The following is a 45,448-nucleotide window of genomic DNA, read 5'->3' as shown; positions in this document are numbered from 1 at the left end:
ACCTATGGAACGCAAGAGTTTGTTGATAACTACAAAAGCGCACTTGCCGAGTTACAAGGGCTTATACTTCCTAAATCAAAAACTGGTAAGCTAGTCGAAGGTTCATTCGCATGGCTCCTTAAACAGTATTTTAATAGCTCCAATTGGCATAACCTCGCTAAAGCCACAAAGAAACAAAGAGAATACACTCTTATGAAAGTGTGCGATACTATAGGTCACATTTCATACCAAGCAATCGAAAAGAAACATATCATAGCCGGTGTTGAACGGCGCAAAGAAACACCAGCAATGGCTAGAGACTTTCTACAATCCCTAAATGGGCTTTTTAAATGGGCAATTGAACAAGGACTTTTGGAAAGCAACCCTACTTTAGGTATCACAAGACCTCCTCTTAAAAATAAAGAGGGCTTTCCCGTTTGGACAGAAGAAGATGTTGAAAAATATTACCAACGCTGGTCACATGGTACCCATGAACGCGTTTGGATTGATGTTCTTTTATATACGGGTCTGCGTCGTGGTGATGCGGTCCGCATTGGCTGGAAAGACGTCAAAGATAATATCATTCACATCAAAACAGAAAAGAGCCAATTTAAAACAGATGTCTTTCTCCCAATTTTGCCAGAATTAGCCAAAACGCTTGAAGTTGGTCCTATTGGAGAAGAAACATTCATTTGTGGTAAACGCGGGAAAAAAATACCCAAAAAAAGCTTCGGAATTACATTTTATAATGCTTGTACCCAAGCAGGTATCAAAAAATCAGCGCATGGCTTAAGAAAATTAGCAGCAACACGCGCAGCTAACTCTGGTGCAACAGTATCACAACTCAAAGCACTCTTTGGCTGGACAAATGACAGTATGGCATCTCTTTATACCAAGAGCGCAGATCGCAAAAAACTCTCCCTTGAATCGATACAAAAGCTCCAAAAAAGTTAGGGATAGAGATAAAAAAACATAATAGAATCAATAAGCACCTAATCCCTTACTACAAATATAACTTTTTGATTTAATTATTATTTGTTACCGTTGCTAGAAATAACAATGAAATAATGAGCTCAAATATTGATGAATGAAACGGAAGGTTTAAATTGAAAATATTAATTCCAGATGACTATCAAAAAGCCACCCTAACATTACAGTCTATTACAAAATTAATGAAATTGCATGAAGTGCTGGTTATAAATAATTTAGCTAAAGAATGTGATTTAGAAGATAAGCTCAAAGAGATAGATATTCTTATCTTAATCAGAGAGCGGACTATAGTTGATAGAAATCTTCTCCTGAAACTGCCAAATTTAAAATTAATCTGCCAAACAGGCCCTATAGGTTCACATATTGATATAGAAACTTGTAGAGACTTAGGAAGTGAAATATTAGACGGTGGTGGAGATCCAACTTCTGCTGCTGAATTTGCGTGGCTCTTAATTATGTCTGCGCGTAGAAAACTCTGTAAATCTGTATCTGATATGAAAAAAGGACGATGGCAAACAACATTTGGCAACCAAATGAAAGGGGCTACTCTTGGAATATTCGGGTTTGGCCGTATTGGTAAAATGGTTGCTCAATATGCTCAAACTTTTGGCATGTCCATTTTGGTTTATGGGAGCGAGCGTTCAACGCAAGAAGCAAAAAATTTAGGTTATCATTTTACGCATTCAAAAGATGAATTTTTTACACGTCCTGACATTATATCCGTCCATTTACGTTTAAGCGATAAAACCAGAGAAATCATAAAATTAGATGATCTATTGAGCATGAAACCTCATGCTATTTTTGTCAACACAGCGCGTTCAGCTTTGGTTGAAAAAGGGGCGATAGAAAAAATACTAAGTTTGGAAAATTCAACTTACTTTGCACTGGATGTTTATGACAGCGAGCCAGTATATGAGAGCAAATTATTGCAATCAGATAGAGTTCTTTGCACACCGCATCTGGGCTATGTGACTGAAGAAAGCTTTGAGAATTATTTTGAAAAAGCTTGCCAAAATATAGCGTCTTTTATAAAGAGCGCTTAATGCCGGCTGAGCCAATGTTTGTAAAATTTATCTTATATCGCTAGCCTATCAAATTTGCACGACACATATTGGCTGGACAGATGACGCCATGTCATCTCTTTACACAAAGAGCGCAGACCGTAAAAAACTCGCTCTTGAAGCTATAAAAAAACTTCAAAAAGATGAGGAATAGAGGCAAAAAAACGTAATAGAATCAATAGCGAATAAAACCCTCACTATTAATATAACTTATTGACTTAATTATTATTGAGTATCCATACGGTGGTATTGAATATTCGGTTGAGTTAAAAAAATAGCATTTTCGCTGCTACCACATAGAATATTGACAATTCTTATGAACAAAAAGGGGTCTATTACCCCTAGACCATATTTAATCTTTGAAAACCTTCCTGTTGATAGACAAATTAATACGTCACCTAATCCTTATAATTTAGATGCGTCTTGTAAAAGTGACTATATTAGCGAAAATTTAATTATGATGTTTTCTGTAGTGATCGGAGAGCCTTATTCAATTAAGTTTGAAGGCGAACATATAGTAAATAATCTGCTTCCTTTAGAGGATAATAAAAAAGATTATACAGAATTAGGATCTGAAGTTGAGTTAGATTTTCATACAGAAAATGCTGCACTAAAATTTATAACGGGTTTAAATTTATCTCTTAAAGGGGATACTTTTATCTGGTGTTCGCAATGATGTTGATGGCCCGTTAACGAGAATAGTCTGATGCACGTCTAGCTTTAAAATTTTTAAGTGAGGAGGATTTGAGGAGCTTAAGGGATAATTTATATATAATTAATGTTCCCTATAGATGGAGAAAAAATGGGGTAACCTCTACAAGTAAAGTGCCCCTAGTTCACAGGGACAGTGAATTCCCTGATATCAGCGCTGTTTTTTATCCTGGCATGTTAGAACCACAGTCAAAAAAGCCAAGGAAGCTTTAGATCATTTTTATGAAGCTATTAAGGCTGTATCTTTTGGAATTGATGTACCACTAAGGAAGATTATTATACATTGATAATAGAATGGCTCTACACTCTAGAGATAAGTTTTTTGGATCATTTGATAGTTATGAAAATCCAATGCGGTGGATTCAAAGAGTGTTTGTGTCTGCAGATTTATGGAATTATAGATATATAGAACAAATAAAAGAAAGAGTATTTAATTTTCAATGTTAATATCCTGATAATGATATGATGTTGAGTATTATTCTGATTTATATATTGATGATACATCTCATATGTATAGGTTTCTCCCGCATAATCAGGTGAGGTTACTACCTAATTATAAGCTATGGTGGCCAATTGATTTTCTATGGCTGCATTTGATCTTTGTTATTTTTGCCCTTCCTTCAAGCCGCTAGGGGGATTCCCCTATCAAGCCCTTGAAAAAGCGATTTGGAGTAATTTCATAATGCGAAACCAAAACATAGTGACAAACTTTTCTATTGTTTTCACAAGTATGACGGTTTGCATGGTTGCCCCCTTCAAGCATAGTGGATTTTTTTCTTGCACGATGGAATCTTTCATATATGAGACAACATAATTAATTTATAACAGATAATTCAATGTATTATCTAAAAAATGCAACGAAATAGCTATTAATGTGAACATATGAATTAAAAAAACAAACATCGCGTACAAATAAATTCAAACATAATTGTGCACACGACTTATAACATTTTTTAGATAAACAAATAATAATACACCCCATGTCTTTAAACAAAGAATGAAAATCATAAAATGATCTCTAAGGATAATAGGAACTCTCCACAAAGAAGAGACAGAGATGAAGACTCCAAAGACTTCATCATCACTATCCTTCACCATTTTGTTAACATATTAATTTTATACAAGAATCTTTCCCTCGGAAGAAATAGCATTTGCAATAGCTTCTTCGCTTGCCTCATCGGGTAATAACATCTCATTATGAGCACATCCCGATGGGATCATAGGAAAACAGTTTTCTAAATGATAAACACGACAATCAAAAAGAACAGGCTTATCACAGTCAATCATCTGCTGAATTTTATCATCAAGTTCATCGGGTTTTGAACAATGAATTCCCACGGCTCCATAAGCTTGTGCCAATTTCACAAAGTCAGGCATAGATTCCGTATAAGAATGAGAAAGACGATTACCATGCAGCAATTGCTGCCACTGGCGAACCATCCCCATATACTGATTATTTAAAATGAAAATTTTTACAGGTGTGTCATGCTGAATAGCTGTTGCAAGCTCTTGAATATTCATCTGAATGGAGGCATCACCAGAAATACACACAACAAGCGCATCAGGATGTGCTATTTGAACACCGATAGCGGCCGGAAGACCATACCCCATCGTTCCAAGACCACCAGAAGTCATCCAATGTTTTGGTTCATCAAAATGATAATACTGTGCTGCCCACATCTGATGCTGTCCGACATCCGTTGTAATATAAGCATTCGCATCTTTGGTAAGAGCATAAAGTCGTTCAAGAGCATATTGCGGCATAATGACATCTTTTTTCTCCGCATATGCCAATGAATTACGAGCTTTCCAACGGTTAATTTGCGTCCACCACGCCTCACGGACTTCACTGTTAAACGCTGGTTGCTGTATTCTTAAGAGTTGCGTCATATCTCCTAAAACACAAGCCACATCACCAATAATTGGAACTTCTGCTTTTACAGTTTTATTGATGGAAGAAGGATCAATATCAATATGAATAATACGCGCATGAGGTGCAAATGCATCAAGGCGCCCCGTGATACGATCATCAAATCGTGCTCCAACAGCTAACATGACATCACAATCATGCATGGCCATATTAGCCTCATAGGTTCCATGCATTCCAAGCATTCCAAGCCAATTTTTACCGGAAGCAGGATAAGCACCAAGTCCCATTAATGTTGAAGTAATCGGAAAATCCCCCAATTGAACCAAATTACGTAAAAGCTGTATAGCTTTCATCCCCGATGAAATAACACCACCACCAGAATAAATAATAGGGCGTTTTGCCTCAACTAAAAGAGAAACGGCAGATTCAATAGCCTTAATATTCCCTTTCAACGATGGAAAAGAATGTAAAGACTCCTGAACTTGAGGTGCTCTATAAAGTCCTGAAGCAAATTGAACATCCTTAGGAATATCAATCAAAACCGGCCCAGGACGACCTGATTGAGCAAGAGCAAAAGCTTCATGAATAATAGCCGCAAGATCATTGACATTTTTAACCAGCCAATTACGCTTCGTACAAGGCTTTGTAATTCCAACTGTATCAGCCTCTTGAAAAGCATTTGTTCCAATTACCGTTGTTGACACCTGCCCAGAAAAACAAATAAGAGGTATCGAATCCATAAGAGCATCTTGCAAAGGTGTCACAGCATTCGTTGCCCCTGGACCAGAAGTCACAAGCATAACCCCTACCTTCCCTGTGCTGCGTGCATAGCCTTCAGCCGCATGCCCTGCAGCTTGTTCATGGCGCACCAAAATATGCTGGAGTGTATCTTGGTGATAAAGAACATCAAAAATAGGCAAAACAGCCCCACCAGGATAACCAAAAATATGTTCAACGCCTTGATCTATAAGAGCCTGAACCACTATTTCAGCGCCCGACATTATTTTTCCATCTGCACTCTCTTGCTTTCTTGGATCATTTCTCATTTTTCCCACTCACCTACTTTATAGGACAATAAAAAAGCCCCTAACGGAGCCCATAAAAAAAGCCCCCAAAGGAGCCCATTACACAACACATACTGTATGATTACCCCCCATTATTCCAACGTATAAAATATATAAAAAATTCCTTGTAGACAGATTTCTAATTCCATTGATACCATTCGTCAATAAAAAATTATATTTTCTAAAAAATTTCTTTTTTACGAATTATCTTTTATCTTTCGAAAGTTTCTTTGCAAGGCTCCAGCTCTTTTATCAAAAAGTAAGCATCCATTCTTCATCAAATTGATTACGAAACCATGTCATTTGTCTTTTTGCATATCTCCTCGTTTGTATTTTCACCGCTTCAAGAGCACTCTCAAAGCTTCTATATCCATCCAAATAAGCCATAAACTCAGGTATACCAATAGCCTTCATTGCTGGTAATGAAGGGGAAAGTTTAAGTTTTTTCATAGCCACCACTTCTTCTAAAGCTCCTCTTTCAATCATAGAATCCAAGCGTTTATGAATACGTTCATAAAGCAAAGGACGTGGTGGCATGAGAAGAATTTTTTCGGTCAAATTCGGCGCAATGAGAGGTGTTGTTTTTTGTTTCTGCCACCAACTGAGCGTCTTACCGGTTGCATCATAAACTTCCAAAGCACGGACAATACGCTGTCTATCATGCGAAGAAATTTTTTCAGCAACAACAGCATCAATCTGCAACAACTGGCGATAAAGACTTTCAGGTCCCTCTTTATCAAGCAGCAAACGCCACTTCTGCCGCACAACATCTGGAACATGAGGGACTTCCGAAATCCCCTCTAAAAGAGCACGAAAATAAAGTCCTGTTCCACCAACAAAAATAACTGATCTTAAAGAAAAAGTAGCCAATAGCTTCTCGACATCATACAACCATTGCCCTACTGAATAGTTCAAAGTAGGACTCACATGACCATAAAGATAATGGGGAACAATCGCGGTGTCAGCCTCCCCCGGCCGTGCCGTTAAAATATTTAAAACATCATAAACCTGCATTGAATCAGTATTAATAATGAGAGCATTCTTTTCTTGAGCCATTTGCAAGGCAAGTTCTGACTTCCCACTTGCCGTTGGCCCTGCTATCAATGTAATTGTTCTTTGTGCCATAAATAGCAATTTCTCCCAATCAATAACTTATTGCAACATACAGACACCCCCAAAGCCACTATCTTCTCTCCATTATCATAGAGTAAATACTTCAAACAAAAATACGAACACAAATTCCCCTTAAGACAAAGCCCCTTATGAAACTTATAAAAAAGAAAAAATAGACTTAAGAACAACACCAAAGGAATTTCCAAGCATTTTTTGCTATCATAATTCAATAACAAACCACAGCTATAATAATTTTGTCCGTTTAGGCCATTAAAAACATACTCTTTGTCATCATTTATGAAAATAATACTGAGCTTAACCTATACAATCAAACAGCTTTATTTTTTCCTATAAAAACAGCATGCTACTCTGATTTATAATAGGAGATTCAGAAATTGTCTTCTTCACGCTCTTTTTTTATAACTATTTTTTCATCCATCACCAAGAAAGGTGTAAATATATATATAACTAATTTAGTCTAATATGATTTTTCTCTGAGAGAGCTTTTTTCAAACTGAAGTGAAAAAACGTTCTCTATAGCACACAAAATACAATCACAAAGTGCTAAAATTCTCACTAGATACAACATTATTTATAATAATAATTGACTTAAATACAAAACATAGATCTCCTATGTACTATTTTAAAGCCTAAGCTGTTGCAAAGTTGGAAATCTAGCAAATCTATGATGGTAGCAACTTGTACTTTTATTTAACGCAAAAATAGAGCTGCCCAATGAATTTTATATTGCACACCCCATGCTCTCTATCGTGAAATGAATTTGAGAAATATTGGACATCACATGCCTAGCTTGCAAAATATCCCATATACTAAGGCTGATAAAAAACAAAAAATAATTTTTAAGGATCAATCCATTAGGAGCGTTACGAACCGTAACTCTCCATCTGGACGCGCTACAATAAATAGAGCATTTTTGCGTCCAGCTTCACGTAATTTATGAATACGTTTTTTAGCCTCATCAATTGTTGTGATAGAACTCTGATTGATATCAACAATCACTTCACCAACGCGAATACGCTTTTTATCCGCTGCACTATTTTGTGCAACAGATGTCACCACTAGTCCTCGAAGTTTATCTGAAATTGAATAACGATGACGCAAATCCTCCGTCAGTTCAGATAACGTCATTCCCATAAATTGCATTGTCACGTTTTTCGACAGATCTTGATTTTTTTTATCATCAACTTCTTCTTCTGTATCTTCATTTGGATCTGTTTCAATCAAACGTCCAAGCTTAACTTTTACTGTTTCTTCTTGCCCATTCCGTAAAACAGTAACATCCACCACCTTTCCTTCTGAACTTTCTGCAACTAAACGCGGCAAATCACGTGCATGCTTAATTTTGGAATTACCAAAAGAAAGAATAACATCTCCAGTTTGTAACTGGCTATTATCTACATTATTTTCTTCCGTCTGTTCTATTTTACCAGCCACCAATGCTCCCACAGCATTGTCCAATTTTAAACTTTTTGCAATATCCTCTGTTACCGGCTGAATACGAATAGCCAACCAACCACGTCTTATTTCTCCAAAATCACGCAATTGATTAATAACAGAAAGAGCCATATCCGATGGAATAGCAAATCCAATACCGATAGATCCTCCCGAAGGTGAAACAATTGCTGTATTAATGCCAATGACTTCACCATTTCTATCAAATAACGGACCACCAGAATTGCCCCGATTAATTGCTGCATCTGTTTGAATAAAATTATCATAGGGACCAGCATTAAGATCACGGTTACGCGCAGAAATAATACCAACCGTCACACTTCCACCAAAACCATAAGGATTACCAATAGCCATAACCCAGTCACCAATACGTGCTTTTTCTGAGTCACCAAAACGCACAGCTTTTAATTTTTTACTTCCTGCATCGACTTGAAGCAACGCCAAATCAGTTTTGCTATCCTTTCCAAGAAGCTTTGCCTTTAGTTTTGTACCATCCGTAAAATTAACTTCAATATCATCAGCATCAACAATAACATGATAATTTGTAACAATAATCCCCTTTTGCGCATCAATCACAAAACCAGACCCTAAAGAACGCACCTTTTGAAATTGACTATCTTTTTGAGCATCCTTGGGTGTAAAAAAATCACTAAAATATTCCTCCAGCAATGAATCTTTTGGGATAACGGGTACCGAGGTATTTTCATCCTGTTCTGTTCCTTCAACAGTCTGTGCCGTGGAAATATTCACAACTGTTTCCAAAAGCTCAGAAGCTAAATCAGGAATAGAAAGCAATGCCTCGCTTGTCTCTGCTCCCCAAGACAAACCTGACCCTGATAGAAACAAAGTCACACAAAAAACAACTCTTGTGATAAAAAACTTTAAAAACGTATTTTTACTCACGACACTTCTATCCATGACATGCCTTTAATCAAAGATGCAAAGAGCCCCACTAAATTTATCTACATAAAACCAGCACGGCTCGATACTCTCTACCACTTTTACCATAAAAGAAAATGGTCACAGATCATTCTTTTCATGCAAAATCTCGTATCTGCAATCCATTATTTTATCTATTCTCTCCCGATTTTGGATCAGTTTTACTAATGCCAGTATTCATTGTCGGTAAGAATGCTTTATTTGCCTGCGGCGGATTACGAAAATAGAAAAAGAAATCCTCATTTGGAGAAATCACCATCGGTGTTTTCTCTAAATTCTTGTATTGTTCCATCGCCAACCAAAAATCGTAAAAAGACGGACTAGCCTCCCTCGCATTCAATAAAAGACGAATACTTTCAGCCTGACCTTCACCACGAGTAATTTCAGCATCACGCTTTGCCGCTGCTACAATTTCTTCATATTCACGATTAGCTTCTGCTACAATACGATCTCGCTCTTGTTGACCACGAGCACGGATATTTTCCGCAGCAGCTTCACGTTCAGCTGCCATTTGCCGATAGACATCTTCTGAAACAGCATCAGTCAAATCGGTTTTACGAATACGCACATCAACAATGGTAATACCCAACGAACCTGCATCTACAGAAAATTGCTTCTGTACTTCAGCCATCATCGCGCCTCGTTCATCCGATAAGGCTGCTTTAAATTCTCGCTTACCATAAACAGCGCGCAAAGCGTCAATAAACCGTGGTGCAAGGTTTTCACGTGCCGCAATTTGTGGACGCCCAGAAGCAATGCGCTGTAAAAACAACTTAGGATCTGTAATACGGTAAATAAAGAACGCATCCACCTCATAATACGCACCACCACGAACCTGTACAGATTGTGTAGGAACATCGTAACGCAATAACCGATTATCAACAATGATCATCTTATCGATAAAGGGCGCCTTGAAATAGATTCCAGGATTAGATTCTACCTGAACAATTTGTCCAAAACGCTTAATTGCTACTTGTTGACGAGGATAGACGATAAATACGGACATCCACAAAATCATCAAAACAAACACTATAGCACTAAAAACAAACAAAAAGCGAGATTGCTGCATAATTAATCTCCTCCAGAAATACGAGAATCTAAGAGTAACGCAGGACGCGCTGATGTTGCCTTTACTTTTTCCGATGACTTGCTACGCAACAATTCGTTCAAAGGTAAATAAGGCACCGCTGGAGAATTTGCCTGATCAAGAACCAGCTTATTTGGTGAAGAAAGAATCCGCCCCATCGTCTCCATATAGAGACGATAGCGAGCAGCTTCTGGTGAAATCGCAGCCTCACGAGCTATCGCCTGAAAACGTTCAGCACGCCCTGTTGCCTCTTCAACCATTTGTGCCTTTTCACCTTTTGCGATTTCCCGTGTGCGTGAAGCTTCACCATTTGCTAAACCAATTTTCGTAAAACGCACACGATTCCCCTCTTCAATCATTCTTCCACGTTCCTGCTCCGCCTGCTGAACAGAATTAAACGCAGCAGCAACCTTTGTCGGAGGAGCAGCTTCACTGATAGACACACGGCTTATTTCAACACCAAGTTGATATTTATCTACAGTCAACTGAATAATCTTTCTGACGTCATTAGCAACTTCTTCTTTCTTGTCACGTAAAACATCATCAACCGGCCGCGAACCAATGACCTCACGCATTGCACTCTCAGCAACTTGGCGGACTGTTCCCTCTTGATCATTCACATTGAATAAAAACTGACTAGGGTATGAAATCCGATAGTAAACGGAAAAATTAACATTAACGATATTCTGATCACTTGAAAGCATTAAGCCATCACTTTGTTGCGCCTGACCAGGCTTCCCACCAATCGCAATTGTTTTTTCCGTTAAAGGTACTTTCATATAGGTCTCAATTGGCCAAAAATGAAAATGCAACCCATCACCAATAATGCCTTCTTTAGGGATGCCAAAGCGCAACTCTACCGCTTGTTCATTTTGCTGAACAATATAAATTGACTGGTATAGCCAAAAAAACACAATAAGCAGAAGGAATAAAACAGAAAAACTGCTTCTCCCGAATTGTTTAAACTGATCCTGCCCTTTGCGCAAAATATCATTAAGATTAGGACCATTTTCGCCACCATTACCGCCACCAGAACCAAAGAGATTCTTAGCTGGTGTTTTTTTGTCACCACTGTTTTTATCGCCACTCCACGGGCCACCACCATTTTGATTTGTCCAGGGCATTATCACCTCTTTAACTGATTACCACTACTCGAACACCAACCATTTGCTTGATCTTATAGGGTGTCTCTTACCTCATTACAATACAACTGATAACCCCTTCCACTTCATATTACAAAAAATTATTTCCGCTCATAAACAACAAAACGTGTCGGATGACTATCTTTATCCCCTTTTGGAATATCTTGTGTTTGCACAATAGTCCACTTTTCTTTATCAAAAACAGGAAAAAAACTATCACCTTCTATAGAAGCTAAAACTTCTGTAAGAAATATTTTATCAGCCATATGCAACCCTTGTTGAAAAATTGCACCACCACCAATAATAAAAATTTCCTCTACATCATTTTGAGACGCAACGCTTGTTGCAAGAGAACAAGCTTGCGATAAAGAGTGAGCAACAACAGCCCCCTCAGCACAAAAGGTACAATCACGCGTAATGACGATATTTGTACGCCCTGATAAAGGTCTCCCGATAGAATCCCAAGTTTTTCTTCCCATAATAATGGGCTTACGCAACGTCAAAGCTTTAAAGCGTTGCAAATCCGTCGATAAATGCCACGGCATTGCACCTTCACGACCGATAACACCATTTTCTGCAACAGCAGCAATTAAACAAATGGAAATCGTCATATTGCTACCGGCGCTTTAATATGAGGTTGTGCTTCATAATTAAGCAACTCAAAATCCTCAAATTGAAAAGAAAAAAGATCTGTTACCGCTGGATTTATGCGCATACATGGCAAAGCATTTGGTATACGAGACAATTGATATTTTGCCTGTTCAAAATGATTAGAATAAAGATGAGCATCTCCCAGAGTATGAATAAAATCGCCTACTTTAAGACCGCTTACTTGCGCAATCATCATCGTTAGCAATGCGTAGGATGCAATATTGAATGGAATACCTAAGAAAATATCCGCCGAACGCTGATAAAGTTGACAAGATAATTTACCCTCCGCAATGTAAAATTGAAAAAGACAATGACACGGAGGTAACGCCATTTCCTCTATTAATGCAGGATTCCAAGCTGATACAATCAAGCGACGAGAATCTGGCGTTTCCTTAATCATCGTTAAAAGATTGTTAATTTGATCAATATGGCGTCCATCAGGAGCAGGCCAAGAACGCCACTGATAACCATAAACAGGACCAAGATTTCCCTTTTCATCAGCCCATTCGTCCCAAATCGACACACCATGCTCTTTCAACCAAGCGATATTTGTATCGCCTTTAAGAAACCACAAAAGCTCATAAATAATTGAACGTAAGTGTAGCTTCTTTGTTGTCAACAACGGAAATCCTGCTTGTAAATCAAAGCGCATCTGATACCCAAAGATAGATCGCGTGCCAACACCCGTTCGATCTGTCCGATCAATACCCTGATTTAAAACATGAGATAAAAGAGCAAGATATGACTTCATAGGGCTATTATGTCCGATTCTTCTCATTATAGAAAATAAAAACTGTAAAATCCGTACAAACATAATTCAAATCTTTTTCCAAAAACATCTTACACAAGAAATTATCATGATCTGACTAAATTTTTGATGCAAAAGATAAAATACTATAGACAGCTTCTAAAAAAATGACATAAATGAACAAAGATGGATAAACATCAAATAAAGGGATCGACTATGGAAAAACAAGAAGCTTTAAAACCACATGATACAAGAAAACGTATCTGGGCTATCGTGTCCAGTGCATCAGGTAATCTAGTAGAATGGTATGACTTTTATGTTTATTCCTTTACATCTATTTATTTTGCATCACAATTCTTTCCCTCAGATGGCAATGTCGTTACGCAACTTTTAAAAGCGGCTGGTGTCTTTGCTATTGGTTTTCTTATGCGCCCAATCGGCGGATGGCTTTTTGGCTTCATTGCCGATCGTTACGGACGCAAACGCTCAATGCTTATCTCTGTTTTTATGATGTGTGGTGGTTCGTTCTTAATCGCCCTACTTCCTACCTATGAAACCATTGGAGTGGCAGCAGGAATTCTTTTACTTTTACTCAGAATGCTTCAGGGGCTTTCTGTCGGTGGTGAATATGGTACAACAGCAACTTATATGAGCGAAATCGCCCTCAAAAATCGCCGCGGATTTTTTAGCTCTTTCCAATATACCACACTGATTGGTGGTCAACTTCTAGCCAGTCTCGTTATATTCATTTTAGCGCTTTATCTCACCGAAGATCAGCTAAAAGCGTGGGGCTGGCGTATTCCATTTGCTATTGGTGGATGCGGCGCAATTGTTGCGATTTATCTACGCCGCACACTCCATGAGACAACGACCAAAGAAAGTCGTTCTAGTGCACAAGCTGGTAGTATTAGGGGACTTCTGAGCAACCACCGAAAAGCTTTTTTTCTAGTTATCGGCTTTACCGCTGGAGGATCGCTCACATTTTACACCTATACGACTTACATGCAGAAATATCTGATCACAACCACCGGCTTTGATAAACATACAGCCACAACTATAATGACTGCTGCACTCTTTGTTTTCATGTTACTCCAACCCCTCTTTGGTTCTCTCGCAGATAAAATTGGAACAAGAACTTCTCTCCTTATTTGGAGTGTCTTATCTATTATCTTTACCATTCCTGGACTTAATATGATTGGTAATACTGATAGTACATGGATTGCTTTATCAGTCATTACTGGAATGCTCTGCATTATGAGCTTTTATACATCTATCTCTGGCATTGTAAAATCAGAAATGTTTCCCGCTTCAGTACGAGCGATAGGAGTTGGGCTCTCTTATGCTATTGCCAACGCACTGTTTGGCGGTTCTGCTGAATATGTCGCGCTTGGATTAAAAGATCTTGGATATGAATCTGTCTTCTATTTTTATATAACCGGCATGATGATTATTGCATTCATTGCTGTTCTCTTAATGCCAGATGCTCGCAAAAAAGGGTATTTACAAGGAGACGATATTCATTAACCTTTAATGTTAACAAACAAGGGTTTCAACAAAAAAAGCAAAGCCCAGTATTCTGGGCTTTTTTATATTCTTTCCAATAGAAGTTTAAAGCTCACAGTTTTTTATCCCTTCAAACACTCTAAAGAAGCAATGTTCCCTCCTACACACGCCGCTTATAAAAACAAATGGCTTCATATTATTATGTAATAAATACTTCTTTTGCTGAATTTAATTCACTGAAGATAAAAAACTTTTGATTTATTTTAATATTCCCATTCCCACTCAACGTTGAAGAAAAGTGATTATCTTTCAAGAAATTTTATCAATAATAAAGATTACACTCATGATTTTGTTTAATACGTTCTTAATAGTACCCCCTCATGCAAAACAAATCCTTTCATGAAAAATAGAAAATACCATTATATTATGAATTCGCACACTTTTTTGAGAAACATTTCTCAATGCACCCAACTCCATTTCACAACGGCACCCGTGAATGACATAACGTAAAAGCCCCGTAAAGTATAAACATGGGCATCACTCTCTTTACACTTAATAAAAGTGCAAGCCGCTATCATTATACTATTGAGGAACTCTTAATATTGTACTCCCCCTTAACACTTAAGATCATTCCTAAAAAGTATTTTAACTGATACACCAACCTCGCATGCAATAGTCAATAACATCATTTTACGAAACAACATCAAGCATATAAACTAAAGAGTATCATATCTTCATAAGCACTCTGCATATGCAAATAATTCACAATCAAACAAAAAATAATATTTCCTTAAGGATAGTAAAAAGCGCATAATTTACGCAATATAACAACACCATAAGCCCAAAACAGCACTGATAGCTCTAGAAAAAATCTTTATGTTTCCCTGAAAAATTATCATGGTACAATGGCGTTTTTATAATGCACATCGTAAATAGCTTTAAAAAGAAGAAAAGTTATAAATCTAAAAGGGGAATACTTCATGAATAATCAAACAACTTTAGACCCACATGATACAAGGAAACGTATTTTTGCTATCATGTCCAGCGCATCAGGAAATCTGGTAGAATGGTACGACTTCTATGCTTACTCCTTTGCATCGGTTTATTTTGCCTCACAATTTTTTCCTGAAGATGAAGATATCGTTACACAACTGTTAAAAACAGCAGGAATCTTTTTTATTGGCTTTCTTATGCGTCCAATTGGAGCATGGCTCTTTGGATTCATTGCGGATCGTTATGGACGTAAACGCTCAATGCTTATTTCTGTTTTTATGATGTGTGGTGGCTCTTTTCTCATTGCCATACTTCCTACTTATAAAACCTTGGGAATAACAGCAGCATTCCTTCTCCTTTTTGTCCGTATGTTTCAAGGACTTTCCGTTGGAGGTGAATATGGTACAGCAGCAACTTATATGAGCGAAGTTGCACCCCAAAATCGTCGCGGGCTCTTTGCTTCTTTTCAATATGCAACAACGATCTCAGGTCAACTTCTCGCAAGTTTTATAATATTTATTTTAGCCCTTTACCTTACTGAAGATCAGTTAAAAGCGTGGGGATGGCGTATTCCTTTTGTGATTGGTGGCTTTGGAGCAATCGTTGCAATTTATCTGCGTAGTTTGCTCCATGAAACAACAACCCACAAAAGCCGCTCTGAAAAACATGCTGGTAGTCTTCGAGAACTTTTTCGCAATCATAAAAAAGCTTTCTTTTTGGTTGTTGGCTTTACAGCTGGTGGATCACTCACATTTTATACATACACTACTTATATGCAAAAATATCTGATCACAACCACCGGCTTTGATAAACAAACTGCAACAACGATAATGACTGCCGCCCTCTTTATTTTTGTGCTACTCCAACCCCTTTTTGGTTCCCTAGCCGATAAAATTGGAGCAAGAGCTTCACTCATTAGTTGGGGGCTATTATCCATTATCTGCACTATCCCTGTACTTAAAATGATCGGTAATGCCCATAATCCATGGACAGCACTCTTAATCATTATTGGAATACTCTGTGTTATGAGTTTTTATACGTCCATTGCTGGTATCATAAAAGCAGAATTGTTCCCTGCTTCAATCCGAGCAATTGGTGTTGGATTTGCTTTTGCCATTGGCAACGCACTCTTTGGCGGTTCTGCCGAATATGTAGCGCTTGGATTAAAAAATATGGGATACGAATCTGTTTTCTTTTTTTACATAGTTGGTATGATGGTCATTGCACTCATCTCTATTCTTCTTATGCCCGATATAGATAAAGGAGGATATCTCGATAAAGACGATAGACTTCATTAAACTTATTTTCTGGATAAAAAAAAGCCCAAGAAATTGGGCTTTTTTTATCTCCTCTCCATCCTAACAAAGAACGAAAATTCTGCCCCGCATTCGTCTTACAAACAACTCAGTTTCTCTTAAATTGTCTATAGTTACTGCCCACTTTATGTAATTTACTTGATAAGATTCTATAGGCAAGCCCTACCCTAAATATTTATCATGATATCTGAAAAACACCTCATACGGAAAACCTTATATGAGCCTTACCTCCCCCTCCTAAATAATGATGTGTGGTGATACAACAAGATAAGCAAGGACACAAAATCCCCTTTTACATTATTTAAGCTTTATGAAATGTCTTCAGTTTTTGGGCTTTCTGCTCATAAAGACCATCTCTTCTATAATCTTCCGGTATGCCAATAATTGCATTCTTCTCATAAAGTTTAAAGGTATCTTGATCTACTTTTCAATGTTCTCTCCCTTTAAATGCAACGTGATAACTTTTTATTCTATAACACAAGTAAAAATCTTAAAACGAATGACAACATAACTCTAATAAATCATCTTAAAGAGTTTCCCTAAGAAATTATTATAATACAATTGAATTTTTCTGGAAATCATAAACAATTATGTTTAGAAAATATAAAATATAAATCCAAAAGGGGAACAATTCATGAAAAATGAAACAACTTCAGCATCACAGGATGCAAGAAAACGTGTTTTTGCTATTATAGCAAGCGCATCAGGAAATCTCGTAGAATGGTATGATTTTTACGTTTACTCATTTGCATCAATTTATTTTGCATCACAATTCTTTCCCTCCGATGGTGATACGATTACGCCACTGTTAAAAACCGCGGGTGTGTTTTTTATTGGCTTTCTTATGCGCCCTATTGGAGCTTGGTTTTTAGGATTTGTCGCCGATCGTTATGGACGTAAACGCTCGATGCTTATATCCATTTTTATGATGTGTGGTGGCTCTTTTTTCATCGCCATACTTCCCACCTATGAAACCTTAGGAATAACATCAGCAATCCTTTTACTTTTAGCTCGGATGATGCAAGGACTTTCAGCGGGTGGTGAATATGGTACAGCAGCCACTTATATGAGCGAAGTTGCTCTCAAAAAACATCGTGGGCTTTTTGCTTCTTTCCAATCAGCCACCCTTATTACAGGTCAACTTCTTGCCAGCTTCATTATATTTATTCTAGCATCTTATCTCTCTGAAGATCAGTTAAAAGCATGGGGATGGCGCATTCCTTTTGTGATTGGTGGTTTCGGGGCAGTGATTGCGATTTATCTGCGTCGTTCTCTCCACGAAACAACCACGAAAGAAAGCCGCTCTCACAAACACTCTGGCAGTCTTAAGGAACTTCTCACCAAGCATACAAAAGCCGTTGTCGTAATTGCATGCTTTGCATCAGGAGGATCACTCACATTTTACACCTTTACGACTTATATGCAAAAATATCTAATCACAACCACCGGCTTTGATAAACATACCGCAACAACGATTATGACAGCTGTACTATTTATTTTCATCCTATTCCAACCCATAGCTGGTATCATAGCCGATAAAATTGGAACAAAAACTTTACTTATCATTTGGAGTATACTCTCTGTCATCTTTACATTTCCTGGACTCTGGATAATCGGTAATACGCATAGTATATGGGTTGCCTTTTCCGTCATTATTGGCTTGCTCTTCATTATGAGCATGTATACATCCATCTCTGGTGTCGTCAAATCAGCAATGTTTCCCTCTTCAATACGCGCATTAGGCGTTAGCATCTCTCATGCCATTGGCAACGCCTTATTTGGTGGTTCTGCTGAATACGTCGCGCTTGGATTAAAAAAGTACGGTCATGAATCACTCTTTTATTTTTATATAACCGTCGTGATGATCATGGCATTCATTGCTCTTCTCTTTGTCCCGAGTATGCGTAAAGGAGGCTACCTCCAAGAGGATGAAAAACATTAACCCTTTTTATCAATGAAAAAGCCCAAGAAATTGGGCTTTTTTTATCATTATCACAAATTTAATATTGTTTAAATTTTATGAAGTGCATTAAGGTGCTTAGCAACTAGATAATAAAAAGTCAGTCGACTTTTTCTACGCTCTCCAGACATCATCTCAGCCACTTTTGAAACAGCCATTTTAGCACTCTTCTCATCGGCTTCTAAAACATCTTGAACCCATTTTTCAACACGTTCTAACTCTTTTGGATCCGATGTAGCAACAAGCGCTGCATCCTGCTTTTTCATCACCAAAGCTAAACGACGGCTAAGTCGTTCTACTGCTGCTTCATCGGGATTTGAATCATATAGTTTAATATCTGCTAAATTATTTGTCATTTTGCATCATCTCCTCTCCAAAAATGAGCGGACTATACTTTACAGCCGCATCATATAGCTCCATAAATAATTAGAGGATTAAAAATATTAACAACCCCCCCTTTTCCTAAGACTGTTCTTCATCTATATTTAGAGGGCTGGTTTACCAGCTATGGTAATAAATGGACGGTGAAATAAACCTATTGGACCCGGGGGCGGTACCCGGCGCCTCCACCAAAATATAAGAAACCAAAGTTATATTTTGGTGGGGGCGAAATAGGATCGACAAGGGTGTAAAGATCGCTCTTTTACTCGGCATTGTACCACCGTTATCGGGCTAAATGAGTAGTTGCAAATGACAACTATGCGGAAGCACGTCTCGCCGCTTAAGGTGGTGTGAATGTTTCAATTTGAGCCTTAAACCGTCGCAGGTTTAAGCGGGGTTCGGAGGCACCTGGCAACAGAAGCCTTCACTTTTTTAAATGTTGTTGATTGATCTTTCAGACGTTATCAGACATTATTTACCATAGAGTTTCGTATTTATTCGATTTATTGAGGTGCATCGTAGAAAAAATACTGCTAATTTAAAATATATTCTGTCACACAATATCAATACGCCCCATTCTGCTACGTGAAATAAAAGGAATAAACTTCGATGGTTAAAGATCAAATCCGTTACGATATTCTCGTTCAGGATGCGCTTCGTGGAGTTATCCGTAAAGTTTTATCGGAAGTTGCCAAAGCAGGTCTTCCGGGAAATCATCATTTTTTTATAACTTTTTTGACAAATGCCCCAGGCGTTAAAATTTCTCCTCGGCTAAAAAATCGCTATCCCGAGCAAATGACAATCGTCTTACAACATCAATTTAGAGATCTCAGTGTTTCAGAAACAGCTTTCGAAGTAACCCTCTCTTTCAGGGAAATAACCGAAAAGCTCGTGATTCCTTTTACTTCCATTCAGGTCTTTTATGATCCTGTAGCAGCATTTGAAGCAGCATTTGATCTGCCCTCAAATCTGACCTCTGGAGAAAGTGAAAATTCAGAAAATACCTCAACTACGCCCATTACCTTATCAAACAAACAAAAAATAGAAAATACGCTTACAAAAGAACAAAATCTCAGTACAAACAAAGAACCTTCAAATAACGATGCAAAACAAAGTCAAAGTGCTGATGTTGTATCTTTAGATTCCTTTCGGAAAAAATAATTTTTCTCATGACTGAATTGATTAATCTTCGCCAATTTCGAAAACAAAAAAAACGTACAGAAAAATCTCTTCGTGCTGAGCAAAATCGTTATCGTTTTGGACGAACAAAAACTGAAAAAAATTTTGAGCAACAAAAATCTTTAAAAACGCAAAAATTTCTTGATCAAAATCGTTTACGAAACGACGAGTAAAGGTGGAAAAATGCACGAAAATAATTCTATCGATTGGTCAAAAGTCATTCCACGAAAGATATCTGTTCGCGTTGATGGACACGCAACAAGCGTCTCTTTAGAACCACCATTTTTAGATATTCTAAAAGATATAGCCCGCCAAAAAGGACAATCTTTAGCCTTTATTATCACCGATATTGATAGCAAAAGACCACAACAAGTAAATCTTTCGGCTTCGTTACGCGTTTATGCCCTTCAAAGCGTTCTCACCCAGCGCCTTTAATGTTTGTGCTTATTTTTTTACGTTCTCTTTCTGTTTGTTTAACTGAAACTGTTGTGACTTTTTAAGAGAAGTTTTTTTAATCTAGAACTTCAATAAAAAAAAGACTACAAAAGAGAGATAATGAGTAATTTTTCTGATCACACCATACCTTTCTTTGAAGAAGATTCCCCTCCAGACCATGATAAGAAGAGCTCTGGTTTTTTCTCCCATACTCTAAAAGAACAAAAATCATATAACACAGATTATTTAGAACAACTCAATCCAGAACAGCAACAAGCTGTTATGAATACTGAGGGACCTCTTTTAGTTCTTGCAGGTGCTGGTACAGGAAAAACGCGCGTTTTAACAACCCGTATTTCTCACATTTTACGCTCTGGACTTGCCTCTCCTCAGCAAATACTTGCTGTCACTTTCACCAACAAAGCAGCACGTGAAATGAAAATACGTATTGGTGAACTTATTGGAGAAGTTGTTGAAGGTATGCCTTGGCTTGGAACCTTTCATTCCACTGGCGCTAAAATTTTACGCCGTCACGCAGAACTTGTTGATTTAAAAAGCAACTTTACAATTCTCGATAGCGATGATGTTCTTCGACTTTTAAAACAGCTTATTCAAGCTGAAGGATTAGACGATAAGCGTTGGCCCGCACGAAACCTTGCCATGATGATTGATTCTTGGAAAAATCAAGGACTTTCACCAAAACATATCTCAAAAAGTGATGCTCATTCCTTTGGTAACGGCATGGGACATGAACTTTATCACAATTATCAAAATCGATTAAAAGATCTTAATGCTTGTGATTTTGGTGACCTTCTACTTCATTCTATCTCTATCTTCCAACATAATCCAGATATTCTTCGCGAATATCATTCTCAATTTCGTTATATTCTTGTCGATGAATATCAAGATACAAATACAGCACAATATCTTTGGCTTCGCCTTTTGGCCCAACATCCTCAAGGTCAACATGTTAATCTTTGTTGTGTTGGCGATGATGATCAATCCATTTATGGATGGCGTGGTGCAAAAGTCGAAAACATATTACGTTTTGAAAAAGATTTTCCTTCTGCTAAAATTATTCGTCTAGAACGCAATTATCGCTCAACATCCCATATTCTCAAAACCGCCTCCCATCTCATTGCTCATAATGAAGAAAGGCTGGGAAAAGTCCTTTTTTCTGCTCAAATAAAGAGTGAGGAAGAAAAGGTAAAAATTCATTCAGCATGGGATTCGGCAGAAGAAGCACGAGCAATCGGAGAAGAAATCGAACGCGCACAACAAACCGGTCATGCATTAAATCATATGGCTATATTGGTACGCGCATCATTTCAAATGCGTGAATTTGAAGATCGCTTTGTAACACTTGGCCTTAATTATCGCGTTATTGGTGGTCCTCGTTTTTATGAGCGAATGGAAATACGTGATGCCATGGCTTATTTACGCGTTGTTGTCCAACCTACTGATGATTTAGCTTTTGAGCGTGTTATTAATACACCAAAACGCGGCATAGGAGATGCAACCCTGCGCATTCTTTATGAGAGTGCACGTGCACGTGCTGTTCCTCTCTTTTCTGCTGCCGCTGACATCATTGAAACAGATGAATTAAAGCCTAAGGCGCGCAGTGCGTTACGAAGCCTCATTGAAAGCTTCCGCCGCTGGCAAAATATGCTTCAAGACACTCCTCATAGAGAACTTGCCGAGATCGTCCTTGATGATTCTGGTTATACAACCATGTGGTTAGAAGATCGCTCACCAGAGGCTCCTACAAGACTAGAAAATCTTAAAGAAATGATTCGTTCCATGGAACAATTTGAAAATCTTCAAAGTTTTTTGGAACATGTTGCACTCGTTATGGAAACGGAAAATAATGAAAATATAGATGCAGTCAACATCATGACACTTCATTCAGCCAAAGGACTTGAATTTGAAACAGTTTTTCTTCCAGGTTGGGAAGAAGGACTCTTTCCCCACCAACGCTCATTAGATGAAGGTGGACGTTCAGGATTAGAAGAAGAACGGCGCCTTGCTTACGTAGGTCTAACAAGAGCAAAAAAACATTTGCATATATGGTTTGTATCTAATCGAAGAATTCATGGACTTTGGCAACCTGCTCTTCCCTCCCGTTTTCTAGATGAATTACCAGCAGAACATATAGAAGTTGTAGAAATGGAAACATCCTATGGTGGTTATGGAAAATCTTCCTTTCAACATCACGATTCCTTTTATACTGACTATGCAACAGCAAGACAAAAGCGTGCACAAAAAAACAAGAATATTGAAGGGAAAGTTATCTCTCAATCAATCTCTCATGCACCATCAGATTTTTCTGTCAATGATCGGATTTTTCACATAAAATTTGGTTATGGTCATATTACAGCAATAGACGATCATAAATTGACAATAATGTTCGAAAAAGCCGGAGAAAAGCGTGTACTAGACAATTTTGTAAACAAAGCTTAATTACAAGTAAACCACGATCAGTTTTTTCAAGAAACCACTTTATTTTATTCTGAATGTCATTTCCATTTACGAACAAAGGCTTCAATGGGCAAATTTTGCATATCAGGCAATGCGTTGTGAATTTTATCAAGCGGCCAATCCCACCAAGCCATATCTAAAAGGCATTCTATCACATTATTGGGAAAACGCATCCGCAACCGTTTAGCAGGTACCCCAACGACAATCGTATAAGGCAAAACATCTTTCGTTATAACAGCGTTCGCGCCAATGATAGCGCCATGACCAATTGTCACCCCAGGCATAATAACCGCACCATATCCAATCCACACATCATGCCCAATAATAACACGTTTTGCACAACGCCTTTCACGAAAACCACTATCTAATGCCATATAACGAAAATATTCGTTTGGACGATAGGTTATTTTATGCGTTGAAACGCGCTCCATAGGATGCTCCAACGCATTCATCCGTACATGAGATGCAATAGAACAAAAACGCCCAATATCGCTATAAATAGCCTCACTATTACGTTCTAAATAAGAAAAATCTCCAACGGTTACATCCCGTAAAATCACCCGCTCATTAATTTCCACATAGCGCCCTAATTTACAACCATGCAGCCGTGCCGTCGTATGGATACGAGGCTCACTTTCATGAAACCGAAGATCGTTCTCAATATTCATGCATCTTTCACCAATGTTTCATCATAGATATGGAAAGACATACCAATCAAGCCAATAAAATCAACCATGAAACACACATTGCAAAACAAACCTGCCGATGTTACAATTTCTCGATCTATTTAAGAGAGTCAAACTATGAAAAATGTAATACGCATCTTGGGGCTGACAATCATATTTCTTGCAGGTGTTTTTATTTATGATACGCTGACAAATAAGCCTTTAGGTGATAACTTTACTCTCACTGATTCTAATGGAAAAAATATTACTGAGGCTGATGTTCGAAGCAAGCCTTCAATAATTTTTTTCGGCTTCACTATGTGTCCTGAAAGCTGCCCTACCACACTGATGAATCTTGATCGATGGCTTACAGCCCTTGGGCCTGAAGCTGATAAATTAGGTATATGGTTTGTGACTGTTGATCCTGAACGAGACACACCAAAAGTACTCCATGATTATCTCAGTAATTTTAACAATAAAATTGTTGGCATCAGCGGAGATCCTGAAAAAGTTCATAAAATGGTCAATTCTTTCAACATCGTTGCTGAAAAAGTCCCTGAAACAGATGGAAACTATACATATAACCATACAGCAGCAATTTTTTTACTCAAAAAAGGTGGAAAATTAGCTGGCGTTATCCGTTATGACACGAAAGAAAGCGATAGCGAATTAAAAGATGAAATCGCCATTGAACGGTTAAAAAAACTCATCTTAAACTAAAAAAACCGATCAAAAGAAAGAACAGCATGTCGCAACAAATTCGCCTCTATTATACTGCTTCTAAAAATGAAGCAGAACGGTTCTATACCCTTATAGAAACAGCCTTTGACGAAGAAGGGTATCCTCTTGCTCTCACAGAGATAGATGAACAAAATGCTGTATATGAGCTTTCTCTATATGTCGATCAAGACAATCAAGAGAACGCATTGAAACGTTTTGCTCAAATCCTTTCTATAGATTTTGATAAAATTAATATGGAAGTTTTACCCAACATTGATTGGGTACAAAAAAGCCTAGAAGGACTAAAACCTGTGCAAGCTGGTCCTTTTTTTCTTCATGGAAGTCACAACCGAAACGCCATTCCAGCAAATGTTCTCCCTATTGAAATTGAAGCTAATCAAGCTTTTGGCACCGGACATCATGGAACAACAGCCGGTTGTTTAGAAATGATTGCCAAAGTCATGAAACACGAAAATCCCAAAAATGCCCTTGATCTTGGTACTGGGAGCGGTGTACTAGCCATTGGCATAGCAATGCTCAAACCAATTCCTGTGCTTGCATCCGATATTGACCCAATTGCTGTTCAAGTTGCACAACACAATATCGAATTCAATGGTGTCAAGGAATATATTACAGCTATTACAGCAACAGATTTTGCCCATGATGCAATTGCATCACGAACCCCTTTTGATCTCATCGTTGCCAATATCCTTGCTAATCCGCTTATTGAACTTGCGCAAGAAGTGGTAAAGGCACTTCAAAAAGGGGGATCACTTATACTCTCTGGAATTCTTGAAGAACAACATGCCCATGTTTTGGAGACTTATATAAAACAAGGAATGAAGCATATCGAAACATACCACCGGCAAGGATGGGTTACGATACATCTGAAATAAAAGAAAAGAAAAGGACGTCGTTATGTATCAATCTTTTGAGGCGACAACAAATCCTGCTTATACAGCAGAACGCATTTCTTGCCTTCGTAAAGAACTCGATCACCTTGGACTCGATGGTTTTCTTGTTCCGCGGTGCGATGAGCATCAAGGAGAATATGTCCCCCCTCATGCTCAACGCCTTAGCTGGTTAACCGGCTTTACTGGATCAGCTGGGATTGCACTGATTTTAAAAAACAAAGCCATCATATTTACAGATGGGCGATATAAGCTCCAAGTTCGCCAACAAACTGATCCTGATATTTTTAATTATGAAGATCTCATAACTTGTCCTCCCTCACAATGGCTTGAAAAAAATGGTCAAAAACTTTCTATTGGCTTTGATCCATGGCTCCACACGATTGCTGCCACCGATGCATTGAGAAACGCATTAGAAACGAAAGCAGGTGGAAAACTTGTAGAAGTTCAACATAATCCCATTGATTTGCTCTGGCATAATCAACCAAAATTACCACAATCTGCCTTATCAATTCACCCTCTCAAATATGCTGGGTGCGATACAGATGAAAAACTCGCTTTGATTTACAAAGATATACAGCAAACTCATGCAAATGCTTTTATTTTTACAGACCCCTCTTCCATTGCATGGACATTCAATATACGGGGCAATGATGTTTCCAACACGCCTTTTTCCCTTTGTTTTGCTCTCATTCCACTTAACGAAACACCAGCCTTATTCATTGACAGCAAAAAACTTGGTGTAGAACAGAAACAATATCTGGAACGTTATGCAAAATTATATGAACCAGAACAGCTTATTCCCAAGATCAAAGAGTATGTTCAAAAAGGGACCGTGTTTGCCTTAGATCCACAGCTAACATGCGAAAAATTACGAACTGTTATTGAAGAAAAAAATAGCTCTTTTATCACACTTACCGATCCTGCTGCTCTACCACGTGCCATTAAAAATGACACAGAACTCAATGGCGCACGCAAAGCGCATCTACGCGATGGTGTTGCCCTAACCCGTTTTTTTTCTTGGTTAGATAAACAAATACCAGGGTCAATAAGTGAAATTTCTGCTGCTCAAAAATTAGAAGAATTTCGCATAAATACAGCAAACGAAATGGGAGAAAAACTTAAAGATCTTTCTTTTGATACAATTTCAGCAGCAGGAGAAAATGGCGCCATTATTCATTATCGTGTAACAACACAAACAAATAAACAACTCAATGCTGGTGAACTTTATCTTGTTGATTCAGGTGGCCAATATCGTGATGGAACGACAGATGTCACACGTACAGTAGCAATTGGGAATATTGGAGAAGAAGAAAAACGCTGTTTCACTCTTGTTCTCAAGGGCATGATTGCTCTTTCAACTGCTTGCTTTCCCAAAAGAACCCGTGGACAAGACATTGATATTCTAGCACGCATTGCATTGTGGAAAGCTGGTTTTGATTATGCTCATGGCACCGGTCATGGTGTTGGGTCTTATCTTTCTGTTCATGAAGGACCACAAAATATTTCCCGCAAAGGATGCCAAGAACTCATCTCCGGTATGATTCTTTCAAACGAACCAGGATATTATCGCGAAGGTGCTTTTGGTATCCGTCTTGAAAATTTGATGATAGTAAAGCCAGCACAAAAAATTGATGGTGGAGATATAGAAATGCTCTCGTTTGAGACACTCACACATTGCCCCATTGATCGACGGTTAATCCTTCCAGAGCTTTTGACACAAGAAGAACGGCAATGGCTCAATGATTACCATGCGCGCGTTTATCAGATGAATGCACCTTACTTAAATGAAGAAGATAAAAAATGGGCAAAAGAAGCAACAATGCCCCTTTAAATGAAGCAACCTATAACTTTTACCCTTTCTACAAAAACAGCACCGTCTTTTTTTAGAGAAAAATATGTACTTGCGTCAGGAAATACAAAAAATATTTCTACAAGATACTTCACGTTTTTTCTGATATGGCAAACACTGACCTAGGTGAAGCAGAGTGAGATACGCCTGCACGTGGTTAATGCTTATTTTGGGTATTACCATCTAGACACTACCATATCCCTAGTTTCTTTATATGGAAACTCTCGTTATATTTTGTAATCCTTCGCATCGTATTTCTAAAACACCTATTATAACCAGCTTATTACGCTGTTTGGATTCAAAAATTCTGCATATTTATTCGAATAAATTTTACCTTTTTGTTTGCTTCACAATGATAATTTATATTATTTTAATTCTTGAATCATTTTCAATAGTTGTAATTCATTATAATACATATTGCTACAATAAAATAGAATCTGCTATGAAATAAAATTAAGTATTTAGAATTAAAAGAAGGAGCATGCTGATAACATCAGCGTTAAAGTTTTTTATTTATTTGCATAGTTAACAGTAAAATATTATTTTCTAGACTATTACTTACTGTTGAAAAAAAGTTACCCACAATATAGATAGTTTCCAACTACACAGTATAAAAACAACATATATGGAGGCATGTGTTTTGACCTGAATGTGTTATTCAGCTAAAAATTAACAACAATAACAGAGGATATGAAAAATACACAATAAAACGTGTGTCTTATAGCTTGTTAGTTAACAAAATCTTAAGCACAGATCTTAGTAATCTATATCCTTTCCTTATCCAGTATTTTAGAAATAAAGTGACTATCCTAATGCGTATAATTTTATTTTGTTCCGTAATATTATTATTTGGATACTATATTGGGCCTTCTGTATTGAAGGAAATTACTAAATTTAAGCGAATTCCTATTGCTTTATTTTCTGAAAATCAAGTCATTACTCCAAATCAGTACGATAAATTATACGAAGAGTACGTAAAGACACAATATCCTGATAATATATACGAAGAGCGCCTAGAAATTGCAAAAAAATATCTGGATAATAAGAGTTATGGTGTATATCATGTTCTAAGCCCTGGGATGGTAGTACTAATTCCTGAAAATATAAATCTTATCCATGCGAAAGTTGTTTGGTGTGCATGCCTTGTGGACTTATTACAGGGAGAGTACAATAAAAAATTTCCAGCATTATCCCTACCTACCTACATACATAAGCTACGTTCTCAATATAATTGGAAAGAAAACGATTTCATTTGGGCAAAAAATTTGGTCATGAACTCGACAGATCCAATGTTTAGATACGCACGAATGATATTTAATTCTGAAATATTCTCAATCCAAATACTAGCTCTAATAAACGAAATTTCCTATGCTGAGAAATTTGAGAGAGATGAAGGAAGTCAGGAAAAAAATTATGCTGCTAGACGCATTAGCGAATATCCGAAATTTTGTAATGAAATTGGACAAGTGTACCATCTAATAATGCCTGATAAGTATAGGTACCAGTAATCTTTTATAAATTCAACATAATAAACAACTCGCATTTATATCCCTTATTCATTTATAGCGGAATGTTTTATTATATTTTGTAATCTTCCGCGTTACATTTCTATTACGGCATTTTGGATTAAATTCTACATATTTGTTCAAAAATTTTACCTTTCTTCACAGTAATAATTTATATCTTTTACTAATAATAACCTTGCATATTCTTCATCATAATAGTTTAAGTTTAATATTTAAGTTCAACGTTAATTATTTTAATAACTTAATAAATATCAAAGTATATGGCGCTCTATTTTTGCAAAAAACAGCTCCTATTATCCCCTTTTTGATTTCATCCCCCCAAAAAATGTAAGAAAGATAATCATATCAACAGTATACGATCTTCTGGGAAACACCCTTTAAATATTATGTTTCTCAATCAGCTGTAGCCAAACCTCTTCATCGATAACCTCAACACCTAATTCTTCAGCTTTAGCCAATTTGGAGCCCGCTCTAGGTCCTGCAACAAGAAGATCTGTTTTTTTAGAAAGTGAACCAGATGTTTTAGCCCCTAATCGCTCTGCCAATGCTTTTGCTTCATCGCGTGACATATGCGACAAAGTTCCTGTAAAAACAATGATCTTCTCCGCTATTGGTGAAGAATCTGCTATGATAGGCTCTTCATCAAGAGGTGTTACTTCTTCAAGCAAAACAGATAAAATCTCACGGTTATGCGCTTCTTGATAAAAATCAACAATTGCGCTCCCTACCTGTGGTCCAATTCCTTCGATATTGGTAAGCTCCATCCAAGCCTCATTTCCTTCTTCATTTTTCTTATCACATGGCATAAGTGCTTCCATAGCCGCGGTCTCAAAAGCTGTATAATTTTTATAAGCACGTGCAAGGCGGCGTGCATTCACTTCGCCAACATGACGAATCCCTAATGCAAACAAAAAACGGCTCAAAGGAATTTCTCGGCGCGCATTAATGGCATCATACAATTTCCGCACTGAAACAGTACCAAAACCTTCCATATTTTCCAAACGTATCAAAGATTTTTCTTGGCGCCGTTGTAACGTAAAAATATCGGCTGGTGTATGAATACAAAGCGCTTCATCTTGAACATGGAAAAAGAACTCCACTTGTTTTTTACCCAAGCCCTCAATATCAAAAGCATTGCGTGAAACAAAATGACGAATACGTTCAATCGCTTGTGCCGGACAAATAAGCCCCCCTGTACAGCGACGCACGGCTTCTCCCACTTCACGAACAGCATGACTCCCACAAGCTGGGCACAAATGAGGAAAAATAAAAACAGCAGCATCTTTCGGGCGTTTTTCAATGATAACATCAATAACTTGAGGGATCACATCACCAGCACGTTGTACAATCACGCTATCGCCTACACGGATATCACGTCCTTCACGAATGGGCTCTCCTTTATGACCAATTCCCTTAATATAATCCTCATTATGCAAACTAGCATTGGTCACCACCACTCCACCAACAGTAATAGGCGTAAGACGTGCAACAGGTGTCAAAGCTCCCGTGCGACCAACTTGAATGTCAATATCTTCCAAAAGCGCTATCGCTTTTTCTGCTGGAAATTTATGGGCGATAGCCCAACGCGGCGAACGAGAAACAAACCCCAAACGCTTTTGGAGCATCAAATCATTAACCTTATAAACAATGCCATCAATATCATAGCTTAAAGAATGACGGCATTCTTCGATATCGTGATAATACGAAATAATTTCTTTTACTGTCTTAAAGACTTTTGTTAATGGATTGATAACAAAGCCATATTCTTTTAGCTTTTTCATCATCTCCATTTGACTTTCTGCCAATATTTCACTCACCTCACCACAAGCATAAGCAAAAAATTGAAGTTTTCTGCTAGCGGTTATCCGTGAATCAAGCTGACGGAGTGAACCAGCCGCCGCATTTCGAGGATTGGCAAAAGTTAACTTTCCCTTCTCTTGTTGGCTGATATTCAGTGCTTGGAAATCTTCCCGCCCCATATAAACTTCACCGCGAACCTCAATGATATCAGGAAAATCACTTTGTAAAACTTGTGGAATATCAGCAATTGTTCGGGCATTTGCCGTCACATTTTCACCGACAGTTCCATCCCCACGCGTTGCCGCACGCACAAGCCGCCCCTTTTCGTAGCGTAAAGACAAAGATAAACCATCAATTTTTGGCTCCGCTGTTATTTCCAACACTTGTGTTTCTGGAAGCCGTAAAAAACGACGAATACGCTCAACAAATTCACTAACATCTTCAGAGCTAAACGCATTATCAAGTGAAAGCATAGGCTGTGCATGAACAGATTTTTCAAACTTTTCAGAAATTGGTGCCCCAATTTTATGTGAAGGAGAATCAATACGTATAAGCTCTGGAAAAAGAGCTTCAATTTCTGCATTACGGCGGCGCAAAGCATCATATTCTGCATCAGAAATTTCAGGCTGATCATCACGATTATAAAGCACATCATGACGTGCAATTTCTTTTGCCAACCACTCTAATTCACGTTCTGCTTCAACAGCTGTGAGATTTTTATCTGCATCTTTGTTCATAAAATCTATTCCAAATTACAAGCACTGCCACAAGGATTTCCACACGCATCCTCATCAAGTGAATCTCAATAAATACAAGCTTTCCAGTATTTTTATCGCTGACTAATTACCTTTATGCTAGAAGCTTTTGAGCCGCTGCACGCGCTTCTTCAGTAATCTGTTCTCCAGCCAACATACGGGCAATTTCTTCTGCACGCTCATGCTCTTCCATTTTATGAATCGCAGTAACAAAGCGTCCTTTATCATGACTCTCAATTTTTGAAATAAGAAAATGACCATGCGCTTTCGATGCAACCTGTGGAGCATGCGTAATAGCGAAAACTTGGACATGTTCTGATAAGCATTGCAACCGTTGCCCAATAGCCGCTGCAACAGCCCCCCCAACGCCTGTATCAATTTCATCAAAAATCAGCGTCGGTGCTGATCCTCGATCAGATAAAACAACTTTTAATGCCAGCAAAAAACGAGATAATTCACCGCCAGAAGCCACACTAAGCATGGGACCGGCCCGTGTGCCAGGATTTGTTCGTACCCAATATTCAACACGATCACATCCCTCTGCACTCCGCTTTTCCATATCACTTTGCATTTCAACAATAAATTCAGCCCTCTCTAATTTCAATGCCGGTAGCTCAGTCATCACGCTTTCAGACAAGTTCTTTGCAACCTCTTGACGTTTTATTGACAACGCTTGCGCTAACATATCATATTTTTTTTGTGCTTGTCTTGCCTCATCTTCAAAGCGTGTCAATATAGTCTGAGCCTCTTCAAAATCAGCGAGTTCTGCATCCATTTTATCGCGTAACTGAATCAATTCATCCGCTGAAACTTGATATTTACGAGCAAAACCCCGAAGAGAAAAAAGACGCTCTTCTATCCGTTCCAATTCATCAGGTTCAAAATCTAATGCTCGTATTGCCGTCTCAATACCTTCTTGTGCTGTTGCAAGTGCATGCAATGCCTCATCAATAGATTTCACCACTGGTACAATAAGTTCTTGCGCCTCAGGAATTTTCCGCTCCAAACGCCTCACCAAATTAGAAAGTACTGGGATTGGTGATTTTTGACCCGTTAAAAGATCATCCGCTTCTTTAATATCTGTCGCTATTTTTTCTAATTTAAGCATATCAGCACGACGAAGAGAAAGAGCTTCCTCTTCACCAACTTTAAAATCAAGCTTTTCAAGCTCTTCTACACACGCACGAAGATAATCAACCTCACGTACGGCACTCTCTACTTTAAGACGCTGCCGTTGCAAACGCTCCTCAAATTCACGCCATGAGTGATAACACTGACGCAAATTTTCCACTTCATCTTCAAGACCACCAAAGGCATCTAATAATTGGCGATGTGTAGCAACATCAACAAGCGCACGATCATCATGTTGTCCATGGATTTCAACCAGCAAACGGCCAACACTCCGCATCAATGCAACACTAGACACCTGATCATTGATAAAAACACGGCTACGTCCATCACTTGATTGCACACGTCGTAAAATAATATCACCCTCATCATCAAGACCATTCTCACGAATAAGTTGACGTGCAGGATGTGAAACAGACACATCAAAAACAGCTGTGACCTGCCCGCGGTCAGCACCATGACGCACAAGCGAAGCATCACCCCGCCCCCCTAGAGCAAGTGATAAAGCATCAAGGAGAATAGACTTCCCCGCACCTGTTTCTCCAGTTAAAACCGTCAACCCCGCCGTAAAATGAATATCAAGCGTTTCGATCAAAACAATATTATGAATCGAAAGCTGTACCAACATAGAGAATCAACGTACCCTCTTCTTATCACCACCTAAAGCATTTGAGATCCAAGAAGATTTATGCTCACGTGGCGATATTTTATTCTTCTGCAAGAGATTATAAGAAAATTTATACCACTCACTTTTGGGATAATTACGTCCTAAAATAGCTGCTGCCGTCTGTGCTTCCGCCGTTAAGCCGAGAGCAAGATTAACCTCAGTCAAGCGGAAAAGCGCTTCTTCAATTTGATTTGTATCAGAATACTCTTCAACCACGGTACGAAACCGTCTACTTGCCGCAAGGTAACGCCGCCCCTCTTCATAATAACGGCCAATCTGCATTTCTTTACCAGCCAGCTGTTCGCGACCAAAACGGATTTTATCCTTAGCATCCTTGACATACTCAGAATTAGGATAACGCTCTATAAGAAGCTGCATAGCAGCAATAGCACGTTTCGTATCACGTTGATCACGTGTAACATCAGGAATCCGACGGAAAGAAGAAAGACCAATAATATAATACGCATAAGCCGAGTCAGTCGACCCTGGATAAAGAGTAATATAGCGTTGAGCCATACTAATTGAATCATCATACTTTCCGAGTCGATAATTAGTAAAAGCACCCATGACCAAAGATTTACGCCCCCAGTCTGTATAAGCGTACTGTTTTTCAATCTTCAAAAACTTCTTCGATGCATCCCCAAGCCGCCCACTTTCAAGGCTAGCAAGCGCCTGATTATAGAGAACATCTGGTGGCTCTATTTTCAAAACATAAGCAGATGGATCAAGGGTTTTTTTCTCTTTAAAGAGACATCCCGCTAACATACAGGTGCTTCCTAAAAGTACCACCCCCAATATCTTGCGTACAATGTTAGATTTTCTATATGTCATATTTCCAATGCACACATGAGATTTTTTCATAGTTTTTCCGGCCTCCAGAGAATATCACCTTGTAGCAAAAACAATTTATTAAAGTTTTTATACCATATCACTTTAAAATCCACATAACCAATTTAGCAGTTTAGGTCAATCATCCCCTTAAAAATCAAATAAACGATAAAAAAATCTTGTCAATTTTCTTTTACTCTTTCTCTAAAAAGCTTTTTTGGTAATATGATTCGTCTGCCAAAACAGCTTTCACCAATTGCGCATTAATTCTATGCCCACTACAATAAGAACGAAATAATCCAATAAAAGGTGCTCCCAGCAAAGCAGTATCACCAATCGCATCAAGCATCTTGTGCCGAACACATTCATTCTCCCAATAAGGACCATCGGGATTTAAAATTTTATCATTAAGGTCGATAACAAGAGAATTTTCCAAAGAAGCACCTCTCGCCTTTCCAGAAAGCCTTAATTCTTCCACGTCTTTGATAAAACCAAAAGTGCGCGCACGTGACAAATCATCCCTAAACCCTCGTGTGGTAAGATCAAAACTGAAATGTTGCTTACCAATAGCAGAAGAAGGAAAAGAGATCGTTATATCAAAACGACGTCCATCGAATGGCAAAAGCTCTGCAACACCATGAGATCCTTCAACTCGCACCGGCTTTTTTATAATGAAATAAGAACGCAACGCATTTTGCTGTACAATACCAACATCTTCAAAAGCTTGGCAATATAGCCACGCTGAACCATCCAAAATAGGAATCTCATTATGTGACACTTCAATAACAAGATTATCCAAATTATAAGCAGCAATTGCTGCCATCAAATGTTCAATTGTTTCAACCCTTACATCTCCATCTCCAAGTACTGTTGATAATTCAGTTTCTCCTGTTTGCGATGCATGAGCTTGAAATATTTTCTCTGTTCCGTCTAATCCACAACGCTTAAAAACAATACCACACCCAACATCCGCTGGACAAACCTTTACCACTGACAAACAGCCACTGTGAACGCCAATCCCCTTAAATGTTACTGCTTTTTTAAGAGTAGACTGATATTTTGGTACTAAATTCATCATAATCATTTTATTAAATTGCTTGTACATCTTTTAACAAAATTTATAAAATTATAAAGAATATTCATAGTAAATAATAAAAAAAAACCGCTTATAATAAGCGGTTTTTTTTAAAACAAAGTATTTTATCCAAAAAACAGCAATATATTTTACTGTATAATTTTTGACTGATCATTAAAGAAATAATAATTTTTCTTACTTTATCTCACTTTTCATCAATTAATTTGCCTGACGACGTAAAAATGCTGGTATTTCCAACTGATCTTCTTCACTTATAAAAGTACGTTGATCTTGTGGTACCTGAGGGTGCAGCTCACCAGAACGACGTGGAACATACACAGAAGCATCTTGAGAAAGCGCCTGAGAATTTTTATTGTAAACATGAGACTCTTTCTGCTGAGATGATCTAACAGCAGGCTCCAGCCTCGCTTCTGGCTCAGCTTCTTCACGATGTGTCAAGCTCTGTTTCAAACGCTGCCAAAGATTACGAGGACCTTGATCAGTCACAAATGTTCTTTGACTTTGTCCATGAGCAACAGGAGGAAAATCCTTTAACTCAGGCATACGCATTGGAGCGCGCGCTTGCATTTGTTGCATTTGTTTTGGTTGCACTGGCTTTTCTTTTTGCTTCACAACCCCTGTCATCTCATCAAGAACATGTGCTGTTGCCTCCATACTCACAGGAGCCGTCATCGCCTGTTGAGAACCACGGCTTACTTGCATACGAGGCACATTGGATCTCTGTTCCTGAACAGCATTTGAACCATACGCAACAGCATTCGTGGCACTTCGTGTCGTCATTGCTTCTGCAGGTTGTGCAAAAATTTGACTTTTGGGACGGAACTGTTCTCCGGTTGATTTACCCTTCTCTATTTCAAGTGATTCGATCACTTCTACCATTGACTCAGAACGCAGAGGCGATGACTGAACATGAAAAGAACTGTGTGACGTTCCAGGATCGCTCTTGCGTATTGAAGAAGCAGGTCTTTGAATCTGAGGATGAGAGGACTGAACAACATCACTAACTTCACGATCAATACCGGTGGCAACCACAGAAACACGAATAACACCTTCCAATGACTCATCATCAATAGCGCCAAAGATCACATTCGCATCAGCATCCACTTCTTCACGAATACGATTAGCAGCTTCATCAACCTCAAAGAGAGTCATATCACGACCACCTGTAATAGAAATCAGTAAACCACGCGCCCCACGCATAGAGGTATCATCCAACAGTGGGTTTGCAATAGCAGCTTCAGCCGCAGCCAAAGCACGCCCATCACCAGATGCCTCACCCGTTCCCATCATGGCTCGCCCCATTTCGTGCATAACAGAACGAACATCAGCAAAATCAAGGTTAATTAAACCCTCTTTAATCATCAAATCCGTAATGGAAGCAACACCAGAATAAAGCACTTGGTCAGCCATAGCAAAAGCATCAGCAAACGTTGTCTTATCATTTGCAATACGGAAAAGATTTTGATTGGGTATAACAATCAATGTATCGACAGACTTTTGTAATTCTTCAATACCAGCCTCTGCCGTTTTCATACGACGTGCGCCTTCAAACTGAAACGGCTTTGTCACAACACCAACAGTCAAAATACCTTTTTCACGCGCTGCGCGAGCAACAACGGGAGCAGCTCCTGTTCCAGTTCCTCCCCCCATACCAGCAGTAATGAAAACCATATGAGAGTCTGCAAGATGATCAATAATTTCATCAATACATTCCTCTGCCGCCGCTTGTCCAACTTCCGGCAAAGCCCCAGCACCCAAACCTTCTGTCACAGCTGCCCCAAGTTGGATAACACGTTCAGCCTTTGACATAGCCAAAGCCTGTGCATCCGTATTTGCAACAACAAAGTCAACTCCCTGAAGACCAGCATTTATCATATTATTCACGGCATTCCCGCCACCACCTCCAACACCAAAAACGGTAATGCGTGGCTTCAATTCCGCGATATCTGGCCGATGCAGATTAATCGTCATTTTCTTTTCCTTCTCATAAGACACCGCAAGCCAAAGCGATGAAATTTATCCAACTAGACTTAACTAAAAACTCTCACGCAACCACTCACCAACACGCTGAAAATACCCACGCGTGCCCATCGATAAATGATTTCCTGCCGCCTGCATTGTTTTTTCTTCAAAACCCACCAATTGCGGATAAATTAACAACCCAACAGCAGATGTAAACGCCGCCCCTTTTGCAAGAGAAGGAAGCCTCGAAATACCTAAAGGCCGCCCGATACGAACATTTCTTCCTAATATAGTACGTGCCATTTCTGGCAATCCTGTTAACTGGCTTGCTCCCCCCGTCAAAATAACACGTTTACCAATGATGTGACCAAAACCAGAACGATTTAAACAATCACGGACCATTTCTAAAATTTCTTCAACACGCGCACGAATGATACGCCCAAGAACCGCGCGAGGATATTGAGTTTCACGCTGTTCACTCCCAATTTCTGCTACATTAATCATTTGCCGCTCATCAGCACTTGTTAAAAGTGCTGAACCATAAACAACTTTTAAACGTTCCGCCTCTGTTAAAGACATAGAAAATCCGCGCGCAACATCAAGAGTGACATGATGCCCCCCAACAGCAAGAGCATCCGCATGAATAAATTTTCCTTCAAAAAACACTGAAAATGTTGTTGTTCCACCACCAAAATCAATACACGCAGCCCCTAAATGCGCCTCATCATTCATCAAGACAGCAAGACCACTTGCAAAGGGAGTAGCAACCATTGCTTCAACACTCAAATGTGCACGATTAATACAAGTTTCTAAATTACGCAAAGAGGCTGTTTCTGCTGTTACCACATGCACGTCGACACCAAATGTTTCCCCTGCCATGCCAATAGGATCAAAAATTCCTTTATCTCCATTCAATACATAAGAAACTGGAACTGAGTGCATAACATGACGTTCAGCATCAAAGGCTTTACGCGAAACATCTGAAAAGGCCATACGCATATCACGCTTGGTGACTTCACGACCATTCAAATGGACCTTTCCATTAATCAAAGCACTTTGTAATCGACTTGAGGAAAAATTCACAATCACTGAATCCACCACCAAACCCGCCATTTTTTCTGCCGCATCAACAGCCAATCTTATTGATTGTTCTGCTGCAAACATATCCATGACAACACCGGATTTAATACCACGTGAACGCTGCACTCCAAAGCCTAGAATTTCCGTAGAATGTGTACGACCATGTAAATAGTGTGCATGCTTCAAAGGACGCAAACAAGCAATAAGACAAACAATCTTACTTGAACCGACATCAAGTACCGTTAAAAAACGTGTTTTACGCCCCTTCAAATGATGTGATCTGAGTAGCATCATAGGCTTCCTGCCTTTCGCGCTTTTAAAATACGTTCTTCTTCTGCTACAGTAGCATGATAACGCTCCAACGTTTCATCTGATAAAGAAACAGTAATTCGATCAGCAAGACGTAAATCAACACTGAGAATATCGCGAGATAAAAGATCTTGCATTGTACCGGACGAAAAAAGAGAAGAAAGCCTTTCAAGAGCACCATTTTCAGGCAACATAACGCGCATTCCATTATTCAAAACAAGATCCCAACGTCGATCACCTACCCGCACAAAAGCACGAATACGATCATATACTTCCGGATAGACTGACAGCGCTTGAATAAACACTTTAGCAGCATTTTGTGCCCCCTGCCCAACCACAAGAGGTAAATCCCGAACAATTTCCCCTTTAAAAGGCACAATGACACGACCTGTATTATCAACAATATCCATTATGCCATCATGTTGCCAAATGGCATAGGGTTCACGCTCCACGATGGAAATGCGCATTTTATTAGGATAAATTTTCTGAACATTAGCCGATTGCACCCAAGCCTGTTTTTCCAAAAGAGAACGCGCTCTTTCAACATCAAAAGTGAATATAGAAGGCGCAACATCAAGTTTTAAAATTTTAAAAATATCCTGCTTTGCCAAGCGCTTATTACCGCTTATATCAACATGAGTGACCACAAAACTACTATCCAATATGATCGTGTTTACGATCACAGCCATCTGACCACTTGATGAAAGTCCATAAAAAGCCGTAACAAAGAAAAACCATACAACAGCAAAAGAGCCAAAATGGCGTGGAATATGAATATTAACAAAAACAAACTCAAACATAAACCGAAGAAAACGACGATAAAGACGTGGCAAAGCCGGCACTGAAAGCACCTCCATCGGAACATTTGTTTTACTAACATTCAACGCATACATGATGCGTCCTCCACCATCCATTGAACAATATCGCCGTAAGTACGGCCGCTCGCTTTTGCAATATCAGGAAGAAGAGACGTCGATGTCATACCGGGTTGCGTATTAATTTCAAGCCAAACCAACTCTCCCGTTTTTTCATCAAAACGAAAATCAGAACGGCTAACACCTCGACACCCTATCGCCTGATGGGCTGCTAAAGACATTCTTTGCACACTTTGGTAAATATTTAGTGAAAGTTGTGCAGGACAAATGTGAAGAGAACCACCCGTTTTATATTTTGAGTCATAATCGTAGAATGGAAAGTTTTTATCGGGAAGAATTTCACACACATCCAGCACTTCATTCCCCAAAACAGCACAAGTCAATTCACGACCAGGAATATATTTTTCAATCATCACCTCATCGGCATATCCCCACTCAGCTCCCCCAATATTATGCGGCGGTACAGCTTCATTTCCTTGGACAATGACAACACCAAAACTTGATCCTTCACACACAGGTTTAATTACATAAGGAGGCTCCATGGGATGCGTTCGGCCCAAAGCAAAGCGGCTCATGATACGAGAAGGAGCAACACAAACCCCAACATTTGCAACGATAATTTTTGCACGTCCCTTATCCATTGCCAAAGCAGATGCCATCACGCCAGAATGAGTATAAGGAATTTTTAAATATTCAAGAATCCCCTGAATCCGGCCATCTTCACCAAATGGACCATGCAATGCATTGAAGGCAATATCGGGCTGCAACTGTTCAAGAACAGAAGCAATACGAGCATCAACATCCACGCGGCTCACGCGATACCCCTGTACCTCTAGAACATCAGCACAAGCCGCCCCTGAAGATAAACTTACAGACCGCTCAGAAGAAAAACCTCCCATTAACACAGCTATATGTTTATCTTTCATAATAAATCACCCTCTTTCGCATACTATATGTAGTCTATATAGAATACATCAGCACCATATACAGGAAAAACAAAGTTTATCCTTGCGAATCAATAACCTAGCATTTTGCATAATGAATCAGACTCAAAAGCCTGATGCAAGAGATTCTTTGTTAATTTATTGATTCTTAATAGAAATTTTTTATTATCTCTTTGAAATGACTCAATTTTTTATTTTCACTTTTTTAGTGAACAATAAATCAATGAAATGGATCAAAAGGAGAAACACTTCGACCACGCTCAAATTGACCAATACGCTCTATTTCCCATTGTAAAAGGTGGGCTGAATTTGCAAAAACACGTGCACGCACTGTTTCTCCCAATGCTTCAAGATCATATCCTGTTGCTTGCCCTGTATTAATCATAAAATTACAGTGCATTTCACTCATTTGAGCGCCACCAATCCGTAAACCACGACACCCTGCTTCATCAATCACGCGCCACGCAGATCCATTCCCAGGATTTTTGAAAGTTGACCCCCCTGTTTTTTCACGAATAGGTTGCACTGTTTCTCTGTGGAGGGCAACTTCATCCATAGCAGCACGAATATCATCTTTATTGCCGAGTTTTCCTTCCAATAAAGCAGCCGTAAAAATAAAATCTTTAGGAACATCACAATGGCGATAGGAATAATGCATATCTTTCACACTCAAGATATGACGTTGCCCTTTACGATCCAGCGCATAGACCTCGACAACACGCGCTGCGGTTTCAACACCATTCGCACCAGCGTTCATTTTGAGAGCTCCTCCAAGACCTCCAGGAATACCATGATAAAAATGAAAACCTGCAATCTCAGCTTCTAAAGCGGCAGCAGCTAAATGTTTATCCGCCGCACCAGCACCAACTAAAAAGCCTTTTGGAGAAACCTGCTTCACTTGCCCAAAACTTTTTGGCGAAAGACGAATCACAACACCAGGAACCCCCCCATCACGCACCAGAAGATTAGAACCGATACCGACAATTGTTACAGGAACAAATTCAGGCAAATTTTGAAGAAAGAGAGCCAAATCTTCTTCATCAACAGGCTGATAAAAAAGCTCTGCCAATCCGCCCGTGCGAAACCACGTTACCTTACGCATCTCAACATTAGGTGTAAGTTTTCCTCTCACGCCACCCAACAATGGTTGCAATTGCGCCAATAGCGCCTCACCATCAATGTGCTGAAAATTTATCATGACCATCCAATACCGCTAACTGATGAGGCAACGCACAAGCCCATTGTGTGATATTGCCAGCACCAAGAAAAACAACATAATCCTCTGCCTGAGCAAATTTTGAGACAAGAGACACAACATCTTCCAAACCATGTATCAAGCGCACATCACGATGACCCGCCATTTTAATATGCTCTACCAATTCTTGAGAACCAAATCCTACAATAGGCTCTTCACCAGCCGCATAAACGGGCGTAATCAACACTGTATCTGCATCATTAAAACAAGCAGCAAAATCATCAAATAAATGATACAACCGTGAATACCGATGAGGTTGTGCAATCGCAATAACACGCCCTTTTGCACTCTCACGTGCAGCACGCAAAACAGCCTTTATTTCGACAGGATGATGTCCATAATCATCAAATATTTCAATGCCACGCCAACTTCCTGTTCGCGTAAAACGCCGTTTTACTCCGCCAAATTCTGCTAAGCCCCTTTTTATAGCTTCATTTGAAATGCCAAGTTCATGCGCAATAGCAATCGCCGCCGTTGCATTGGCAACATTATGCTGCCCTGCCATAGGCAAAAGCATATTTTTCAACTCAATCTTTCTTCCTGTTTTGCGTGAGCGAACAAGAACATCAAAATGCGTTTTTTGACCATCCATCGAAAGATTAAGAAAACGAACATCTGCTTGTGGATTTGCACCATAAGTGATCACCCAACGATCATCAATACGGCCCGCCAATGACTGAACCTCTGGATGATCAAGGCACAAAACAGCAAAACCATAAAAGGGAACATTTTCTACGAATTGCCGAAAAGCCTCACGCACAGCATCAAAACTTCCATAATGATCCAAATGCTCAGCGTCAATATTAGTAATAACAGCAATATCAGCAGGCAGCTTTAAAAATGTACCATCACTTTCATCAGCTTCAACAATCATCCAATCGCCATCTCCTGTACGAGAATTCGTACCATAAGCATTAATAATACCGCCATTAATCACCACTGGATCAAAATGACCAGCATCAAGAAGGGCTGCAACCATTGATGTGGTTGTTGTTTTACCATGTGTACCACCCACCGCAATTGCACGCCGAAACCGCATCAGCTCCGCCAGCATTTCTGCACGTCTAACAAGCGGTAAATGTCTTTCCTTTGCAGCAATATACTCAGGATTTGTTTTTTTAACGGCAGTAGAAAAAACAACAACCTCTGCATTCCCTAAGTTTTCAGCACAATGACCTATATGAACGTTAATTCCTTTTTTCCGCAAACGTTCAACATTTGCACTTTCAACTTGATCTGACCCTTGAACTTTATAGCCAAGATTATAAAAAACCTCCGCAATTCCACTCATACCGATCCCCCCGATTCCGATAAAATGGATAACGCCTATATCAAGTGGCATTTTCATTAAAAAGCTCCTCTTTTATATCTGACAACAATCGCCCTGCAATTAAGGATTCAGCCATATCAGCAAGGCAACGGGTTGCATGAGGTTGCCCAACTTTTTTTGCAGCAAGCGCTTGTTTTTCCAATAAATGGGGTGCACAACAAGCGTGCATTAAAAGAGAAAAAAGCTTTTGTGCATTCAAATCTTTTTCTGATACAATTTGCGCACCACCTACACGAGCAAGCAGAGCTGCATTGGCAGCCTGATCATGATCTAAAGCATGGGGATAGGGAACAAGCAAAGCAGGTCTACCAATCACCGCTATCTCACAAACGGACGAAGCCCCAGCGCGCGACAAAATAAAATGAGCATGTGCCATACGTTCAGCCATATCATCAAAAAAAGGAGCAACCTCTGCTTGTACGCCCATATCACGGTAGATTTTGATCAACCCTCCTGCTTCACCGCGGACTTGCTGTACAATTCGTAAACGTTTACGGTTCTTATCATCGAATAAAGCAATCGCTTCTGGAACAATATGTGAAAAAGCAGAAGCCCCTTGGCTACCTCCAAAAATCAAAAAATTAAATGGCTTTTCCCCCTCTGAAGAATGATAAGGAATTTTGGCCGCCTTCAACACAGCCTCACGGACAGGATTCCCCGTCAAAAGTATTTTATGAGCATAAGCGCCATTTGGCGACAACAAACCACCAGCGATTGCACGCACAAAAATTGCCAACACCCGATTGGCACGCCCCATAACAGCATTTTGTTCATGAATAAATGTCACACGCCTCGTTAAAGCCGCAATAAAAAGAGGAGGAAAGCTCGGATACCCCCCAAATCCTCCAACAAGAACAGGACGTAATTTATAAAACAACGCCAACGATTGCCCCATTCCCCTTAGCAAAGACCAAAACGTCTTTATCAGAGCAAAAGGATGACGTCGTATAAACGTTGCCGATGAAACGATATGAATATGCTCTTCATCAAAGCACCGAACAAAAGGTCGTGCTCTTTCATCTGTTATTAAATGAACATCATATCCACGCTTCCTTAATTCAACAGAAAGGGCTTCAGCAGGAAAAAGATGTCCACCTGTACCACCAGCCACCAAAACAATAACTTTTTTATCATTCATAAGGGGTATCCAAGACAGAAGAGGAAGAAAAAGCTGAAAGGCGTGCTTCTGGCCAACGACGTGTTAAACTAAGCAAAATGCCCATTGAAAACGCAATCGCCACCATCGAAGAACCACCGTAAGAAATAAAAGGCAATGTCATGCCTTTTGGAGGAATTAAGTGAAGATTAACGGCCATATTAATAGCTGATTGAAAGCCAATCATCATTGCTATGCCAGTAATACCAAGACGTATAAAGGAATCACGTGTATTCATGGCTATATACAATGAACGCATAACGATAAAGCCAAACAGCATCATAATTAATAAACAAAGAATAATACCATATTCTTCAGCAGCAACGGAAAATACAAAATCTGTATGGCTATCAGGAATGATACGTTTTACTGTTCCCTCCCCAGGACCTTGCCCAAACCAACCACCATTCAAAATAGCCTCACGTCCTACATCCACTTGAAAAGTATCTCCTTCACCTGTCAAAAAACCATTGATCCGCTCGCGCACATGATGCAGAAAAAAATAAGCTAAAATAATTCCTACAACGCCTAAAATGAGAAAGAGAAAAATAATAGTAAGAGGTACACCAGCAATAAAAAACAGCCCCCCCCATGTTGCACTTATTAAAACTGTTTGTCCAATATCAGGCTGCAAAACCAGAAGCACACAACAAATGCCATAAAGTACAATCGCTAACGTATAACCTAGAATTCCCCTCTTGCGTATCTGTTCCGAAAAAAGCCAAGCGGACATAACCACAAAAGCTGGCTTCATAAACTCTGAAGCCTGTACAGAAAAACCAAATAGCTGAATCCATCGCCGTGCTCCCTTTAACTCTGGACCAAAAAATAAGGTTGCAACCATAAGAGCAAGCGTTACAATGAGCAAAAGAGCACATAAACGACGAATATTAGAAAGCGAAAAAAAAGAAATGGTAACCATCGTAAAAAATGCTAAAATGCTGAAAATAATATGCCACCGAACAAAATAAAAACTATCAGCAATTCCGATTTTTTTTGTAATAATGGGGCTGGCAGCAAAAGACAGCATAATGCCAATTCCCATTAAAATTAAACAAGCTGCAAAGATAGAGCGATCAATCGTCCACCACCAATTAGCAATTGGATCTCTATCTGCACGCGTCACCATGATATACACACCTTATCCATTTTATAAATTGTCTCAAAGTGATATGGGTTCCCAGCCTGTTTAACAAACACTTTAAAAACTAAATTACACAAAAAAAGATTCTGGAGTCTTAACGCAAAAATATTTTTTATAATTGATGCTTTTTTTATTGTAACTGCATCACAAAAGAGACAAATGCTTCGCCTCGCATTTCATAATTTTTAAATTGGTCATAACTTGCACAAGCAGGTGACAAAAGAACCGTCACCTCTTTTGCCTTACAGCCTATTGCGTCAACAGCTGCTTCACGCACCGCATTTTTCAAAGTTAAGCTCATAGAAAAGGGAAAAGAAGATCCAATAGTGCGAGCAAATTCTTCCGCCGCGCTCCCAATCAAATAGGCTTTAC

Annotated in this window: 36 protein-coding genes, 1 other RNA gene and 1 pseudogene (1 of these 38 running past the window's edge); 16 read left to right on the top strand and 22 right to left on the bottom strand. The window is 39.0% G+C overall.

What is annotated here, in order from left to right; genetic code table 11:
* The 4 genes and pseudogenes from ACFILL_RS06140 to ACFILL_RS06125 all read left to right on the top strand — a co-directional run.
* Window positions 1–933 (top strand): tyrosine-type recombinase/integrase (locus ACFILL_RS06140; RefSeq protein WP_375637644.1); only part of this gene is annotated, 933 nt, incomplete at its 5' end.
* A 152-nt stretch (window positions 934–1,085) separates the two neighbouring features.
* On the top strand, window positions 1,086–2,012 hold the full coding sequence (locus tag ACFILL_RS06135; RefSeq protein WP_375643465.1) for a D-2-hydroxyacid dehydrogenase family protein: 927 nt from the start codon (window positions 1,086–1,088) through the stop codon (window positions 2,010–2,012).
* Window positions 2,013–2,082: 70 nt separating this feature from the next.
* Window positions 2,083–2,184: pseudogene (locus ACFILL_RS06130) on the top strand (integrase); the annotation flags it as partial.
* 162 nt (window positions 2,185–2,346) lie between these two features.
* Window positions 2,347–2,706, top strand: coding sequence for a hypothetical protein (locus ACFILL_RS06125; protein ID WP_375637646.1), 360 nt, complete (start codon window positions 2,347–2,349; stop codon window positions 2,704–2,706).
* 1,151 nt (window positions 2,707–3,857) lie between these two features.
* Here the strand turns inward: ACFILL_RS06125 and ACFILL_RS06120 are convergent.
* The 7 genes from ACFILL_RS06120 to ACFILL_RS06090 all read right to left on the bottom strand — a co-directional run bounded on the left by ACFILL_RS06120 (window position 3,858) and on the right by ACFILL_RS06090 (window position 12,831).
* On the bottom strand, window positions 3,858–5,657 hold the full coding sequence (locus ACFILL_RS06120; RefSeq protein ID WP_375643464.1) for an acetolactate synthase 3 large subunit: 1,800 nt from the start codon (window positions 5,655–5,657) through the stop codon (window positions 3,858–3,860).
* Between the two features lie 270 nt (window positions 5,658–5,927).
* The gene (gene miaA, locus ACFILL_RS06115; RefSeq protein ID WP_375643463.1) at window positions 5,928–6,800 is read right to left on the bottom strand and encodes a tRNA (adenosine(37)-N6)-dimethylallyltransferase MiaA; all 873 of its coding nucleotides are present in this window, start codon (window positions 6,798–6,800) and stop codon (window positions 5,928–5,930) included.
* An 855-nt stretch (window positions 6,801–7,655) separates the two neighbouring features.
* On the bottom strand, window positions 7,656–9,179 hold the full coding sequence (locus ACFILL_RS06110) for a Do family serine endopeptidase (RefSeq protein WP_273790754.1): 1,524 nt from the start codon (window positions 9,177–9,179) through the stop codon (window positions 7,656–7,658).
* Between the two features lie 151 nt (window positions 9,180–9,330).
* Window positions 9,331–10,269, bottom strand: a complete 939-nt coding sequence (hflC, locus tag ACFILL_RS06105) for a protease modulator HflC (protein WP_375631164.1) — start codon at window positions 10,267–10,269, stop codon at window positions 9,331–9,333.
* A gap of 2 nt (window positions 10,270–10,271) precedes the next feature.
* The gene (hflK, locus tag ACFILL_RS06100; protein ID WP_273790756.1) at window positions 10,272–11,411 is read right to left on the bottom strand and encodes an FtsH protease activity modulator HflK; all 1,140 of its coding nucleotides are present in this window, start codon (window positions 11,409–11,411) and stop codon (window positions 10,272–10,274) included.
* A 119-nt stretch (window positions 11,412–11,530) separates the two neighbouring features.
* Window positions 11,531–12,040, bottom strand: a complete 510-nt coding sequence (locus tag ACFILL_RS06095; RefSeq protein ID WP_273790757.1) for a dihydrofolate reductase — start codon at window positions 12,038–12,040, stop codon at window positions 11,531–11,533.
* A complete protein-coding gene (locus ACFILL_RS06090; RefSeq protein ID WP_273790824.1) occupies window positions 12,037–12,831 on the bottom strand; it encodes a thymidylate synthase in 795 nt (264 codons plus the stop codon). Before ACFILL_RS06090 ends, ACFILL_RS06095 begins: the two co-directional genes overlap by 4 nt.
* Window positions 12,832–13,044: 213 nt before the next feature.
* On the opposite strand from ACFILL_RS06090, the gene ACFILL_RS06085 reads away from it, so the two are divergent.
* The 3 genes from ACFILL_RS06085 (at window position 13,045) to ACFILL_RS06075 (ending at window position 18,582) form a co-directional block, all read left to right on the top strand.
* Window positions 13,045–14,352, top strand: coding sequence for an MFS family transporter (locus tag ACFILL_RS06085; RefSeq protein ID WP_375643461.1), 1,308 nt, complete (start codon window positions 13,045–13,047; stop codon window positions 14,350–14,352).
* A gap of 959 nt (window positions 14,353–15,311) precedes the next feature.
* Window positions 15,312–16,622, top strand: coding sequence for an MFS family transporter (locus ACFILL_RS06080; protein WP_375643460.1), 1,311 nt, complete (start codon window positions 15,312–15,314; stop codon window positions 16,620–16,622).
* Between the two features lie 652 nt (window positions 16,623–17,274).
* On the top strand, window positions 17,275–18,582 hold the full coding sequence (locus tag ACFILL_RS06075; protein WP_273790760.1) for an MFS transporter: 1,308 nt from the start codon (window positions 17,275–17,277) through the stop codon (window positions 18,580–18,582).
* Window positions 18,583–18,650: 68 nt separating this feature from the next.
* Here ACFILL_RS06075 and ACFILL_RS06070 read toward each other — a convergent pair whose 3' ends face one another.
* Window positions 18,651–18,956 carry a DUF2853 family protein gene (locus ACFILL_RS06070; protein WP_273790761.1) on the bottom strand — a complete coding sequence of 102 codons (306 nt, stop codon included), beginning with the start codon at window positions 18,954–18,956 and terminating at the stop codon, window positions 18,651–18,653.
* A gap of 97 nt (window positions 18,957–19,053) precedes the next feature.
* Here ACFILL_RS06070 and ssrA point away from each other — a divergent pair.
* From ssrA to ACFILL_RS06045, 5 genes are all read left to right on the top strand, one after another.
* Window positions 19,054–19,410, top strand: a transfer-messenger RNA (tmRNA) gene (gene ssrA / locus ACFILL_RS06065).
* Between the two features lie 180 nt (window positions 19,411–19,590).
* The gene (locus ACFILL_RS06060; protein WP_375631167.1) at window positions 19,591–20,142 is read left to right on the top strand and encodes an SspB family protein; all 552 of its coding nucleotides are present in this window, start codon (window positions 19,591–19,593) and stop codon (window positions 20,140–20,142) included.
* A gap of 8 nt (window positions 20,143–20,150) precedes the next feature.
* Window positions 20,151–20,333 carry a DUF4169 family protein gene (locus ACFILL_RS06055; RefSeq protein WP_273790763.1) on the top strand — a complete coding sequence of 61 codons (183 nt, stop codon included), beginning with the start codon at window positions 20,151–20,153 and terminating at the stop codon, window positions 20,331–20,333.
* Window positions 20,334–20,343: 10 nt separating this feature from the next.
* Window positions 20,344–20,595 (top strand): ribbon-helix-helix domain-containing protein, encoded by a 252-nt coding sequence (locus ACFILL_RS06050; RefSeq protein ID WP_273790764.1) that lies wholly within the window; start codon window positions 20,344–20,346, stop codon window positions 20,593–20,595.
* Window positions 20,596–20,715: 120 nt separating this feature from the next.
* Entirely contained in the window at window positions 20,716–23,055 is a 2,340-nt protein-coding gene (locus tag ACFILL_RS06045) for an ATP-dependent helicase (protein WP_375643459.1), read from the top strand.
* A 56-nt stretch (window positions 23,056–23,111) separates the two neighbouring features.
* On the opposite strand, the gene ACFILL_RS06040 is transcribed toward ACFILL_RS06045, so the two are convergent.
* The gene (locus tag ACFILL_RS06040) at window positions 23,112–23,741 is read right to left on the bottom strand and encodes a DapH/DapD/GlmU-related protein (RefSeq protein ID WP_375643457.1); all 630 of its coding nucleotides are present in this window, start codon (window positions 23,739–23,741) and stop codon (window positions 23,112–23,114) included.
* 135 nt (window positions 23,742–23,876) lie between these two features.
* Between ACFILL_RS06040 and ACFILL_RS06035 the strand changes: the two genes are divergently transcribed.
* The 4 genes from ACFILL_RS06035 (at window position 23,877) to ACFILL_RS06020 (ending at window position 28,729) form a co-directional block, all read left to right on the top strand.
* Complete coding sequence (locus tag ACFILL_RS06035) at window positions 23,877–24,458, top strand: SCO family protein (RefSeq protein WP_273790767.1); 582 nt, start codon at window positions 23,877–23,879, stop codon at window positions 24,456–24,458.
* A 26-nt stretch (window positions 24,459–24,484) separates the two neighbouring features.
* On the top strand, window positions 24,485–25,354 hold the full coding sequence (locus tag ACFILL_RS06030) for a 50S ribosomal protein L11 methyltransferase (protein WP_375637653.1): 870 nt from the start codon (window positions 24,485–24,487) through the stop codon (window positions 25,352–25,354).
* A gap of 22 nt (window positions 25,355–25,376) precedes the next feature.
* Entirely contained in the window at window positions 25,377–27,203 is a 1,827-nt protein-coding gene (locus ACFILL_RS06025) for an aminopeptidase P family protein (protein ID WP_375643456.1), read from the top strand.
* Window positions 27,204–28,033: 830 nt separating this feature from the next.
* A complete protein-coding gene (locus ACFILL_RS06020; RefSeq protein WP_375643455.1) occupies window positions 28,034–28,729 on the top strand; it encodes a hypothetical protein in 696 nt (231 codons plus the stop codon).
* A 395-nt stretch (window positions 28,730–29,124) separates the two neighbouring features.
* On the opposite strand, the gene ligA is transcribed toward ACFILL_RS06020, so the two are convergent.
* The 13 genes from ligA to murD all read right to left on the bottom strand — a co-directional run.
* Entirely contained in the window at window positions 29,125–31,284 is a 2,160-nt protein-coding gene (gene ligA / locus ACFILL_RS06015) for an NAD-dependent DNA ligase LigA (protein WP_375643454.1), read from the bottom strand.
* Between the two features lie 112 nt (window positions 31,285–31,396).
* Entirely contained in the window at window positions 31,397–33,058 is a 1,662-nt protein-coding gene (gene recN / locus ACFILL_RS06010) for a DNA repair protein RecN (protein ID WP_375631174.1), read from the bottom strand.
* Between the two features lie 6 nt (window positions 33,059–33,064).
* Entirely contained in the window at window positions 33,065–33,958 is an 894-nt protein-coding gene (locus ACFILL_RS06005; RefSeq protein WP_273790773.1) for an outer membrane protein assembly factor BamD, read from the bottom strand.
* A 160-nt stretch (window positions 33,959–34,118) separates the two neighbouring features.
* Window positions 34,119–35,003 carry a UDP-3-O-acyl-N-acetylglucosamine deacetylase gene (gene lpxC / locus ACFILL_RS06000; RefSeq protein WP_375631204.1) on the bottom strand — a complete coding sequence of 295 codons (885 nt, stop codon included), beginning with the start codon at window positions 35,001–35,003 and terminating at the stop codon, window positions 34,119–34,121.
* Between the two features lie 216 nt (window positions 35,004–35,219).
* Complete coding sequence (gene ftsZ / locus ACFILL_RS05995) at window positions 35,220–36,992, bottom strand: cell division protein FtsZ (RefSeq protein WP_375631175.1); 1,773 nt, start codon at window positions 36,990–36,992, stop codon at window positions 35,220–35,222.
* 63 nt (window positions 36,993–37,055) lie between these two features.
* Window positions 37,056–38,357: a cell division protein FtsA gene (ftsA, locus tag ACFILL_RS05990; protein WP_375643453.1), complete on the bottom strand. Its 1,302-nt coding sequence runs from the start codon at window positions 38,355–38,357 to the stop codon at window positions 37,056–37,058.
* Window positions 38,354–39,265 (bottom strand): cell division protein FtsQ/DivIB, encoded by a 912-nt coding sequence (locus ACFILL_RS05985; protein WP_273790776.1) that lies wholly within the window; start codon window positions 39,263–39,265, stop codon window positions 38,354–38,356. Before ACFILL_RS05985 ends, ftsA begins: the two co-directional genes overlap by 4 nt.
* Window positions 39,253–40,173: a D-alanine--D-alanine ligase gene (locus ACFILL_RS05980; RefSeq protein WP_273790777.1), complete on the bottom strand. Its 921-nt coding sequence runs from the start codon at window positions 40,171–40,173 to the stop codon at window positions 39,253–39,255. The genes ACFILL_RS05985 and ACFILL_RS05980 overlap by 13 nt, the downstream gene beginning before the upstream one ends.
* 238 nt (window positions 40,174–40,411) lie before the next feature.
* A complete protein-coding gene (murB, locus tag ACFILL_RS05975) occupies window positions 40,412–41,389 on the bottom strand; it encodes a UDP-N-acetylmuramate dehydrogenase (protein WP_273790778.1) in 978 nt (325 codons plus the stop codon).
* Window positions 41,367–42,794: a UDP-N-acetylmuramate--L-alanine ligase gene (gene murC, locus ACFILL_RS05970; RefSeq protein ID WP_273790779.1), complete on the bottom strand. Its 1,428-nt coding sequence runs from the start codon at window positions 42,792–42,794 to the stop codon at window positions 41,367–41,369. The genes murB and murC overlap by 23 nt, the downstream gene beginning before the upstream one ends.
* Window positions 42,778–43,914: an undecaprenyldiphospho-muramoylpentapeptide beta-N-acetylglucosaminyltransferase gene (gene murG, locus ACFILL_RS05965; protein WP_273790780.1), complete on the bottom strand. Its 1,137-nt coding sequence runs from the start codon at window positions 43,912–43,914 to the stop codon at window positions 42,778–42,780. The genes murC and murG overlap by 17 nt, the downstream gene beginning before the upstream one ends.
* Window positions 43,907–45,061, bottom strand: a complete 1,155-nt coding sequence (locus tag ACFILL_RS05960) for an FtsW/RodA/SpoVE family cell cycle protein (protein ID WP_273790781.1) — start codon at window positions 45,059–45,061, stop codon at window positions 43,907–43,909. Before ACFILL_RS05960 ends, murG begins: the two co-directional genes overlap by 8 nt.
* Window positions 45,062–45,206: 145 nt before the next feature.
* Window positions 45,207–45,448 carry the end of a UDP-N-acetylmuramoyl-L-alanine--D-glutamate ligase gene (gene murD / locus ACFILL_RS05955; RefSeq protein WP_375643451.1) on the bottom strand. It continues 1,153 nt past the right edge of the window, so 242 of the gene's 1,395 nt are visible here — the last part of the coding sequence; its start codon lies off the right edge, out of view; its stop codon occupies window positions 45,207–45,209.

Origin of the sequence: Bartonella sp. AP20NXHL, from assembly GCF_042196165.1 — a bacterium.
Classification (GTDB): domain Bacteria; phylum Pseudomonadota; class Alphaproteobacteria; order Rhizobiales; family Rhizobiaceae; genus Bartonella.
The sequence above is the reverse complement of the archived record's forward strand: the minus strand, read 5'-3'. Positions and strand labels throughout refer to the sequence as shown.

Bases quoted from the DNA above. Each gene is read 5' to 3' on its own strand.
- lpxC (WP_375631204.1), bottom strand. From the start codon at position 35,003: ATGATGAATTTAGTACCAAAATATCAGTCTACTCTTAAAAAAGCAGTA.
- ACFILL_RS06120 (WP_375643464.1), bottom strand. From the start codon at position 5,657: ATGAGAAATGATCCAAGAAAGCAAGAGAGTGCAGATGGAAAAATAATG.
- ACFILL_RS05980 (WP_273790777.1), bottom strand. From the start codon at position 40,173: ATGAAAGATAAACATATAGCTGTGTTAATGGGAGGTTTTTCTTCTGAG.
- miaA (WP_375643463.1), bottom strand. From the start codon at position 6,800: ATGGCACAAAGAACAATTACATTGATAGCAGGGCCAACGGCAAGTGGG.
- ACFILL_RS06070 (WP_273790761.1), bottom strand. From the start codon at position 18,956: ATGACAAATAATTTAGCAGATATTAAACTATATGATTCAAATCCCGAT.
- ligA (WP_375643454.1), bottom strand. From the start codon at position 31,284: ATGAACAAAGATGCAGATAAAAATCTCACAGCTGTTGAAGCAGAACGT.
- murB (WP_273790778.1), bottom strand. From the start codon at position 41,389: ATGATAAATTTTCAGCACATTGATGGTGAGGCGCTATTGGCGCAATTG.
- recN (WP_375631174.1), bottom strand. From the start codon at position 33,058: ATGTTGGTACAGCTTTCGATTCATAATATTGTTTTGATCGAAACGCTT.
- ACFILL_RS06040 (WP_375643457.1), bottom strand. From the start codon at position 23,741: ATGAATATTGAGAACGATCTTCGGTTTCATGAAAGTGAGCCTCGTATC.
- ACFILL_RS06045 (WP_375643459.1), top strand. From the start codon at position 20,716: ATGAGTAATTTTTCTGATCACACCATACCTTTCTTTGAAGAAGATTCC.
- ACFILL_RS06005 (WP_273790773.1), bottom strand. From the start codon at position 33,958: ATGAAAAAATCTCATGTGTGCATTGGAAATATGACATATAGAAAATCT.
- ACFILL_RS06035 (WP_273790767.1), top strand. From the start codon at position 23,877: ATGAAAAATGTAATACGCATCTTGGGGCTGACAATCATATTTCTTGCA.
- murG (WP_273790780.1), bottom strand. From the start codon at position 43,914: ATGAATGATAAAAAAGTTATTGTTTTGGTGGCTGGTGGTACAGGTGGA.
- ACFILL_RS05985 (WP_273790776.1), bottom strand. From the start codon at position 39,265: ATGTATGCGTTGAATGTTAGTAAAACAAATGTTCCGATGGAGGTGCTT.
- ACFILL_RS06055 (WP_273790763.1), top strand. From the start codon at position 20,151: ATGACTGAATTGATTAATCTTCGCCAATTTCGAAAACAAAAAAAACGT.
- ACFILL_RS05960 (WP_273790781.1), bottom strand. From the start codon at position 45,061: ATGGTGACGCGTGCAGATAGAGATCCAATTGCTAATTGGTGGTGGACG.
- ACFILL_RS06050 (WP_273790764.1), top strand. From the start codon at position 20,344: ATGCACGAAAATAATTCTATCGATTGGTCAAAAGTCATTCCACGAAAG.
- hflK (WP_273790756.1), bottom strand. From the start codon at position 11,411: ATGCCCTGGACAAATCAAAATGGTGGTGGCCCGTGGAGTGGCGATAAA.
- ACFILL_RS06095 (WP_273790757.1), bottom strand. From the start codon at position 12,040: ATGACGATTTCCATTTGTTTAATTGCTGCTGTTGCAGAAAATGGTGTT.
- ftsA (WP_375643453.1), bottom strand. From the start codon at position 38,357: ATGATGCTACTCAGATCACATCATTTGAAGGGGCGTAAAACACGTTTT.
- ACFILL_RS06125 (WP_375637646.1), top strand. From the start codon at position 2,347: ATGAACAAAAAGGGGTCTATTACCCCTAGACCATATTTAATCTTTGAA.
- ACFILL_RS06075 (WP_273790760.1), top strand. From the start codon at position 17,275: ATGAAAAATGAAACAACTTCAGCATCACAGGATGCAAGAAAACGTGTT.
- ACFILL_RS06030 (WP_375637653.1), top strand. From the start codon at position 24,485: ATGTCGCAACAAATTCGCCTCTATTATACTGCTTCTAAAAATGAAGCA.
- ACFILL_RS06080 (WP_375643460.1), top strand. From the start codon at position 15,312: ATGAATAATCAAACAACTTTAGACCCACATGATACAAGGAAACGTATT.
- ACFILL_RS06085 (WP_375643461.1), top strand. From the start codon at position 13,045: ATGGAAAAACAAGAAGCTTTAAAACCACATGATACAAGAAAACGTATC.
- ACFILL_RS06025 (WP_375643456.1), top strand. From the start codon at position 25,377: ATGTATCAATCTTTTGAGGCGACAACAAATCCTGCTTATACAGCAGAA.
- murC (WP_273790779.1), bottom strand. From the start codon at position 42,794: ATGAAAATGCCACTTGATATAGGCGTTATCCATTTTATCGGAATCGGG.
- ACFILL_RS06110 (WP_273790754.1), bottom strand. From the start codon at position 9,179: ATGGATAGAAGTGTCGTGAGTAAAAATACGTTTTTAAAGTTTTTTATC.
- ftsZ (WP_375631175.1), bottom strand. From the start codon at position 36,992: ATGACGATTAATCTGCATCGGCCAGATATCGCGGAATTGAAGCCACGC.
- ACFILL_RS06020 (WP_375643455.1), top strand. From the start codon at position 28,034: ATGCGTATAATTTTATTTTGTTCCGTAATATTATTATTTGGATACTAT.
- ACFILL_RS06090 (WP_273790824.1), bottom strand. From the start codon at position 12,831: ATGAAGTCATATCTTGCTCTTTTATCTCATGTTTTAAATCAGGGTATT.
- ACFILL_RS06060 (WP_375631167.1), top strand. From the start codon at position 19,591: ATGGTTAAAGATCAAATCCGTTACGATATTCTCGTTCAGGATGCGCTT.
- hflC (WP_375631164.1), bottom strand. From the start codon at position 10,269: ATGCAGCAATCTCGCTTTTTGTTTGTTTTTAGTGCTATAGTGTTTGTT.